This is a genomic window from Nocardia citri (assembly GCF_054065835.1).
The window spans coordinates 575,153-632,823 of record NZ_JBSUQM010000001.1 but is presented as its reverse complement, the minus strand read 5'-3'; the positions used below and the strand labels follow the sequence as shown (position 1 = coordinate 632,823).

The following is a 57,671-nucleotide window of genomic DNA, read 5'->3' as shown; positions in this document are numbered from 1 at the left end:
AAGAAAACGTCAACCGGCACCTGTCCTTGGCAAAGGAATGGCATCCGCACGACTACGTCCCGTGGGATGAGGGCCGCAACTTCGCGGCACTAGGCGGTGTCGACTGGGACCCTGAGCAGTCCCGATTGAGCGAGGTCGCCAAGGCGGCGATGATCACGAACCTGCTCACCGAAGACAATCTGCCCTCCTACCACCGCGAGATCGCCGAGAACTTCTCCCAGGATGGCGCCTGGGGCACCTGGGTCGGTCGCTGGACCGCCGAGGAGAACCGACACGGCATCGTCATGCGCGACTACCTCGTCGTTACCCGTGGCGTCGATCCCGTCGCGCTCGAAGAGGCGCGCATGATCCACATGACCAATGGATTCGCTTCGCCGACCGAGGCCGATGCGGGCTTCCTGCACTCGGTCGCGTACGTGACCTTCCAGGAGTTGGCCACCCGGGTCAGCCACCGCAATACCGGCAAGGTCTGTGACGACCCGATCGCCGATCGCATGCTCCAGCGCGTCGCCGCCGACGAGAACCTGCACATGATCTTCTACCGCAACATGTGCGGCGCGGCTCTCGACCTCTCCCCCGACCAGACCCTCGAGGCGATCACGCTGATTCTGGAGAACTTCCAGATGCCCGGCGCCGGTATGCCCAACTTCCGCCGCAACGGCGTACTGATGGCCAAGCACGGCATCTACGATCTACGCCAGCACCTCGAAGAGGTAGTGCAGCCGGTGCTGAAGAAGTGGAATATCTTCGACCGCACCGACTTCACCGCGCGCGGCGAGGCCGTGCGCGAGCGGCTCGGGCTGTTCCTGGAGAAGCTAGGCGAGGACGTCGTCAAGTTCGAAGAACAGCGCGACCGCATGCTCGCCCGCGAGGCGAAGAAGCGCGAACTCGCCGGTATCGCCGGCTGATCGCGACCTCCGCAAACGTCAGCGCGCCGCCGTCGGATTTCTCCGGCGGCGGCGCGCTGATGTCCGGCAACCCTGATCCCGGTAGCAAACTTATACATTCAACCGTCGAAACTCGTTGCGGCACTGCTTCATCGATGTGCGCTGTCGACACCGCCCACTTCGATGATCTTCCAATCCGAGTTCATATCCAGCGTGACGTTGTAGGTCACCGTTGTCGGCGCGCATTCCGGGCTCTGCACATTCGTCGAACTCGCATTTGCGAACATCGACTTCGTAGATTTCTGCCTTGCTCCGACATCACCCTTGCGGTGATCGGCACGGCGGTCGAGGTCCACTTCAGCGGAACCAGAATCTTTTCGAGCTCGGGCGCGGGCGCATCGAACTTATTCGCCAGCCGCGCAACGGTATTCGCCTTCAGCCGCGGCACCCATCGCGGGATGTCGCGGTAATTGACAGGGGCCGGCCGCGACCGCGTATCGGGTGGCCACCGCGGGCCGAGACGAGAAAGCCACCCGGTACGCCGACCCGCGATCACCAATGCGCCGATTACCGCGCCGAGAACGACGGTAGAGGCACGAACCGATACCGTTCCCGACCACTCGTCCAGGCTTGTCGGCTTTCGTATCGGACGACTTCGCCTCGGCAGAATTACCCAACTCCACGCCGGAGTCCTCGGCGCCCGATACGCTGCCCTCGATCGGTTCTGTCATTCGCCCGTTCCCGGCGAGTATGGTGGTCACAGGCGCTACCGGGGAGTAACGGGCGACTGAGGCCGTCCGGGATGGCCGCAGTGCCCTCGGAGCCGGGGTGCCCGACCTGGGACGGGACCTCTGATTCCGAATCCGCCGACGATCCGCCCGCGAACCTCGACACTGGTATCGCCGCCGACGCGCAGCGCGCTGACCGGCCACAGCTCACGGCACCGTAGGAGGCCGAGGATATGTCGAGCGCATCGAGGGGCGCCAGGACGCTCACCGGCAAGGTCGTCGCGATCACCGGCGGCGCGCGCGGTATCGGACGCGCGAGCGCCGAGGCGTTTCTGGCGGCGGGCGCCGCGGTCGCGATCGGCGATATCGATGTCGAACTGGTAGCCGAGACGGCGGCGGAGTTGGGTGCCGACCCGGGCGCCGAGGTCGTCGGTCTGCCGTTGAACGTCACGGATAAGGCATCCTTCGCCGCCTTCCTCGACAGCGTGGACGACGAACTCGGCCCGCTGGACGTGCTGGTCAACAACGCAGGAATCATGCCTACCGGTCTGTTTGTCGACGAGGACGAGGCGATGACCGAACGAATCATCGATATCAACCTCAACGGGGTGATCCATGGTTCAAGGCTCGCGGTAAAGCGGTTCAGAGACCGCGGCAGCGGACACCTGATCAATATCGCGTCTTTGGCTGGGACACAGGGCTTTCCAGGCCTGGCCACCTACTGCGCGACCAAACACGCGGTAGTCGGTTTCACCTCGGCGCTGCATCTGGAGATGAAGGAGCACGGCGTGCACGTCGGCGCGGTGCTGCCGGGCATCGTGCGCACCGAACTGTCCGCCGGTGCCAACATGCCGAACTGGATCACGCCGCTGACCACGGTGGATCCGGAGGATGTCGCACAGGCGATCCTCGAATCGGTACGGCAGGACAAACCGCTGGTAACCGTGCCGCGCCGCCTCGCGGCCATCATCAGATCAGCCCAGCTGCTTCCGTACCGCGCACAGCTGCGCGTCGCCGAATTCACGGGCGCGACAACAGCTTTCACTCAACCCGACCCCTCCGTGCGCGAGATCTACCACCGCAGGCTCCGCAACCAATAGCGGGCGCGGAAATACCTCCCGTGACCGCTATCACGGCCGGGCCGAACAGGGCGTTGCAGAGCTGATGAGACACTGGTGGGCGTGACGATTACTGCTGAGGCCAAGAGCATGCTGCGGATCGGGCCGTATCCGGTCGATCCGGCGGTGGTGCTCGCGCCGATGGCGGGCATCACCAACCTGGCGTTTCGGAAGTTGTGCCGGGAGTTCGGCAGTTCCACGTCCATCTATGTGTGCGAGATGATCACCGCGCGGGCGGTGGTCGAACGCAACGCGAAGACGCTGCACATGATGTCCTTCGACGAGGACGAACATCCGCGCTCGATGCAGCTCTACGGTGTGGATCCGGCCACACTGGGCGAAGCCGTGCGGATAATTGTCGGCGAGGGCTGGGCCGATCACATCGACCTCAATCTCGGCTGCCCGGTGCCGAAGGTCACCCGTCTGGGTGGCGGTGCGGCGCTGCCGTATAAGCGCGCGCTGTTCAGCAAGATCGTCAAGGCGATGGTTTCCGGCGCGGAACCCGCCGGGGTCCCGGTGACGGTGAAGTTCCGCATCGGCATCGACGACGACCACCTCACCTACTTGGACGCGGGCCGCATTGCCGAGGTCGAGGGCGCCAAGGCCGTCGCACTGCACGCCCGCACCGCCGCACAGCGGTATTCGGGCCAGGCCGACTGGACGGCGATCGCCCGGCTCAAAGAGGCCGTCACAACGATTCCGGTGCTCGGCAACGGCGATATCTTCTCCGCCGCCGACGCGGTGCGCATGATGGACGAAACCGGTTGCGACGGAGTCGTTATCGGCCGTGGCTGCCTCGGCCGCCCGTGGCTGTTCGCCGAATTGCAGGCAGCACTGCGCGGCGAGCCGCTGCCCGACGCGCCGAATCTCGGCCGCGTCGGCGAGGTGCTGTACCGGCACGGCGCCCTGCTGGCCGAACACCTCGGTGCGGAAAAGGCTATGCGCGATCTGCGTAAGCATATGGCCTGGTATCTGATGGGCTTCCCGGTCGGTGCGGATCTGCGCCGCTCATTCGCCACCGTGTCGAGCCTCACTCAGTTGCAGGACCTGATCGGCGAGCTCGACCCGACCGCGCCATTCCCTCGCGACGCCGAGGGGCCGCGGGGCCGCCAGGGTTCGCCGGGCAAGGTGGCGCTGCCACACGGCTGGCTCGACGATCCCGACGATCCGGCCGTTCCCACCGGTGCGGATCTGATGCACAGCGGCGGCTGACCTTTCTGCGATCGCACCGTCACCTGATCGTCAAGAACCCTCCGAGCAGCACATATTCCGACGCGAATAACAACCTCGGCCACGTCGATCTCGCACTGGGCTGGCTCGCCGTGGCGGAATCGTTATCATTGGCGGAATCGGTGTCATGCTGGTCGAAAGCGGCCGAACCGGCAGCGGAGACGAAAAGCGAGGTTCGCAGGTGGGTGACGATCGGCACGGGCAGTCGCCAGGGCCCGGAGGTCGCGCCCCGTGGGAGCGTTATCCCACGGCGGATTACACCGAGTGGGACGGCGCACGGTCCTCACGCAGAGCCCGACATACCGATCCCGACTCCGGGTCGGCGCCGCTGACCGTTCAGGATCTGGTCCAGCGGGTCGACAACGAACGCGGCGGACGCAGACGCCGGTCCACGACGCCGGACGCGCCGCCAACGCATACGAACCGAGCTGCCCCGAAGCCGCCGGAATCCGCCACGCGGCAAACCGGTATTCCGCCGCGCGAATCGAGCGCCACAGCCGCGCGCCAAGCGGATGCCCCGCCCCGGACATCGGCCATGCCAGCCGGACGCAACGCCGACGCACCCCGGACCTCGGCCGCCAAGGCCGACGCCGCGCGCCGATCCGCGGGCTCTGCGGTGGTCGATGACATCGTGGGTACCCCGACGGCCGCACGCCCCGCGAAACGCCGCGCCTCGACCGCATCCAGCGGGAAAGAGCCGCCCGAAGTCGTCACCGATGTAATCCCCCCGGTCGAGGACACCCCGCGCACCAACAAGCGCGGCATCGGCTGGCCGACCACTGATCCGGACGAAACGAAAACCGCGGCCGCGTCCACCCGCGTCGGCCTGTCCCGGCTCGCCGCGAGTCGGCAGCGCCGCAATAAGCGGCTGCAGCTTGCGGGCCGGGCCACCGTGACAATTTGTGCGGTGGTCGCACTGCTGGTCACCGGCGGCGGTTGGAGCTATCTGCGTTCGACCGCCAATGGCTTCACCCAGGTTTCCGCCCTCGACGACCATCCGGAAGATGTAGTCGACTCCGGCGCCCAGCTCGGCGACGAGAACTTTCTGCTGGTCGGTACGGACACCCGTGTCGGTGCCAATGGGCAGGTGGGTGCCGGCTCTACAGACGATGCCGAAGGCTCCCGAGCCGACACTGTCATGCTGGTGAACATCCCCAAGAATCGGTCGCGGGTTGTCGTCGTTTCGTTCCCTCGCGATCTCGATGTCAGCCGACCTCAGTGCAATGGTTGGGACAACGACAAGGTGGAGTACACCAGCGAGACTTTCCCCGCGGCAATGGGCGACAAGCTCAACGCGGTGTACGCGCTGGGCGGGCCGAAGTGCTTGGTCAATGTGATCCGGAAGATGACCGGGCTCACTATCGGCCACTTCATCAGCATCGACTTCGCTGGGTTCGAGGCGATGGTCGACCAAGTCGGCGGCGTGGACGTCTGTGCCACCAAGCCGATCGTCGATGGGGTCCTGGGCACGGTCCTGGAGAATCCGGGCCGACAGCGGATCAACGGCGCGACCGCACTCAGCTATGTGCGTGCCCGTCACGTCTACGGCGAGGAACGCAGCGACTACGACCGAATCAACCGGCAACAGCGCTTCCTCGCTTCCTTGCTGCGCGGCGCGCTGTCCAGCAAGGTTCTTTTCGACCCTGGCAAGCTGCGTGGCTTCATCGACGCATTCACCAAGCACACCTGGGTCGATAGGGTCGATACGAACGACCTGCTGACGCTCGGTCGATCGCTGCAGAAGGTCGATGCGGGTGCGGTTACCTTCCTGACCATCCCGACCGCGGGCACCACCTCCTATGGCAATGAGATTCCCCGCGAGTCCGACATCAAGGCGATCTTTCGCGCGATCATCGATGACCAACCGCTGCCCGGCGAGAAGAAGTCGACCCCGGCTCCCGGTTCGATCCCGTCGTCGCAGCCGACGCCACCCAAGCTCACAGCGGTCGACCCGAGTACGGTATCGCTGCTGGTCTCCAATGGTTCGGAGACGCCCGGCGCGGCCAATAGGGCGGCGACCAAGCTCGGCAATCAGGGCTTCCATATCTACAACACCGGCAACTACTCCGGCGGGAATTCCGAGGTCGCCACCAAAGTGCGCTTCGGGCCCGGCCACGAGGCCGAGGCGGCCACAGTGGCCAGCGCCCTGCCCGGGGCGACGATGGAGCAGTCGAACAGTCTCGGTGGCATCGTCGAGGTCGTAATCGGTGCCGACTATGCGGGTACGGTGCGTACGCCGACGGCTGTCGGCGATCCGATCTCGAATGTGTCCGTCACTGCGTCGAGTGCGGAACCAGTCACACTGCCGTCGGACTTGGAGCACGTCAACGCCGCCGACGATACGTGCAAGTAGCCGGCCTTTCGAACGCGTCCCGAGGCGGTGCGACACCCTCGCAATCGTTCGGCACCACTCATTAACCCAACGTTGGTGACTAGGTCAGCACCTCGCACTACTGTCTGTATGCATGCGTGTCATCTACAACGAGCAAATGGCCGATCTTGCCCGCATGCTGGGCGAGATGGCCGGTCTGGCGGGTTCGGCGATGGAGCGAGCCACCCAGTCGCTGCTCCAGGCCGATCTCACTCTGGCTGAGTCGGTGATCACCGAGGGCGACCGAATCGCCGAAATGATCAGCGATGCCGAGGAGAGGTCGTTTGCCCTGCTTGCGCTGCAGGCGCCGGTGGCGGGTGATCTGCGACAGGTGGTGAGCGCGATCCAGATCGTCCAGGACGTCAACCGGATGGGCGCACTGGCGCTGCACGTCGCCAAGGTAACCCGCCGCCGCCACCCCAACCACGCCCTGCCCGAAGCGGTGAACGGCTACTTCGCGGAAATGGGCCGTATCGCGGTGAATATGGGTGAGGGCGCCAAGGAGGTGCTCGCCAGCCGCGACCCGGAGCGCGCCGCGCAACTCAACGAGGACGACGAGGCGATGGATGATCTGCACCGTCACCTATTCACGTTGCTGATGGATCGCGACTGGAAATACGGAGTCGCCGCGGCCGTCGATGTCACGCTGCTCGGCCGCTACTACGGGCGCTTCGCCGACCACGCCGTGGAGATCGGCCGCCGCGTGATCTTCCTGGTCACTGGTGAACTTCCGGCGGATCCCGACGCCGCGCTGTGATTCCGGCGAAACCGCTTGCCGGACAACAATGAAGGCCCGCATATGCAATGCGAGCCTTCACATTTTATACCGACACAATTGATTTCGCGCCCACATGGGTAACTCGCCGGGTACGGGCTGACTAGATCGGCTCGTACCGCCAGCCGCCGACACCACCTTCAGGCACCTGATTCCGGCGCCTGAAGGTCCAGGGAGGCGGGGGAACGCTATCCGAAGCGACCGGAGATGTAATCCTCCGTCGCCTTCTGGCCCGGGTTGGAGAAGATCTTCTCGGTATCGTCGATCTCGATCAGCTTGCCCGGCTTGCCCTGCGCCTCCAGGTTGAAGAAGCCGGTCTGGTCACTCACGCGCGCGGCCTGCTGCATATTGTGCGTGACGATGACGATGGTGAATTCCTTCTTCAGCTCGGTGATCAGGTCCTCGATCGCCAGGGTGGAGATCGGGTCCAGCGCCGAACACGGCTCGTCCATCAGCAGCACATCGGGCGATACCGCGATGGCGCGCGCGATGCACAGACGCTGCTGCTGACCACCGGAGAGCCCGCCGCCCGGCTTGTCCAGCCGGTCCTTGACCTCGTTCCACAGGTTGGCCCCGCGCAACGAGCGCTCGGCGACCTCGTCGAGCTCCTTCTTGTTGCGTACGCCCTGCAGCTTCAGCCCGGCCACCACATTGTCGCGAATCGACATGGTGGGGAACGGGTTCGGGCGCTGGAACACCATGCCGATGGTGCGGCGCACGCCGACCGGGTCGACGGTGGAGCCGTAGATGTCCTCGCCATCCAGCAGCACCGCGCCCTCGACGCGGGCATTCGGAGTCACCTCGTGCATCCGGTTGAGCGAACGCAGCACGGTGGACTTACCGCAACCCGACGGGCCGATGAAGGCGGTCACGCTGCGCGGCAGTACCGACAGCTTGACATCGGCAACCGCGTGGAATTTGCCGTAGTAGATATTCAGGTCTTTGACGTCGATCCGCTTGGCCATCCGAGTATTTCCGTTCGCTGTTATTGAGTATGCATGAGCGGGGGCCCTACGTGGTTACGCACGCTGCCTCCTCCGGTCCTTGCCCGCTCGTGCGGGTCACCGGTTCCGCGTGAGCAGCCTGTTGACGACCGCGGCCGCCGCGTACAGCAGGGCGATCAGCAGGATCAGCGTCAACGCCGCACCCCACACCCGCGCCCGGCCCGCAGGCTCCGGATTCGCCAACTCTTGGTAGATCAACAGCGGCAGCGAGGCCATATTGCCGTCGAAGAGATTGGTGTTGATCGACTTGCTGTAACCGACCAGCACCAGCACCGGTGCGGTCTCACCCATGACGCGGGCCAGCGAGAGCAGGATGCCGCTGATCATGCCGGGTGCCGCGGTCGGCACGACGATCCGAACGATCGTCTTCCACTTGGGAATTCCGAGTGCGTAGGAGGCCTCGCGTAACTCGTCGGGGACCAGCTTCAGCATTTCCTCGGTGCTGCGGATGACCACTGGCAGCATCAGCAGCACCAATGCCAGCGATACCGCGAAAGAGCTTTGCGGGAAGCCGAATGTCGCGATCCACAGCGCGAAGATGAACAGCGCCGCGACGATGGACGGCACACCCGCGAGGATGTCCACCATGAAGGTGGTCACCCTGGCCAGCACGCCACGGCCGTATTCGACCAGGTACACCGCGGCCATGATGCCGAGCGGCACCGCGATGATCGCGGCGACGAGAGTCTGCACGACGGTGCCGTAAATCGCGTGGTACACGCCGCCACCGGTCTGGTCCGGCAGGACGCCCTTCTGCGATTTCTCCCACCAGTCCAGCGAGACGACCGAGTCGATGCCCTTCGACACCACCATGATCAGCACCCAGATCAGCGGCACGAGTGCGATCGCGAAGCAGAGCCAGACCACCGCGGTGGCGATATTGTTCTTGACCCGGCGGGCCGGGCTGACATGCCGGAAGGTAGGCGCCTTGACCGGCTTGTCAAGAGTCGTCGTGGTGGTCATTACCCGTTCACCCTTCCACCGGATACGAGCCGCGCCAGCGCATTGACGATGAAGGTCAGTGCGAACAACACGAAGCCGGCGGCGATGTAGGCGCCGGTCGGCAGTGGCTGACTGAATTCCGAAGCAGCGGCGGCGATTTTGGAGGCGAAGGTGTAGCCGCCGTCGAACAGCGACCAGTGTCCGGCCTTAGCCGAGGTGCGCAGGATGACCAACACCGCGATCGTCTCACCGAGCGCACGGCCGAGGCCGAGCATGGATCCGGCGATCACACCGCTGCGGCCGTAGGGCAGCACTGTCATCCGCACCATTTCCCATTTGGTCGCGCCGAGCGCCTGTGCGGCCTCGATATGCGAGACGGGCGTCAGATTGAAGACCTCACGCGAGACCGAGGTGATGATCGGCAGGATCATCACCGCGAGCACCACGCCCGCGGTGAAGACGGTGCCGCCACCGGAGATCGACACATTGCCGTCGGCGAAAAGGAAGAACCAGCCGAGCTTTTCGTTGAGAAACGTCTCGACCGGTTCGAGCTTCGGCGCGAGCACCAGAAAGCCCCACAGACCGAAGACGATCGACGGCACCGCTGCCAGCAGATCCACCAGCATCGCAAACGGACGCGCCATCGGCTTCGGCGAATAGTGGGTCAGGAACAGCGCGATGCCCACACCGATGGGCACCGCGATGAGCAGCGCCAGCATCGAACTCAGCACCGTGACCATGAGCAGGTCCCGGATGCCGAACCGTAGGTGGTCGGCATTGGTGGTGCTGAACTCGCTGCTGGTGAAGAAGTTCGCCTCATTCGCCATGATCGAGGGCCACGCTCGAACAAAGAGGAATAGGGCAATCAGTGCGATGGCCGCCACGACCGTGGCACCCGATGCGGTGGCAAGCGACCGGAAGACGACCTCGGCCCCTTGGTTGTGGCCTTTCCTGGCCGATATTGCGGCCGGACCTTTCGGCGAGTCCGGTTCGGTGCTCGGTTCACTCGACATAAGGGCAGTATCTCCAGCCGCCAACGGACCAGTCGAGTCCGACTGGTCCGCGGCGGACACCTCAGGGTGCACGGTCATGGTGTGGCGGCTATCAGTTGATGGCGTTGATCGCGGTGGTCAGCTTGGTCTTGAACTTATCCGGGATCGCGACGTAACCCGCGGTGTCCAGACCCTTCTGGCCGTTGTTGACGGCCGAGGTCAGGAAGGCCTTGACCGCCTTGGCCGTATCGGCGTCGGCGTACTTCGAGCAGACGATCTCGTAGGTCGACAGGATGATCGGGTAGGCACCGGCCGCGGTCGGCTTGTAGAACGACGAGGTGTCGAGCACCAGGTCGTTGCCCTCGCCCTTGATCTTCACACTGTCGACGGCCTTGGCCGCGGACTCCGGGGTCAGCTTGACCGGGTCCTTGGAGGCCGAGGTGACGACCTGCGCGATGGGCAGGTTCTGCGCCTTGGCGAAGGACCACTCGTTGTAGGTGATCGAGTTCTTGGTGCTCTTGATGGCGGCCGAGGTGCCCTCGTTGCCCTTGGCACCCTCACCGACACCGCCGTTGAAGGTCTTGCCCGCGCCCTTGCCCCACGCGCCGTCGGAGGCGGCGTCCAGGTAGAGCTGGAAGTTGTCGGTGGTGCCCGACTCATCGCTGCGGAAGATCACCGAGATCTTGTCCGAGGGCAGCTTGGCGGCCGGGTTCAGCGCCTTGATCTCGGGCGCATCCCAGGTGGCGATGGTGCCGTTGAACACCTTGGCGGCGGTCGGGCCGTCGAGCACCAGATCGGACACACCGTCGATGTTGTAGGTGATGGCGATCGGGCCGAATACGGTCGGCAGGTTCCAGGCCGGGGAACCGCAGCGCTCCTGCGCCTTGGCCGGCTCACCCTTCGAGGCGCTCAGCGGCGAGTCGGAACCGGCGAAATCGGTCTGGCCGCCGAGGAATTCGTTGACACCCGCACCAGAGCCGCTGGAGGTGTAGTTCAGCGTGGAGCCGCTGCAGTTGGCCTCGTAGGCGGCGACGAAGCGGTCCATGGCGTTCTTCTGGGCCGAGGAACCACTGGCCTTGATGGCCTTCTTGCCGCCACAGGCGACATCGACCTTGGCGGTGGAATCGCCGCCGGTCGAGGCGTTGTCGTCACTGCCACAAGCGGCCAGGGGCATGGCGACGGCGGCCAGCACACCGATAAGGGCGCTGCTGCGCTTGAAGTTCACTTATTCCTCCGGGGAATCGCGTTCGACACGCCCGGTCCCTCACCGGCCCGGGCGGGTTTCGTGGTGCCGTTCGCGGGGAACTCGCGCACCAGGCGGCAACCGTGCCGCCCTTAAGTAACGTAAGGTCGTTCGGTTGACATTTGGACCAGGCTGGGTAAACGGCGGGTGAACAGCCCGGCGCGATTGCGGCCGTTATGTGTGCCATTTGCCCCGGTGTTACTCGAGTAGCCCCAGCGGTCCGCCTGTTATTCAGTCACCGGCCGAGTACGCGACATCGATATGCGCCGGGCCGAAGCCGAGTCCCGTGTAGGTGCGCACAGCTGCGGTGTTGTCGGCCTCGGTATAGAGCAGCACCTCCGACAGCTCACGTTCACGCAGGTAGCGCAGGCCCGCGAGGGTGAGCAGGCGGCCGAGTCCCCGGCCCTGCGCGGCCGGATCGACGCCGACCACATAGACCTCGCCGACCGGCGGGTTCTCCTCGTAATGCACCTTGGTCCAATGGAACCCGAGGAGTTGGTCCGGATCGGCCGGATCCACCGCGATGAACAGCCCCTTCGGGTCGAACCAGGACTCCTCGCGCCGGACGGCGATATCGCGCGGAGTCCAGCCGCCCTGTTCCGGATGCCAGGCGAAGGCCGCGTTATTGACACGCAACAGTTCGGCATCATCCGCGGGCCCATCGTAGGTCCGCAGCGCCATACCATCCGGAATCGCCACATCAGGTAGCTTTGGTGTTGCCAGAGACCGCCGCATCTGCCACAGCTCGCGTGCGATTCCCAGTCCGAGCCGGGTCGCGAGAGCCGCGGCGGCAGGCCGATTTCCGTGCGCCCACACCCGCGCACCCGATCCGCCCTTCGCCAGCGCGGCCGAGACCAATTCCACGCCGATGCCATGGCCACGAGCAGCGGGATCGACGGCGACCTCCGCCATCGCGGGGTGTTCGCCATGTGCGGGAACGAGATTCGCGTAACCGGCGACAACTCCGTCACGCAGCGCCAGCAGATGTTCGGCCGCGGAATCGGCCGCGGTCAGCGAAAGTACGGCCTGTTCGGAGACCGGCGCGACACCGTCCTCGGCACTCGCCCGCTCCAGCAGCGCGCGCACCGCCCGCGCCGCTTCGGCATCGACCCCCGCGCTCCATCGCAGCGTCGTCTCACCCATAAGCGTCTCCCTCGTCGAACTTGTCACCGCGACGAACGCGCGAACCCCGCGCGCCATTCCAGCCGATCGAGATCAGGTGGAACCGGTGGCGGGGCTTCTCGACGAATGCCGCCGAATATTCCACTTGATCTTGGTCGACTATGGGACGGAACCGTTGACGGTGACGGATGGGGAGTCGTCGGCGCCCTCGGCGGATTCGTCGTCGGGGAAGGCGACGTGTTCGCCCTTGGCGGCGGTACGCGTGGGGCGGACAGCCTTGTAGCCGACATTGCGGACGGTGCCGATCAGCGATTCGTATTCGCTGCCCAGTTTGGCGCGCAGCCGTCGCACGTGCACGTCGACCGTGCGGGTGCCACCGAAGAAGTCATAACCCCAGACCTCCTGCAGCAGCTGCGCCCGGGTGAAGACCCGGCCCGCGTGCTGTGCGAGGTATTTGAGGAGTTCGAATTCCTTATAGGTCAGATCCAGCGGGCGACCGCGCAGCCGGGCGGTATAGGTGCCCTCGTCGATCACCAATTCGCCGAGGGTGATCTTGCCGGTGTTCTCCGGGCTCGCGACACCTCCGTTGCGGCCGACCAGCAGGCGCAGCCGGGCATCCAGTTCGGCCGGTCCGGTACCGGGCAGCAGAATGTCGTCCAAGCCCCAGTCGGCATTGACGGCGACCAGTCCGCCCTCGGTCAGCACGGCGACCACCGGCACCGATGAGCCGGTGCTGCCGAGCAGTCGGCACAGGCCGCGGGCCGCGGCCAGGTCGGTGCGTGCGTCGACCAGCGCGACATCCGCGGTGCCCGCCTCGAGCAGGGACGCCACCTCGGTCGGTGCCGGGCGCACATTGTGCGCCAGCAGCGACAGCGCGGGCAGGACCGACTCTGGGTTGGGGTCGGAGGTCAGCAGGAGCAGCTCCACAAGCCCTCCTCCCATCTCGTAGCTCCGGACAACAGCCACACCGCCGGGGCCACGTCGCTGATCACAGGTAATCGGATGCAAGATTAGCGCGTGAACACCGATGACCTCGCCATCCGGGGTTAGTGTGACACCTCTACCGAGACATTCGATACCCGAAACGCACCGCCAAGTAGTGTGGCCCGCATGCGCAAGCTGATCATCGGGCTGCTGTGCCTCGCGGCACTGGCGGTAATCATCGATTTCGGCGCCGCCGCCTACTCCGAGTACCGCGTATCGCGTGCCCTGCGTGTCGGCGCCGACCTCACCGCGGATCCCGACGTGGTCATCTATGGCTTCCCGTTCTTCACCCAGGCGCTCGACGGTCGATACCAGACCGTCGATATCCGCGCGCGCATCATGCGCCCCGATATTCCTGGCGAGATTTCGGTCGGCGCGACGCTGACCGGAGCGCACCTGTCCATGGGCGATCTCACCGACGGGAATGTGCGCGCGATCCCGGTGGATCGGGTGGAGGGACAGATGCGGCTCGAGCCGACCGAACTCGGCAGGCTGTTCAAAATTCCAGACCTGCAAGTACATTCGGCACCCGGCGACAAATCCGACGGAACCGGCGGTTCGGGTGGATCCGGAATGACCACCGGCGGGCAACTCCTGCTCACCGGAACCATGCCGGGCAAGACGCCGAGCAAGCCGGGCGCGCCGCTCGGCGGTGACAATGTGAGTGTGACCGCTGACCTCACGGTCGACGGTGATCAGGTGAAGATCGTCGCGACCAGCATCTACCGTGGTACGGGTGATGCCACGACGACCGCGGTCGTCACCGATGCCGACCGCCCCAAGGTGCTCGAGCAGTTCACCCGGACCATCGATACGAACGAACTGCCGTTCGGACTGCGGCCGACCAAGGTGTCCGCACAGGGCGGACAGATCGTCATCGAGGCCAAGGCCGAGAACGTGATCATCGACCTGGATAGATTGCGGCGACCATGATTGAAATCACAATTCTGCTGGTGGTGCTCATCGCCGCGGTGGCGGTCGGCATCATGCTGCAGCGCCGCAACGGCACGCTGCGCGCGAGCGGCACCGAGGCACCGCTCGAGTCGGCGCGTACCGATCTGCTCGCGTCGATCGGTGCCGACAACTCGGGCCCTGCGGTGCTGCATTTCTCCGCCGACTGGTGCGGGCCGTGTGTCGCGGTGCGCCGCGTGGTCGCCGGGGTGACCGAGGAATTGTCCGGATCGCCGCGCCCGCCGCTCGATATCGAGGTCGATATCGATGCCGAACCCGCGCTGGCCAAGGAACTCAATGTGCTCTCGTTGCCGACCACCTTCGTCTTCGACATCGAAGGGCGGGAACGATTTCGGATCTCCGGCGTCCCCAAATCCGCGGACCTGCGCACCGCACTCGAGCCGCTGACAGTGGGCTAGACACTTCACTAACGGCGGAAAACGGGGCGTGACAAGGGTTGATAGCAACTGCGACGAACCCCGGGTCCAATTCTCCGGCAGAACCAGGTAAACTGCTCTGCGTGCAATCCAACCACGAGCTGATGCTCACCCGACGCCGCACAGTTGATCTGTGTCGCCTCGGCGGTTGTTGCTGCCTGTGTGGCTGAGCGGTCGGCTCCGTCTCAATTCCGATGCCGACCTGCGTCCGTCGTGCGAGTGATCTCTTGATCCCCCGGCGAACTGGCAATTTTCCCGCCAAAAGCGAAATTCAGCGCAGGAGTATGCACAATGTCCACAGATTTACGAAATACTTTGGCTGAGACCGGAATTCCCGCCCTGCGGCGTTTCCTCAGCCCCAGCGGCGGCAGTTTGCGTAACCACGCAGGGGCAGGGAGCGCCGCAAATCCCACTCGAGTCGACGTGCGCGGGCCACGCTTCGCCGCGTGGGTCACCACCGGCGTCCTCATTCTCGTCCTGCTCGCCGCCGCTGTTTCGACACCGGTCGCCGCGGTGCTCATCGCCGCGCAGGCGGTGGTCTTCGCGATCGGCGCGGCCTACGGGCCGCGGCGACATCCCTACGGCCGGATCTTCGCCGCGTTCGTCGCGCCGCGCAGGGGTCCGACCCTCGAAACCGAACCCGTCGCCCCGCTGCGGTTCGCCCAACTACTCGGCCTGGTCTTCAGTGCCGCCAGCCTGCTGGGTTTCCTGGTCGGCTCCACCGTCGTCGGCGCGGTGTTCGCCGGCTTCGCCCTGTTCGCGGCGTTCTTGAACGCGGCGTTCGGGATCTGCCTGGGTTGCCAGATCTATCCGCTGGTCGCCCGACTCCGCCGGAACCCGTCCCCGGCGAACTGACCCTGCAAGTCACCACCCCGAAAGGAACAACATGGCCCGCTCCGATGTCCTGGTCTCCGTTGACTGGGCCGAAGAGAACCTCAACGCCCCCGGCATCGTCTTCGTCGAGGTCGATGAGGACACCTCCGCCTACGACGGCGGCCACATCGAGGGTGCCGTTCGGCTCGACTGGAAGAAGGACCTGCAGGATCAGGTTCGTCGTGACTTCGTGAACCAGGAGCAGTTCTCCGATCTGCTCTCGGCACGCGGCATCGCCAACGACGACGAGGTCGTGCTCTACGGCGGCAACAACAACTGGTTCGCCGCCTACGCCTACTGGTACTTCAAGCTGTACGGCCACAACAACGTCAAGCTGCTCGACGGCGGCCGCAAGAAGTGGGAGCTCGACGGTCGCCCGCTGTCCCGCGACGCTGTGAACCGCCCGGCCACCCAGTACAAGGCCGCCGCCCCCGACCTGTCCATCCGCGCGTTCCGTGACGAGGTCATCGCCGCCATCGGCGCCAAGAACCTGGTCGACGTGCGCTCCCCTGACGAGTTCTCCGGCAAGATCCTGGCTCCCGCGCACCTGCCGCAGGAGCAGAGCCAGCGCCCCGGCCACATCCCCGGGGCCATCAACGTGCCGTGGAGCAAGGCCGCGAACGAGGACGGCACCTTCAAGTCCGATGCCGAACTGGCCGAGATCTACGGTGCGGCCGGACTGGACGGAACCAAGGACACCATCGCCTATTGCCGCATCGGTGAGCGTTCCTCGCACACCTGGTTCGTGCTGCAGGAGCTGCTGGGCCACCAGAATGTCAAGAACTACGACGGCAGCTGGACCGAATACGGCTCGCTCGTCGGTGCACCGATCGAGTTGGGAGAGTAATCACATGTGCGCAGCACCTACCCAGGGCCAGGCCATTCCGGCCGGAGTCGATGTCGAGAAGGAAACCGTTATCACCGGCCGCGTGCTGAGCTCGGACGGTCAGCCGGTCGGCGGCGCGTTCGTGCGCCTGCTCGACGGCAACGGTGACTTCACCGCGGAGGTCGTGGCCTCGGGCACCGGCGATTTCCGCTTCTTCGCGGCACCGGGCGCGTGGACCGTGCGGGCGTTGTCCTCCTCGGGCAATGGCTCGGCCGAGGTTCGCCCGGAGGGCACGGGCATCCACGCCGTGGATGTGGCGGTCGCCAAGTAAGCAGTTCCACCGACGGCCCCATGGCTTCCCGACAGCTGGGAAGCCATGGGGCCGTTGTGCTGGGCGGGACACGAGTCGTTAGACTCCAAATGTGGTCCTCTTCTTCGAGATTCTGCTGGTGGCCGTGGCCGTTCTCATCGGCTGGTTCGGCCTGTACGTCTTCTACCGGTTGTTCACCGAATCATGAGTGAACTCGCGAGCGAAGGTTCCACCCCGGCCGAGCGAGCGAGTGAACAACTTAACGGCAACGGCTCGGCCGAGGTGGCCCCGCGCCGCAGTGGCGACGAGGCCGTGGCCGAGGCGGCCGAACGGGCGAAATCTACTGGTGTGCGCAATATTCCAGTGCTACCGGATCTGCCGCTGCCGGAGGACACCGCGAATCTGCGGCTCGGTCCCGATCTGAGTTCGTCGATGCTGGCGCTGCTGCCGATGGTGGGGGTGTGGCGCGGTGAGGGTGAGGGCAACGATCCCGATCGCGGTGATTACCGGTTCGGCCAGCAGATCATCGTCTCCCACGACGGTGGCGACTATCTGGCCTGGGACTCCCGTTCCTGGGTCATCGAATCCGATGGCTGCTACGGCGGCCCCGACCTGCGCGAGAGCGGCTTCTGGCGGGTCGGCATCGACGGCGATGACGAGGTCATCGAACTGCTGCTGACCCACAGCACCGGCATCGTCGAACTCTTCTACGGCACCGCCCTGACCCAATCCTCCTGGGAATTGGCCACCGATGTCGTCATCCGCAGCCAATCCGGCATCGTCGTCGGCGGCGCCAAACGCCTGTACGGCATCGTCGAAGGCGGTGACCTGGCCTACGTCGAGGAGCGCGTCGTAGCCGACGGCCCCCTCGAACCCCGGCTGTCCGCCCGTTTGCAGCGCTACATCGGTTAGCCGCGCGGCCGCCCGATCGATGTCAGGTCGATGTCGATCGGGAATGGGACGCTGATTTTCAGGCGGTCGTGGAATATGCCGACCAAGCCGTAAGAACTGGTAGCCGGGTCGAGTTCGTAGGCGTAGACGACAGCTTCATCGTTGCGACGCTCGACCCGCCAGTAGTTCGGGATTCCCGCTCTCGCATATTTGGTCGGCTTGGTCTCCCGGTCACGCTCTTCAGAATCCGGGGACACCGCCTCGACCGCGAGAACAACATCCTCGGCGAAGTAGTAGGTGGATGGATGATCCGCTCGGCGAATCGCCGCCATGCTGACCACCAGAACATCTGGCTCCGGCAGCTGACGCGGTCCAAGTTTGACGGCCATCTCACGGTCGGCGTACAGATCAGGCGGCGTCTGTTGATCGAGGTCCCGCCAGAGAATCGACACGGCCCGGCTGTGCCATCTCTCCTGCGGACTCACGAAGACCAGACCCCCATCGATCAACTCGGTGTGCTTAGGAAGGCCGCGTAGCGCCAAGAAGTCCTCGACAGTGAATCCACCAGCAGGTGGGATCACCCAGTCAGGCAACGGCTCAACGGTCATTGCCCCAGCGTAGCGTCCATCGGAGTCGAACTTCACCGGAAACGGGGCGCCCACGATTCAGTACGGGTGCCAGTTGACGAGGAGTTCGTCGGCGAGGGTTTCGACGGCGAGTTTCGAGCCGTTCACTTCGAAGGTGGCGCCGCGCAGGCGGTCGTCGTACAGGCGGGATTCGGAGACGGCGGCTATTCGCCAACCGAGCAACTGGGCGTATGGGGGTTCGGCTCCGACGTCGAATGCGGTGTACTTGCCGGATTCGAGTATGTAGTCGATGTATTCGGGTTCGGTGAGGCCGGCGAAGGGGTCGCGCCATGGTGTTGATCCGACGCGGAGCTCCTCGCCGTCGGTTCCGGCGTCGAGTAGTAGCACCGAGCCGTCGTCGAAGGTCAATTCGATGGGGCCTTCGGTGCGGTCGACGTCGGTGCCGCGTACATAGAACATGCGGCGAATCGCCCTGATACGGCGACCGACCACTGCTGCGAGTCCCTCCGATGGCATTGGCTACCCCTCGTATCGAACCGGTCGCCGGACTCTACCGCTTTGCCCATTATGCCCCGAAAAGGAACGGCCCCCGAGCCATACCCAGCTGGCGGTGAAACCTGCATGGGTCCCGGTCGGACTAGACCGGGAGCTCGGGGGCCGGGTGGCTGCCTGGAATTCGCTCAGCGCTCGCGCGAACGGAATCCGTTGCAGCGGTGGCGCTAGCGGACAGCCACCTCACAAGTCCTATGAACATACATTCTTCGAACCACCTCCTTCCTTGTGTACAAACGAATCTAGTCAGCGGTCAGCGGGTCGGCAACGGAATTTCGCGGGGCGCTGCGCCGCTGCGCTCGTCCGCTTCGAAAACGGTCGTGATCTGGCCTGACGCAGCGATGTGCAGCACCACTTCGGCGCGGTGGTTGGATGGCAGATGATGTGTGACGACTACCACAATTCGGTCGGGTTCGACCAGGCCGCTGTCGATATCGAGTAGCTCGCGCAGCATCTGGGCGCCCGCCTGGGCCTCGAGATGTTCGGTCGGCTCATCGAGCAGCAGCACCCGCGCGGGCGAAATGAGCGCGCGGGCGAGGAGAATCCGCCGCCGCTGCCCACCCGAAACCGCGGCCGCACCCCCGACCAGATCCGTGTGCACACCATCCGGCAGCGATTCCAGCCAATCCCCGAGACCTACTGCGCACAGCGCCTTCTCGGCCTCTTCGACAGTGAGATCTCCACGCGCGACACGCAAGTTCTCGAGCACCGAGGTGCCGAAGATATGCGCATCCTCGGCAAAGAACGTCACGCCGGCCACGGGTGTATCGAACAGCCCCGCCCACGCCATGAGCAGTGTGGTCTTACCCGCACCGCTCGGCCCGACAACGGCAACACGGCTGCCCGCGGGACGCTCAGGAAAGTTGCCCGACAATAGCTTTCGCGCGCCATCGGTGCCTGGGTCGCTGCGGTGGTCAGTGGTGCCGTCGGCGATCGGACGGCCGGACCGCTGTCGCGTGGTTTCGAGCCGGGGTAGGCGGTGGAGGGCGGCGCGGGCGGTGGTCAGAGCCTGGGCGGCGGCGGGGAGTGGGCCGACTGCTTCGAACGCGGACAGTGGCAGCAGGACGAGGATGGTGAGGGCCATGGGGGTCATCGCGGGCTGATCGGCACCGTAGATGGTGATGCCGATCAGGAGAGCACCGAGGACGCTGGCGCCGATCGACAGGGGCGTTGCCGCGGCGGCCCAGGCGCTGCGCGCGGCCGCGGCATCCTCGGCGGCCACCGCACGTTGTCCGGCACGGTCGGCGGCCGCCAGCGCGGCATCCATCCTGCCCGCGACGCGGAGTTCGGCCGCGTGGTCGAGGACGGTGAGCGCTTCAGCAGTGAATTCGGCCCGGTCGGCGCGCACCGCACGCTCGGCCTCGCGAGCGGCCCGACCCGACAGCCACGGCGCGACGATTCCGGCAATGCCGAGCGATACGGCCAGGATTGCCGCCGCACCAACCGAAATGGTGGCCATGAGTCCGATCGCCGACGACGACAGCACTATCGCGACCGCGATCGGCACGAATACGCGCACGACAACGGCACCGAGGTCGTCGATATCGCTGCCGATTCGAACCAGCAGATCCCCGCGTCGCAACGACGCGGCACCCGCCGAATCCATCACCGCCACCGGCGCGCCGCGGTCCGAGGTCTCTGCCTGGCCGAACGCAGTCACTGCGCCATGTCGACCGGATAGCCCGGGTTTCGGCGTCCCGTCGTTGTCGGCAGCGTCGAGTTCGGGCGCGTTGAACACCGCGCCAACGGCCCGCGCCGATTCGGCGATCGAGCGGTCCCGGCCGCGCCGAGGACTGAAGCCGTCGGCACCATGGGCCGAGCCTGCCGACGCACCGTCACGCCCGAGCCGGTGAATCGACCCGTCGAACGCGTCGGCAGGTACGCCGTCGGCTGCGGCTGCTCCGTCCGAATCGCCGCCCCGCATATCCCGCCGCACCCAGACATCGGAGTGCGCGAGCATCCGGTATACGGTTGTCCGAGCTGTTGTCATCGCGCGCAGCGCAACATCATGGGTGGCAAGGCGTTCCAGATATCGACACAGCCCGCGGGAGATACCCAGCGCCCGTACCGCGACAACAGCGACGCTCAGATCGAGCACCGGAGGCATCTCCCAGGCGCGCGCAATCAACCACGCCGCCAATGCCGCCAGCCCGAGCCCGCTGCCCAGCGCCGACACCCCCCACCCGATCGCCACCGCAACCCGCCACGGCGACAACTCGAGCAGGCCCCACATCTGCCGCAGATCCACCAGCACCGTGCGGCCCCCGTGACGAGCCGAAGCAGCTGTCGGACTACGCATCCCGATACTCATCGCACGACCCCATCGACAAAACGGCCCAGCTGATCTCCGGCTCGCTGGTCGAGCGACGCTATGTCCCGGCGAGCCGTTGTCCTGCGCACCGAAGTGTTTCCCGCGCTGTTCATAGGGCGACTGCCTGGGGTGCGGTGCAGTGGATGGGGATTACCTGGTCGGCGGCGGCGAGGACGGTTGGGCGGTGAGCGATCAGGATCACGGTGGCGCCGGTGCGGGCTCGTTGCTGTAGGGCGGTGAGGACAGTGGCTTCGGCGACGGGGTCGAGGTGGGCGGTCGGTTCGTCCAGCAGGAGGATGGGGCGGTCGGCGGCGAGCACTCTGGTGAGGGCGAGGCGCTGGCGCTGGCCGAGGGACAGACCCATGCCGCCGGCGCCGACGACGGTGTTCCAGCCGTCGGGGAGTTCATCGAGGACCGTGTCGAATCCGGTTGCGATGCAGGCGGCGTCGAGTTCGTCGACTATTCGGGCGGCGCCCTTCGTCATAGTGTCGGGTGTGTGCGCGCCGAGCAGCTCGAGGTTTTCGCGCAGCGTGGCGGGGACCAGTACCGGTCGCTGGGGCAACCAGGCGACGCGGGACCACCAAGCGTCTTGATCCAGCGCACGAACATCTGTGCCGTCGACCTTCACCGAGCCGAGTTCAGGGGTGATCAAACCCAGAATCGCTTGCAGCGCGGTCGATTTCCCGCTACCGTTCGGCCCGGTCAATACGGTTACCCGTCCTGGCCGAAACGTCGCGGTAAGTCCGGCAGGCGCGAATCCATCCCGGGCACGTATCGACAGATCACATATCTCGATGACGCCGAGGTGATCTCCACTGCCACGCACCGTGTCGACTGTAGCCCGACCGGCGGCCCCCGATTCGAGCTGAACCCGAGGTTCGAGAACAGCAAAAGCCTTGTCCGCAGCCGCCATTCCGTCCTGTGCCGCATGGAAACGCTCCCCCACGATCCGCAAGGGCAGGTACACCTCCGGCGCGAGAATCAACGCGACAAGCCCGGCATAGAGGCTCATCTCGCCGTACACCAGCCGCAGACCGATGGACACCGCGATCAATGCGACGCTCAGCGTGGCGAGCATCTCGAGCACCATCGACGACAGGAACGCGATCCGCAGTGCCCGCATGGTGCGCTGCCGCAACGCATCTCCGAGCTCGCGCACCCGATGCTCCATCGAACCCGCCCGCCCGGCGTTCCCTTCCCGCCCCAGCGCACGCAATGTCGGCATTCCGGCGAAAAGATCGAGCAATTGATCCGACAGCCGAGTGGTCGCGGCGAGCGTCGCCGCCGCACGTCCCTGCGTGAGCAGACCGATGAGCACCATGAACACCGGAATCAATGGCAGCGTCACCACCGCGATGACACCGGAGATCGGATCGTGAAATCCGATGACCACCAAAACGATCGGCGGTACGAGACACGCGAGCAGCAGCGCGGGCAGGTATCCGGTGAGATATGCCCGCAGCCCGGTCAACCCGGTACTCACGACAACCGCGAGTTCGGTTCGCCGATTTTCGAGTTCGCGGGGCGGCAGCTGAGCCCCGGCGGCAAGCACCGCGGTTTCCAGTTCCGCGACCACCGCGGCCCCGGCCCGATGCCCGATCCGCGACTGCACCCAGGTGGCGAGCACCCGAGAGCCGATGGCGGCCGCAAGCACGACCAATTCGAAGGTCCACGCGCCGAGTGCGCGCCGACCGGGATCGGTGACAACCCCGGCCAGCACCTGCGCCAGCGCGACCGCCGTAACCACAATCGCCCCCGTAATCACCACGGACAGCGCCACACTCAGCACCAGATAGCGCCGGGCCGAGCGCGCGTACTTCCACAACCGGGGGTCGACGGGCGGGCGAGCCATGATCAGTCCTTGGTGGCTTGCAACGGCAGGCCGATCGGCGCCGGAATCTGTTCGACCGTAATCCGTTTGCGGAAGACCCAATACGTCCAGCCCTGGTACCCCAGCACCACGGGCGTGACGACCACGGCCGCCCAGCTCATCACCTTCAGCGTGTACGGCGTCGAGGAGGCATTGTCGATGGTCAGGTTGAACAGGTCACTGATGGTGGACGGCAGCACATTCGGATACAGCGATCCGAACAGCAGCACCGTGGCCGCCGCGATGGTGACCGCCGTCCCGACGAATGCCCACCCGTCACGGTCGGCGAAACTCGCCGCACCCGCGAGGAGCAGTCCGAGCACGGCCAGCACCAGCGGAATCCAGGTCCATCCGGTTCCGTAGGCCAACTGCGTCCACACCCCGAACACACCGACCACTACCGCCGTCGGCACCAGCAGCAAGCGCACCGTCCGCAGCGCATCGTCGCGCACCTCGCCACCGGTCTTCAGCGCCAGGAAGACCGCACCGTGCAGCGCGAACAACAGTGCGGTCGCGAGCCCACCGAGCAATGCGTACGGCCCGAGCAGATCCCACACCGAACCGCCGACCTGCTTTCTCTCGTTCAACGGCACCCCGCGCACCACATTCGCGAAAACCCAGCCCCACGCCAATGCCGGCACCCAGGAACCGAGGCCGATCGCGGCATCACACCAGGCCCGCCACCGCGCATCGTCGATCTTGCTGCGATATTCGATGGCGCACACCCGCACGATCAGCGCAACCAGCACGAGCAGCAGCGCGAGGTAGAAGCCGGAGAATAGGCTCGCGTACCACTCCGGGAAGGCGGCGAACATGGCAGCGCCCGCGGTGATCAACCAGACCTCGTTGCCGTCCCACACCGGCCCGATCGTATTGAGCACCACCCGCCTTCGGGTATCGCTGCCCTTGCCCAGGATCGGCATCAGCATGCCGACCCCGAAGTCGAAACCCTCCAGTACGAAGTAGCCGGTGAACATCACGCCGATCAGCAAAAACCAGAATTGTTGCAGATTCATCGTCGGCTCCTAATACGCGAACGAAAGCTGTTCGACGGCAGGCTCTTCGGCCCCATGACGGCCGCCCGTATCGTCCGGGCCGCCGGGCGGAATCGTCGGCGGCGCGTCGGGTCCGGCGATCGTGTACCGCCGCATCAGGTAGAACCACACCATCGCGAGCGCGCCGTACAGCAGGGTGAAGACCACGAGCGAGGTGATCACCGTGCCCGCGACGTGGTCGGAGACGCCCTGGTGCACCATCAGCCGCAGGCTCTGGTCGCCGGTCGGATTCGGTGCGACGATCCAAGGCTGCCTACCCATTTCGGTGAAGACCCAGCCCGCGCTATTGGCCAGAAACGGGGTCGGGATGGCGATCAGGCACAGCCATGAGTACCAGCGCTTATCGGTGATCCGGCCACCGCGGGTCAGCCAGAGACCAACCAACCAGAGCAGGATCGCACCGGCCGATAGGCCGATCATGGCGCGGAACGACCAGTACGTGACGAACAGATTGGGCCGGTAGTCGCCGGGCCCGAACTTGGCGTTGTACGCGTGCTGCAGATCGGTGACGCCGTCCAGGGTGACATCGCTGAACTTGCCCTTGGCCAAATACGGCAGCACATACGGCACCTTGATGACGTGCGTCACGCTATCGCAGTTGTTGTGCGTGCCGATGGTCAATACCGAGAAGTCCGGATTGGTTGCGGTATTACACAGCGATTCCGCCGAAACCATTTTCATGGGCTGCTGTTCGAACATCAGCTTGCCCTGCACATCACCGGTGAAGAACAGCGCGACACCGGCGACCACGATCACCCACAGGCCGGCCCGTCCGCCCGGACGCCACATAGTTCGCGCCTCGGCGACTGCGGTCTCGTCACCACTGCGCGCATTGCGCACCATCCACCAGCCGCAGATCCCGACCACGAAAGTTCCCGCGGTGAGAAAGGCACCGGCAACGACATGCGGAAATGCTGCCAGCGTCGTGTTATTGGTGAGTACCTGCCAGATGCTCGTGAGCTCGGCACGCCCACGCTGCGGGTTGTATCTGGCGCCGACCGGATGCTGCATGAACGAATTCGCCGCGACGATGAAGTACGCGGAGGCGTTGACACCGATCGCGACGAGCCAGATCGTCGCCAGGTGCACCGTCTTGGGCAATCGGGTCCAGCCGAAAATCCACAGGCCGAGGAAGGTCGACTCCAAAAAGAATGCGACCAGCCCCTCGAGCGCGAGCGGTGCGCCGAAGACGTCACCAACGAAGCGGGAGTATTCGCTCCAGTTCATGCCGAACTGAAATTCCTGCACGATGCCGGTCGCGACACCGAGTGCGAAGTTGATCAGGAACAGTTTTCCGAAGAATTTGGTCAGCCTGTACCACTGCTCTTTGCCGGTAACCACCCAAGCCGTCTGCATACCCGCCACCAGCGGGGCCAGACCGATTGTCAACGGAACCAAAATGAAGTGATAGACGGTCGTGATGCCGAACTGCCAACGCGATAAGTCCAGGACGCTCAAAACTGACCTCCCGCCGAACTACGACATGACGTAGTAAGCGTACGCCCGGAAAGGGGTCCAGCAAGGAGTCCTGCACCACGACACACAGGAGCGCCGGTGCCGCGACGACCTGTTTTCCGAGTTCGCAGGGAACTCCTACATGTCGTAGTAGGACGAAGATCACGGCTCGGCGAAACTCACCAATCGCCGATAGCCCCGGCCCGCTCCACTCCTCGGTCCACCAATTCGGTGATTTCGGCCGCATTGTCCGGCGCCATCATGCGCAATCCGTCCAGCGAATTCACCCTCGCGGCGAGTGTGATGCTCGAAAGCAGCCAAATGCTGTCGCAGGTCAGCAGGTCCGCGGTGAACAACTGGTCGTAGCTGCACTTCCACCCGGCCTTCTCGGCCTCGGCGAACAGCGCGCGCTGGGTGACCCCGGGCAGTACGCCATTCTTCGCGGGCGGGGTGATCAACTGGTCGTCGCGCACGATCACCACCGACGAGCGCGGCCCCTCCAGCACCCGGTTCTCGGTACTGGTGAAAATCACGTCATCGGCACCCATCCGCTGCGCGAACCGCAGCGCCGCCATATTGGTGGCATAGGACAGCGTCTTCGCTCCCAGCAGCTGCCACGGCGCCGCCTGGGCCAGATCGATCGAGATTCCGCGCGATAGCGAAACCACCGCGACACCGTCGGTGCGCGCCTTGTGCACCCGCTCCGGCACCGGCAGCACCAGGACATAGGAGGTCGGCACCGGCACCGCGGCCGCGAGATCCCCCGAGGTGACGCTGGACGGGGCCGAAAGCTCGGTATCGCGCCCACGGGTGAGCACCAGCCGCAGCAGGCCCTCGCGCTCGGTCCCCCATTCCTTCGTCGCCGTCTCGATCGCATCCCGCCACTTCCCCAGCTCGGGCTCGGGTAGATCGAGCGCCTGCGCCGAACGACGCAGTCGGCCTAGATGAAATTCGATCGCGCACGCATTTCCGGCACGAACCAAAACCGACTCGAAGACACCGTCGCCGCGCAGTACGCCGATGTCGTCGGCAAACAACAACGGCGCGTCCGGATCCTGGACGGCACCGTCGAGCGTTACAAGAACTCGATCCACCATGGGTCGAGCGTAGGCGGTGTTCCTCGGCCGCGCCTAGGTCATGAACGACTTCCGTAAGCCCCCATGACACAGTTGTGCCCCAATACGGTTGCGACCCCGCGCAACACCCACCAAGCCACCACTGCCGGTTCGCGCTTAAAGTGGTTACGTGTCCGTGGTCGTCGCACCCAGTCCCATCCTCGCTGTCCCGGGCGCCGTCGCGGCCGCAGCCGGTACACCGGATGCCGCCGTAGCCTGGCATTACGGGGATCCCTTCGGAGAGCAGCGCGCCGCCGCGCAGCGGGTCGCGATCGTCGACCGGTCGCATCGCTTCGTCCTGAAAATCACCGGGGCCGAGCGGCTGACCTGGTTGCACACCATCAGCTCCCAGCACATCGCGGACCTGGGTAACGGTCGGTCGGCCGAAAACCTGGATCTCGATCTGAACGGCCGGGTGCTGCACCATTTCGTGCTGACCGAACTGGACGGCACAGTGTGGATCGACACCGAGGGTGAGCGCGGACCCGCGCTACTGGAATTCCTGGCGAAGATGGTCTTCTGGGCCGATGCCAAACCGGTCGAGGCCGCCGATTACGCCGTGCTGAGCCTGCTCGGACCGCGCGTTATCGAGTTGACCGAAACGCTCGGCATTTCCACCCTCCCGCAGACCTACGAGGCGGTGTCACTGCCGGACGGCGGATTCCTGCGCCGGATGCCGTGGCCGACCACCGACGCCTTCGACGTGGTCATCCCACGCGACCAACTCGTCGACCGCTGGTCCCGCCTCACCGCGGCAGGCGCCGAACCCGCGGGCATGTGGGCCTTCGAGGCACTGCGCGTCGCGGCGCTGCGCCCCCGGATCGGACTCGACACCGACGAACGGACCATCCCGCACGAGGCCCGCTGGATCGGCGGCATCGCCGAACACGGCGCGGTGCACCTGGACAAGGGCTGCTACCGCGGCCAGGAAACCGTGGCCCGGGTACATAACCTCGGCAAACCGCCGCGTCACCTGGTGCTGCTGCAGCTCGACGGTTCCGCCGACGAACGCCCGACCACCGGCACGGACGTCACCGCGGGCGGTCGTGCCGTCGGCCGCCTCGGCACGGTCGTCGACCATTACGAATACGGCCCCATCGCACTGGCTTTGATCAAACGCACCATCCCGGCCGATACCGAACTGGTCGCGGGCCCGACCGCCGCCGCCATCGATCCGGATTCCGTCCCCGCCGACGACGAACCCCAGGCGGGTCGGATCGCCGTCGACCGCTTGCGTGGCCGCTGATGCGGCTCGATAACGCTCGGGTCCTTGCCGTATGCGTCGTCCACGCCGAGCTCGAGCTGTCGAACCGCGTCGGCCGGACGGCCATCGACAAGCGGCCGGTTCCCCATCGTGTCGGCGTGCGGGCGCTAGGGCTCGACGGCGATCACGTATGCGACACCGAGCATCACGGCGGCGTGCATCAGGCCGTGTATGCCTACGCCGAGGAGGATGCGCGCCGCTGGGGCGAGGAACTCGGCCGCCAATTGCCTGCGGGTTGGTTCGGCGAGAATCTGCGCATCGCCGGATTGCCGGTCAGCGATGCGGTGATCGGTGCGCGCTGGACCATCGGTGACACACTGCTCGAGGTGAGCGCGCCCCGCGTTCCGTGCGCCACCTTCCAGCACTGGTCCGGCGAGGCGCACTGGGTCAAACGCTTCACATTGCGCAGCGATACCGGCGCCTACCTGCGCGTCCTCGACGAGGGCACGATCGGCGTCGGCGACGAGGTTCGCATCGTGCACACGCCCGAGCACGGCATCACCGTCCGCGACCTGTTCACCGGCCACGATCCCGATCTTCTGGCGATTCTGCTCGCGACCGAACCGACGATCTCCGATGATGTGCGGATGCAGATCGAGCGGCACGGCCGCCGCCACGCCAGTGCCAGCGGTGCTCGCGAGCAGCGCATCGCTGCGATCGGCACCCGTGCACAACAGGTCGACGCGGCCAGCGCACCCGAGCAGCAGGTCGGCCCCGCGAACGCCGTCGAGCAGCGCGTAGATGCAGCTGGCGCCCTCGTGCGGCGGGTCGATGCCGCCGGCACCCGCGAACAGCACGGTGAACCGACAGGAGCCGAGCTATGACAATCGAACTGGTCGAGGTCGTCCGCTCCGGCTTCCGCGAATGCGTGCACAGCGGTTCGGTGGTGATCCTCGACGCCGACGGTGAACCGACCCTCGCGCTCGGCGAGGTGCACGTCCCGATCTTCCCGCGCTCCACCAATAAGCCCATGCAGGCCATCACCCTGCTGCGCAATGGCTTCGAACCGCTCGACGATGCCGAGCTGGCCATCGCGACCGCATCGCACTACGGCGAACCGGATCACGTTGCCCTGGTCGGACGCCTGCTCGACCGTTTCGGCTTCGACGAGAAGGCCCTCGAATGCCCGCCCGACCTGCCCCAGGAGGAGCGCGCACGGGCCGAGGCACGGTCCGAACCCCGCCGCGTGTACATGAACTGTTCCGGTAAGCACGCGGCCATGCTCGCCACCTGCGCCATCAACGGTTGGCCCACCAAGGGCTACCTGGATCAGACGCATCCACTGCAACAGGCGGTGCTCGCCACTATCACCGACCTCACCGGCGAACCCGGGACCGATCTCGGCATCGATGGTTGCGGATTACCGATCATCCCGGTCTCGTTGGTGAATCTGGCCCGGGTCTTCGCAGCCATGGCGACCGCGGCGCCCGGTTCACCGCAGCGGCGCGTCGCCGATGCGATTCGCGCCAATCCGCGAGTGATTTCCGGCACGAACGCACCCGATTTATTGACCATGCAGGCCACCCCCGGCTTGGTCTGCAAGATCGGCGCGGACGGTGTGCACGCCGGCGCGCTACCGGACGGAACGGCGTTCGCCTACAAGATCGCCGACGGTCACGATCGCGCGCGAATCCCCCTGACGCTGGCCATTCTGCATCGCATGGGCATCGAATGGACCGCCGCGCACGCCGAGCTCGCGGCGCCGCCGGTGCTCGGCGGCGGCGCCAGAGTCGGGGTCATCCGAGCGATTCCCGGGGTCGTCTGAGCCGTCGGCCCGGCGGCGACAACCGGGCAAACGGCACCACTTCCGGAGTTCTTCCCCCACTCATGGAAGCGCGACCGCCTGACACACGCTAAAGTGTCTGTCAGGAAGATTATTAATTCGAACGGGGCCGCCAACAAACCCCAGGCCGCCCCGCAGTGACGCGAGGGGGTCAGCCATGGGCCGTGGCCGGGCTAAGGCAAAGCAGACCAAAGTCGCACGCGAGCTGAAGTACAGCTCCGCGCCGACTGACTTCGCGAGCCTTCAGCGCGAGCTTTCGGGTAACCCCACCTCCCAGCGGAGTGGTGGTGTGCTGTCCGATGAGCACGACGCGGACGACTCCTCATCCCGTTGGGACGAGGACGACTACAACGACTGGCGCCGCTGACTCGGTAGACGATGAAGGGGGAGGCCGACGGGCCTCCCCCTTCATCCGTTGACGCCGCGTGACCGGACCAACCATTCGAGGCTTGCACAAACAGCAGCGTCCCGCATCCGACGATGCGGGACGCTGCTATGTCGTAACAACTCTCAGAAGCGCGGGTGCTCGCCGACCAGTACAGCACGCACCGCGTCGGCGTCCTTGGCCTTCTTGACGGTGCCGAGGGTCCAGCAGGCGATGTGCCGTGCCGTCAGCACGGCCAGAGCCCGGTCGACGTCCTCGGGCGCCACCACGGCGACCATGCCGACACCCATATTGAAGGTCTTCTCCATCTCGACCCGCTCGACCCGGCCGCGCTGGGCGATCATTTTGAATACCGGTGCCGGATTCCAGGTGCCGCGATCCAGTTCGGCGACCATGCCCGCGGGAATGACCCGGCCCAGATTCGCGGCCAAGCCGCCACCGGTGACGTGTGCGAAAGTGCGCACATCGGTTTCGGCGATCAGCGCGAGGCAGTCCTTGGCGTAGATGAGCGTCGGCTCCAGCAGCTCCTCACCGAGGGTGCGGCCGAACTCCTCTACATGGCCGGTCAGCGACATCCGGTCGATATCGAGTAGCACCTTGCGGGCCAGGCTGTAGCCGTTGGAGTGCAGGCCCGAGGAACCCATGGCGATCACCACATCACCGGGACGCACCCGGTCCGGACCGAGCACCGAATCGGCCTCGACGACGCCGACGCCGGTCGCGGACAGGTCGTAGTCGTCGGGATCCATCAGGCCGGGATGTTCGGCGGTCTCGCCGCCGAGCAGGGCGCAGCCCGCACGCACACAGCCCTCCGCGATACCGGAGACCAGTTCGGCCACCTTTTCCGGGACGACCTTGCCGATCGCGATGTAGTCCTGCAGGAATAGCGGTTCGGCACCGCAGACCACCAGATCGTCCACGACCATGGCGACCAGGTCGAGGCCGACCGTGTCGTGCTTGTCCATCGCCTGGGCGACCGCGATCTTGGTGCCGACCCCGTCGGTGGAGGCCGCGAGCAACGGCTCGCGGTAGCCACCCTTCAGTGCGAACAGCCCGGCGAATCCGCCGAGCCCACCCTGTACCTCGGGTCGGCTGGCCTTCTTCGCCAATGGCCCGAACAACTCGACTGCGCGGTCACCTGCCTCGATGTCCACGCCGGCTGCGGCGTACGAGGCACCGGCACCACTGGGGGTCTGTTCAGTCATTTTCGGGGAAAGCTCCAAACCGAATCGGCGGATAGATGCCAGCTCACGCTACCGGAGTCACATAACAAGCTTGCAGCGGACGTAGCGCTGGATGGGCTCCCCCGCCTCTCCGGGACCTCGGCCGGTCGTAAGCGCCACAGGACTTGATCACCGGGCCGACGGTTGTGTGATCAACACCTTCTGGTCGCCGAGGGGTTCGTAGCGGTCGAATATCGTCAGGGGCGGCTCAACGCACTCGCATTCGCGTTCTCGCTCAACAACATTGCCTCGGACTGGCCGGTCAGCATGCCCTCGAGCACGTTCTTGCCGATGGCCGCCTCGGTGGGCAGCGGGATCGGGTAGTCACCGTCGAAGCAAGCGGAGCACAGCCGCGACCGGGGCTGCTCGGTGGCCGCGATCATGCCCTCGGTGGAGATATAGCCGAGGGTGTCCGCGCCGATCGAGCGGCGCACCGCCTCCACCATGTCGTCATAACTGTCATCGGCACCCGCGCCATTGGCGATCAACTCCGCGCGCGAGGCGAAGTCGATGCCGTAGAAGCACGGCCACTTCACCGGCGGCGAGGCGATCCGCACATGGATCTCCAACGCGCCCGCCTCGCGCAACATCCGGATCAACGCGCGCTGGGTATTGCCGCGCACGATGGAGTCGTCCACCACGATGAGCCGCTTACCGCGGATCACCTCGCGCAGCGGATTCAGCTTGAGCCGAATGCCGAGCTGCCGGATGGTTTGACTCGGCTGGATGAAGGTGCGCCCGACGTAGGCGTTCTTCATCAGGCCCTGCCCGTACGGCACCCCCGAACCCTGCGCGTAGCCGACCGCGGCGGGCGTACCCGACTCCGGCACGGGAATCACCAAATCGGCCTCGACCGGATGTTCCTTGGCCAGACGACGGCCGATCTCCACGCGCGTGGCATGCACCGAGCGACCGGCGATGGTGCTGTCGGGCCGGGCCAGGTAGACGTATTCGAAGACACAGCCCTTGGGTTCGGGATTGGCGAAACGCAAGGACCGCACACCGTCGGCATCGATCGCCAGCAGTTCGCCCGGCTCGATCTCCCGGACGAAGGCGGCGCCGACGATATCCAGCGCGGCCGTCTCACTGGCTACGACCCAGCCACGCTCGAGCCGACCGAGGACCAGCGGACGAACGCCGTGCGGATCGCGCGCGGCGTAGAGGGTGTGCTCGTCCATGAAGGTCAGACAGAACGCGCCCCGCAGCGTCGGCAGCAGCTTCATGGCGGCCTGCTCGATGCTCGAATCCGCGGCAGCGTGCGCGAGCAGCGCGGTCATCACATCGGAGTCGGAGGTGGCGGTGATCGGCGCGGGCCGCCCACCGGAGCTCGGCGGCATACCGATCAGTCCGAGTTCACGCGCACGCGCGCTCAATTCGGCGGTATTGACCAGATTTCCGTTGTGGCCCAACGCAAGTCCGGAACCGACCGCGGTGGTGCGGAAGATCGGCTGCGCATTCTCCCAGGTGGTGGACCCGGTGGTGGAATAGCGACAGTGGCCGATGGCGATATGACCCGGCATGGCTGCCAGCGTCTGCTCGTCGAATACCTGGCTGACCAGGCCCAGATCCTTGAAGACCAGGATTTGTGAGCCGTCGGAGACGGCGATACCCGCGGCCTCCTGGCCACGGTGTTGCAGCGCATACAAGCCGTAGTACGTGAGCTTGGCCACGTCCTCGCTCGGCGCCCAGACTCCGAACACACCACACTCTTCGCGTGGTTCGTTCTCGACCTGATCGGGGGAAGTTTCGACCGGCATCTCGGCGTTGGTCACCGTTTGCTCCCTGTTCGGGCGGGCTGGGGGCTACGGCCATTCTACGGGTGGATCATGCGCCGCGATCACCGCCACCGGGTCGGCAGAGCAATCGGCGAGCGACGCTGCCGTTTTCCGCGTGGCACGGTGTTACGGTGCCGGCCGTGCCGGTGCTCGCACAGTGCGGGCACGGGCAGGTCGGTTACGCGCGTTCACTGCGCGGATGTGGCGGGCCCCGATCGCGGTGCTGACACTGCTCACGGCGCTGCTCGGCACACTGTATACGGATTACGTCGTGGATGCGGGGCAGAACCTGCACGACCTTCCGATCGCACTGGTGAATCAGCATGTCGGCGATACCGTCGCCCGGGCAGCAGGTGAATTTCGGCACACAGATCCCCGGGCCGCTGCGGCAGGGCATTCCGGCGGACAAGGTCGATCTGGGAAGTGCTCGGTGTCGACGAGGCCGAACTGAACATGTAAGCCGGTGCGGTCTACGGCACGATCCTCATCCCAGCGATTTCAAGCCTCGGCGTTCTCGGTGTCGGCAGTGTGGTGCCCGGTGATATCCAGCGTCGGACGCCGACATCACAGGCGAATCCGCGCAGTGTTGCGTTCGTCACTGAGATCGTCACGACTATCGGCACCCGAGCGCAGACGCAGCGCGCCGGCCATTATGACGGTCGGGATCACCGGATCGCCGGTGCTCGCGCGCCTGCGAACTCGCGGTGCGCGCAACCACCGCCCTGGTGACCGCGACCGTCACCCGCGGCAATCTCGCCGAACGCTCTGTCAGGCCCCCTTCACCCCGATCTTCGGCTTCCGGCCCGCTATCGAGGCAGCCCGGCTCGACCGCCTCACCGAACACGGCCGAGTAGTGGCCTGACCGGTCGGGCTAGCCGACATCGGAACCCGCATCATCGGATTCGGATTGTTCGCCGAGGCGCATGGCGTAGACGCGATCCAGGAAGTCGCGGTGCGCGCGCAGCGTGGAGTCGAGCAGTTCGCGCCACGTTCTCCGATCGACGCGGTGGTCGCTGTGCAGCGAGGACAGTGAGGCGGGCCGCAGCTTATCGATGTGGTCGACGATGAAGGTGAGTCGACGGCGCGGGAATTGCTCACCGATGCGCGGATTCTCCTCGAGGAAAGTGTCGAGCGCGTAGAGATAGTTGATGGCGCGGTTGTACTCGGCATCGGTGAGGTGGTAGTCCATCCGCTTGATTTCGACGATCCACAGCTCGCCCGCATCGTGCAGAAGGACGAAATCCGGCTCCCGCTTCTCGCTGCCGATCGCGGTGGTGACCAGGGGCGTGCCGAATTTCTGCCGATACCACCGTTCGAAGCTGGCGCGGACCCGCTGCAACGATTCGTTCATGCCGAGAGGTGTCCACTCGGGGGCCAGCAACCAGGGCGCCCGCTCGATCAACTCCTGGAAGGGACGCTCGAGTGACCGACGGTCATCGACGAGGCTCTGCAGTCGATCGACCACGGCCACCCGCTCGGAAGCGATCTGGCCGAGCGAATACACCTCGGCCACCCGCGCGGTTTCGAAGAGCGCGACAACGACATCGAGCCGGTTGTCGGTGTCCTCGGCCACCTCCTTCAGCGTATCCAGCAGGCTGCGCTGCGGGCCGAGCGAAAGCGCCAGGCGCACAATGCTGTCGATATGCGCCGGATCCTCCAACGCGGCCCGATCCTTGTTGTTCACCAGGATCCGGGCGGCATCCATCACCGACTTGCGAAACATCCGATCCTGCGGCGCGATCGACTGCAGGGTGACCAGAATGCCGGACTTCTCGACGAACTCCTCCCACACCCGGCGCTTGACCGAACTTTCCCCGAGGCTTCCGAGTTCGCGTACGAGATTGCGACCCCAGACCGAAAGTGCCTCACCGCGTTCGGAATTCCAGATGATGTCCTGCCGGTCCGAACGGACCAGATCTTCCTCATCGTCCAACCAGTCCACATGCACCGCGCCGACCAGGTAGGAACGCAATTTGAATTCGCCGGTAAAGCCCGCCGGAATACCGAAGTCGCGGGTCTGCGCGACCAGTTTGCCGCGCGCGTAGATCCGGACACCGGCCATGGCCTCATCGCGATAGGGCTGTTTGGAATAGGCCGCCCAGCCGGTCACCGGTAGGAAGCGATCGCCGATCCACACCGGCCGCTTCGCGACATCGATCCTGGTCTCCTCCATGACATCGACGGGCAGATCGCGCAGCACGAACTTCTGCGCAGCGCCGCGCACGGCAACGCTGTTGTGCACCTCCACCTGCCAGTCGGCGCGCTCCAGACCGAAACGTGCGGCCAATTGCCGACTCAATTCGGAACCGGAACCGACACGTTTACGCAGGAAGTCGCGCAGGATGACCGTGGTGCCGCGCTCGGTGCTGAAGGTGCCGTCCTGCGGTCCGGGGCGCGGGTGGTAGTCGCGTTCGGTATCGGAGAGCATTTCATCGAGGTTCATCACGATATTCGCCACCGGCCAACCCTTCTCGGTGCGCTCGGCGTCGGTGCCGCCCACCGACACCACCTCGATGGTCCGGCAGATACCGAATGGCGCGAGTTTGCCGATGCCCTTGCGGCCCATCACCGGTCGTTCCAGCCGCCGCGACAGATCAGTGCCGACCCGGACCCGGCGATCCGAGCCGACCATCAGATAGTGGGCGTTGATTTCCGTCGATGTCATGCCATGTCCGTTGTCGCGCACCACAATTCGATAGGGGTCGTGGTCGGCGTCGTGAATGGTGCCCGCGAGCGTCACACCCCATGGCAGCGAAACCTCAACCTTGGTGGCATCGGCGTCGTAGGAGTTGGCAATGAGTTCGGCGAGCACCGCGGAAACCCGGTCGTAGAGCCGAATACCGAGCTTATCGATGGTCAGGCGACTGATCCGCATGGTGTACTTGTGCGAATGGTCGCGGTGATCGGTGATCGCGCTGTCCATGGTGGCCCCCATCAACCCGAGCGGTTAGCTGTGCGTCCGCTATAACCAATCGTCGTCCGCGTGGTTGTCGAGGGCCTGAACTTTCGACCACCAGTTCATAACGGGCGGTACGGTTCTCGCGGCTACCTGATCACAATCGTTATTCGGCGGTGGGCAATGGGCGACTACGGCGACTCGGCTCCCGGAGGCGGACACTGCGCATTCGCCACATTCGCCTGATGTCATCTGGAATGTCATGGGATGGCTGCACGGCCACGATCGTCAGTCCGCTGCGGCGCGCGCGATCGGCAGCCAATGAGCGACTTCGGCGGCTCGGCTCCCGGAGGCGGACACCGCGCCGCTCGTCACCGCGGCATCGAAGCCGAGCAGGCCGGTGGCGAGCAGGAGCCAGGTGCGCGGGTCGGCTTCGACGACATTCGGCGGTGTGCCCCTGGTGTGCCGCGGGCCCTCGATGCACTGGACCGCGACGAAAGGTGGGACGCGGACCTCGACGGAATGGCCCGGTGCGGCGGCGGCGAGAGTGCGGGCGGTGGTGCGGACCGCGGCGGCGAGTTCGGGCCGGGCGGGTGCGGGCGTCGAATCGTCGCGCAGCCAGGCACTGACCGCCGCGACCGCCGCTCGGAGTTCCGCTGGATCCACCTTTGCTCGACCTGCCACGATGCCGAGCCTACTGGGGGCTGCGACGGTGCCGATGCCGCGGGCCGTCGCGCATTTCCGTCGGCGGCGAATCGGTGCGAGGTGCGCCAGCGTGCCCGCCGCACATCGACTGACCAGGCGCTGTGCAACAGCGGCCGGCGGCGGAGCAGTTCCACGGCAGCGTGCTCGGCTGCCGCCTGTCAGCTGCTCGGCGAACGAGCCGCGGCCACGTGCGGCGCGAGTGCGCCACCGGCGTTCAGAGCGAAGTGCGCCAGCGCGGGTGCGGTGGCACTGTCGGTGCGGCGGCGCAGCAGGTCGAACACGAGGCCACCGGCCGCGGTCGCGGCAATCGTCGCGGGAACGCTGTCGCCCGCTGCGCGGGCAGGACGGATATGCCAGAGACCGAAGGTGACCGCTCCGATCAGCGCACCGAAATATGATCCGAATACGTTGTCCAGCAACGGGTTCAGTGTGGCACGGAAGATGAGTTCCTCGCTGTAGCCGGTTCCGATCGAGATATGTACCGCTACCCACTCCTCGACCGGCACGTCCGGAGCGCGGTCGGCGAATCCGGCGAGGCGCCGGCGTAGCTCCGGAGTGGCGACGGCCGCGCCGTAACCGGCGGCGACCACGCTCGCCGAGGCGATTCCATAACCGAACCCCCCGGTCGACAACCAGTTCGGTCGGCCGCGAAATATCAGTGCGTAGCCGGTCGCGAATCCGGCATTGGCAGCAGTGCGACCGCGCAGCTCGAGCGGCAAGCGCGGCAACACCCAATTGCTCCATGCCAACGGAATGGCTATCGCGACAGCGGTTTTCGCGACGCGCCCGAATAGCGTCATTTCATCTCGCGCTCGTAGTCCTCGGCGGCCTCGATCTCGGCCCGGATCCTGTCGGACTGTTCCACAGTCCAATCCGACGGCGCCGCAACGGCGATCCAGCCGTCGAGTACCAGACTGCCGTACCGGTGGCCGTGTCCGTCGGTGACGCCCTGCGCATTGGACAGGTCACACGTGACCTGCCAGAACGTCACGAACGGCCACCAGCGCATCTGCGAGGACACGTCGGAGCCGCGCGATTCGGAGAGCCAATCCGGTTGAGAGAAGATCAGATCCGAGGACCACCAGACGATCGGGTCGGAGGCGTGCTGCAGATAGGCGATGCGCGGGGCCCGCCATTCGGTCGTCGGCCGCGCGAGATCGGCACTGTCGGAGGCGAATCGGACCACCAGACCGTCGGCGTATACCGGTTCGACCTCCCGCGATCCGGGATCGCGGCGCGAAACGAACTGTTCCCACAGTCGATTCGAATTCGGCGGTCCGACCCACAGCGCACCGTCGACCTTCGAGCGCAGATCGGCGAGTCCGTCGAAGGCAGCCTCCGAGCCCTGTGAGCCCAGACTCTCGCCGTACACGAACAACTTCGGCCGCGCCCCCTCGGGCCGGGCCGACCAGTGCGCGTAGACCGCGTCGAACAGCTGCTTGCCCGCATCCGATGCCTTGCCGCGGTCCGCGAGGAAGGACAGCACACTGGGCAGATACGAATACTGCGAGGCCACGATGGCGGTATCGCCGCCGTACATGTACTCGATGGCACCGGCCGCCATGGAATTCACCCATCCGGTACCGGTCGTGGTGACCACCACCAGCACCTTCCGGTCGAAAGCGCCCGTACGCTCCAGCTCGGAGACCGCGAGCTCGGCTCGCGCCCCAGTGCTCTGCGCCGACTCCAGACCCACATACGCCCGAATCGGCTCGCGCGCGGGCTTACCGGTGATCGAGGTGATCCGGTCCGCGGAAGGTCCGTGCGAGACGAACCAGCGGCCCTCGAATCCGAGTGAATCCCATTTCGCCAGCGACGCCGGACTGCCCGACCGCTCCGGCTGCACCGGCTGGACCGCATTCGGCGAGGTGTGATCGTTCTGCACACTGAACGCGGAGTTGGCCACCGCGAACAAGGCACGCGAGGCGACGCCGTTGAACAACGTGACGGTCAATATCACCAGGATCAGGAATCCGGCCGATGGCGCCAGCTCCCGCGGCACCCGCACCCAGCGGTTGAGCTGACGGGCCAGGAACCGAATGATCTCGCGCAGCGTCCGATATGCCGCGACCACACCGGTCCCCACAGCGATACTGAGCAATCCGGTGCGCAGATACGCGGGGGTTGTGGTGCCCTCCATGCCCATCAGCGCGGTGATCTCACGCTGCCAGCGGGCCGACTGCACCAGCATGCAGGCCCCGCTGACGGCCGCGGTGAACAGGACCGCCGATTTCACCGCATAGCGCACCCAGGTCGGCGGCGGCGCGATCCGATCGCGCAGCAGCTCGGCCAGCCGGGGCCGGATCCAGAGCCGGAACAACCACTCCAGCAGGCAACCGAGGCCGTAACCGAGCGCGGCATTGATACCGCTGATCAGGCCCTGGAACAGCCAGTCACGCGGTACCAGCGACGGCGTCACCGAGAGGGCGAAGAAGATCGTCGCGAAGACCAACCCGACATAGTTCAGATCGATGATGTCCTCGGCACGGCGCACCATCCCGACGCCGCGCGCACGCAGCTTCGTCAGGGTGGATTCGGTTTCGAGCATCGGTCAGCGCGGCGCGATGCCCAGATCGTGGCGGTAGGGATCAGGCACGGGCGTCGACGGGTCCGTAGCGATCATCACTCGAACAGTATGCGGGTGCACGACGGTCAACGGGAGGGTTGGCATCGGGCGCCACGCGGTATCGCCGACATAAATCACGGTGCCGTCGGCGGGGTCGTTGTCGCGTCGCAGCCGACTCGATTCGCGAATCACCCAGTGGCAGTGCCGAAGCGCTGGCCGCGCAGACACGCGGTAGCCGTCAGCGCGGTACCCCGCACTGAGCGGGGACCTCGAACGGCGCGAATCCAACACGGCGCGGGACTACCGCGACCTCACGAGCCTCCGGCGCGATCAAACGGCACTGGCCCCGAACAGCCTCGGCAGCGTGCCCTCATGCGCCTCGCGCAGGTCGTGCAGGGTGATCGAGAACTGGCCCTGCACCTCAACGGAATCCGACCCCTGATCGACCACACCGATACGCACCCACGGCAATTCGCGCGCGGCGCACATCTTGGTGAAGCGAGTCTCCTCTGAGCGCGGCACCGCGACGAGCACCCGGCCCGCCGATTCGGAGAACAGCTGCACGAACGGATCCGAACCCTCGGGCAGCAGAATGCGGCAACCGGTTTCGCCGGCCAGCGCGGCCTCGACCACGGTCTGGATCAGACCGCCCTCGGAAAGGTCGTGCGCCGCACTGATCATGCCGTCGCGCGAACCCGCGGTCAGCACCTCGGCGAGCAACTGCTCGCGGGCGAAGTCGACCTTGGGCGGCACACCGCCGAGATGGTTGTGCGCGACCTGCGACCAGATCGAGCCGCCGAATTCGTCGGCGGTCTCGCCGAGCAGGATCAGCGTCTCGCCCGGCTCCAAACCGAGTCCGGTCGGGATGCGCCGGTGCACATCGTCGATGACGCCGAGCACGCCGACCACCGGGGTCGGCAGAATGGCATCCTGCCCGGTCTGGTTGTAGAAACTGACATTGCCACCGGTGACCGGAATGCCGAGTGCCACACAGCCATCCGCGAGACCGCGGACCGCCTGCTGGAACTGCCACATGACGCCCGGATCCTCGGGGGAACCGAAGTTGAGGCAGTTGGTGACGGCCTTCGGCGTCGCGCCGGTGGTGGCCACATTGCGATAAGCCTCGGCCAGTGCGAGCTGCGCGCCGGCGTAGGGGTCGAGCTTGGTGTATCGGCCCGACGCGTCGGTGGCCAGCGCGATACCGCGGCCGGACTCCTCATCGATCCGGACGACACCCGCGTCGGCATGTTCGGCGAGCACGGTATTACCGCGGACGTAGCGGTCGTACTGCTCGGTGATCCACCGGCGGCTGCACAACTGCGGGCTGGCGACCATCTGCAATACGGTGGCGCGCAATTCGTCCTGGGTCTTCGGGCGGGGCAGCGTGTCCGGGGTGTCGGCGTTGAGCGCGTCCTGGAAATCCGGTCGCCGCACCGGGCGCTCGTACACCGGGCCCTGATGTGCGACGGTGCGCGGCGGCACATCGACGACGGTCTCGCCGTGCCAGCTGATCACCAGCCGATCACCGTCGGTCACCTCACCGATGACCGTGGCCAGCACATCCCACTTGTGGCAAACGGCCATGAACGCCTCGACGTTCTCCGGCGCCACCACCGCGCACATGCGTTCCTGTGATTCGCTGGAGAGCACCTCGGCCGGGGTCATGCCCTTGGCGCGCAGCGGCACCTTGGTCAGGTCGATATGCATGCCGCCGTCGCCCGCGGCCGCGAGTTCGGAAGTGGCACAGGACAATCCGGCACCGCCGAGGTCCTGGATGCCGACCACCAGCTTGGCCGCGTACAGCTCGAGACAGCACTCGATGAGCACCTTCTCGGCGAACGGGTCGCCGACCTGGACGCTGGGCAGCTTCTTGCGGCCGGTGCCCGATTCGTCACCGGAGAAGGTATCCGAGGCGAGCACCGAAACACCGCCGATGCCGTCGAGACCGGTACGCGCGCCGAACAGGATGATCTTGTTGCCCGTGCCGGAGGCGAAGGCCAGATGCAGATCCTCGACCCGCATCACACCGGCGCACAGGGCGTTGACCAGCGGATTGCCTTGATAGGAGGCATCGAAAACGGTTTCGCCGCCGACATTCGGCAGGCCGAGTGAGTTGCCGTAGCCGCCGACACCGCGCACCACACCATCGACGACGCGGCGGGTATCCAGTGCGTCCGCCGCACCGAAACGCAGCTGATCCATCACCGCGATGGGTCGCGCGCCCATGGCCATGATGTCGCGCACGATACCGCCGACACCGGTGGCCGCACCCTGATACGGCTCCACATAGGAGGGGTGGTTGTGGCTTTCCACCTTGAAGGTGACCGCCCAGCCGTCGCCGATGTCGACAACGCCCGCATTCTCGCCGATGCCCGCGAGCATCGCGGACTTCATCTCGTCGGTGGTGGTCTCGCCGAAGTAGCGCAGATGCACCTTCGAGGATTTGTACGAGCAGTGCTCGCTCCACATCACCGAGTACATCGCCAGTTCGGCGTCGGTCGGGCGACGGCCGAGGATTTCCTTGATCCGCGCGTACTCGTCGTCCTTGAGACCGAGCTCCTTATACGGCTGCGGGGCGTCGGGAGTTGCTGCGGCTGCGCTGACGGTGTCGACCTGCGGAGTCACGGAGTACCAGGGTCCTTTCGGGCCGGAGCGCGAAGCTGGGGATTCGCCATGAAGTTTAGCCGTGGCCCCGAACGGACGGCCGGTCGCATCGACCGGCCGTCCGGATCGCCGGTTTTCGGGCTCGGATGCCTCGGGTCGACACACATTGCGCGAGCTCGCAGCCGCTACGCTTTGGCCGTGAACGATCGATCGGGGATTGCGGATCCGGCCGAGCAGCCTGTCACCACACAGCACACTCGGCTCGCGGTCGACCCGGATATCTCGCCGCGATTCGCATTGTCCAACCCGCAGGTGCGCTGGCTGCTCATCGCCGTGGCGATGTTCGCCGTATCGGCCATCGTCTCGCTCGTGGTGCACTGGTGGAACGGCTATATCGATCTCCAGGTCTATCGCAACGGTGCCCGAGTCTGGCTCGACGACGGCGAGTTGTACGGACCGATGCCCCCGGTCGAGGGGATCGGACTGCCGTTCACCTATCCGCCGCTGGCCGCCCTATTCTTCGCACCGCTGGCGCTGATGCCGCTAGCGCCCGCCGAAGTGCTGGTGACCGCCACCTCGGTGCTCAGCCTCGGCATCACACTGTGGCTGGTGCTCGTGCGGCTGCGCCCGACCCTCGAGCGGCGGACCGTGCTCGCGGTGGTCATCGGTGTGGTCGCGGTGGCGCAGATGTCCGAACCGATCCGGCAGACCTTCGGCTTCGGTCAGATCAATCTGGTGCTGATGGCCGCGGTCGCCATGGATTGTCTTGTCCGCAAACCGGTCTGGCCGCGCGGCATGCTCATCGGCATCGCGGTTTCGGTGAAATTGATTCCGGCCGGTTACCTGCTCTACTTCCTACTACGTCGGGATTGGAAGGCGGCGGGCACGCTGATCGTCTCCGCGATCGCCGCGGTCGGACTCGGATTCCTGCTGTTCCCGAGCGATTCGGTCGAATACTGGTTCCACACCCTGGCCGATACCGGTCGCATCGGCCCGCCATACTTCGCGGGCAATCAGTCGATCAAGGGCATGGCCTTCCGGCTCGGCGTCTCCGATTCACTTGCCACGATGATCTGGATCACGCTGTCGCTCATCGCGATCGCCCTCGCCGCGGTATGGATGCGCCGGCTGATCGGCGCCGGCCAGCAGGTTGCCGCACTGATGGTGAACGCGGCCGCGGTACTGCTGGTGTCGCCGGTTTCCTGGTCGCACCATTGGGTTTGGATCGCACCCGCCAGCCTGGTCGCCGCCGACGCCATTGCCCGCGGCACGCGCAACCGCTGGTTCATCGGCACCGTCGCCGCCTGCACGGTGCTCTTCATGATCGGCCCCCAATGGCTCCTGCCGCACTCGAAGGACCTCGAACTCGGCTGGGCCTGGTGGCAGCAGCTCCTCGGCAGCAGCTACGTCCTCATCACACTGGCGATATTCGTGGTCGCCGTCATCAACTACCATCCGGTGCGAAGCCGCGAAACGCGATAAGACCGGCGCAGCAGCCTGATCGGCGACAGCCGGCACGCCGGGAAGCGCGCGCGGCGGCCTTCGCCCGCCGGTGGTGCGCCCAGGCACCTACGAATCGAGAGATGCTGGGGTCAAAAAGGCGGCCAGCGCGGCGGCGTAGGCCGCAACATCTTGCGCGCCCATGATTTCGCGGGCGGAATGCATCGCCAATTGTGCGGCGCCGACATCGACGGTCGTCATGCCGGTGCGGGCGGCGGTCATCGGCCCGATGGTGGAGCCGCAGGGGAGATCGGCGCGGTGCACGTAGCGCTGCAGGGGGACCTCGGCTCGAGCGCAGGCCAGGGCGAAGGCACCCGCACCCGTCGCATCTGTGGCGTAGCGGAGATTCTGGTTGACCTTGAGCACCGGGCCGCCGTTGACCTCGATGCGGTGTGCGGGCTCGTGCCGGTCCGGGTAGTTGGGGTGCGTCGCATGCGCCATATCGCCGGAGGCACACATGGATCCGGCCAACGCGGCCAGGTATTCGGCGCGACCACCGCCACGTGCGAGCACAATGCGCTCGAGCACCGTGGGCAGCAGATCGGACTGCGCGCCGCGATCGGATTGACTGCCGACCTCCTCGTGATCGAACATCGCCAGCACCGCGATGGCCGCACCTGGTTCCGCGATCGCCGCGAGGAAGGCGTGCAGTCCCGCGTAGCAGGTGCCCTGATTATCCAGGCGCGGCGCGCTCACCAGATCGCGGTCCCGGCCCACCAATCGGCTCGGTGCCAGATCATGGGTCATCAGCTCCCAGCCGAGCACCGCCTGCGGATCGACCTCGGCGTATTCGGCGACGAAATCGAGGAACGAGCGCGGCTGCGCACCCAGGCCCCAGATCGCATTGACGTGCCGCTGCGGATCCAACGTGACACCGCGCCGGTCCTCGGCAAGGTGGATGGCCAACTGCGGCACCCGCAGAATCGGTTCATCGATGCGAACCAGCTGCTCGCGCACCGCATTTCCGTCGCGCACACTAACCCGCCCGGAGATGCCGAGCTCGCGGTCCAGCCACGAATTCAGCCAGGCTCCGCCGTAGGGCTCCAGCCCGACCAGCTGCCAGCCCGTCGCGGCCAGATCCGGATGCTGCTTCACCCGCAGGTTCGGACTGTCGGTATGCGCACCGACCACCCGGAACGGCGTCGCACCAGCGGTATCGGCCGTCGCCCACGCGACCAGCGAACCGCCGCGCACGACGTAGTGGCGGCTCGGACCGTCCGCGGGCCACGGCGCCGACTCCGCGAGCGGGGTGAAGCCGTGGGCGTCCAGCTCCCGCGCGACCGTCCGGCATACGTGGAACGGCGACGGTGAATCATCGATGAAGGCGCACAACCCGGTGGCCGTGGCAGCGGTAGTGGATACGGGCATGCCTGTGATCCTAGGAGTGCGTCCGAGAACTCTGTCGCTGTCCCATGGCAGACTGCCGCCTGTCCGGGCACCGGCGCTGCTCCCGGTTCGTGAGCCCGAGGCGCGAGCCCCGGAATCCCACGTCCGTGGACGCCGACGGCGCCGGCCCACACGCAAGTGCGGGCGAAGCGGGCCCGGATGAAGCGGTAACCGAGGTTTGCAGTCCCGCCGTGCGCACCGGGAGGACATCCGAGAAGGATGGTGCCTGGAAATGCCGCAAGGGATTTCCAGCCACGCTGGAAGCAGACGTCGGGATCCGATCGGCTCGATCTCGATCAGATCCCGCTTCTCGCGCCTCGCAGTCGGATCATCGATCCAAGTTCGGTAGAAGCCGAGTTCCGCGCCTCGCACCAACACTTCCATTTCAGACATAACCATAGGAATGGAAATGCGCGCCACCCGCGAAACCTGACATATATTCGGATTAATTCATCCGACGACTGAGGCTGTCCCGATCGAGACGAACTACTCGGCGGAAACGAGTTCGAGCAAACGCATCAGCTCGGCATAACGCCGCGCACCGATACGCGAACGCAACTCCTGCTCCGCGCGTTCCTCCTCGGCGCGCACCGCGTCGACCAGATCCGAACCGAGCCTGCTCAGGCCGATCAGGATGCGGCGGCGGTCGTCCTCGGCGGCCACCCGGAAGATCAGACCGCGTTCGGCGAGTGCGTCGGCATGCCTGGTCGCCGACGACGGCGGCAGCTGTGACCTGGCCGCGAGCTCACTCATGGTGATCCCGAACTCGGTGGACAGATTCGACAGCATCGACCATTGATCGGCTGTCAGTTGCCTGGCAGACAGGGCGGCGTCGAGGTGACCCAGCCAACGCCGTTCCGCGCCACGCAGCGCACCATGCAGCGTGGAATATCCGCTTACAATGGTCGTCATTATTTCCTGCCTGCAATGAATTTCGCTCGAACGACAAGAAGAGTACCGAATGCCAGCGTTCGGCGAGAGCCCAGACGGCACGAGCGAGATACTGGACATCGTCCCGATGCAGGGGCCGGGCGGTATCGTCGCGGCGTCGTGCGATGCGGCGATTTCCCTGGCGGTCGACGAAGTCACTGCTGGCACAGGATTTCTCGGCCGCGAAATTCGTACTACGAATATCGATGGCGGCCGGAACCCGCATGAGGTCGCCGATGACGTTTCCGCACTGCTGGCCACCGGAATGGTGCACGCGATCACCGGCGACACGGCGCCTTCGCACCCGCACTGACCAGTTTCAGCAATATGAGCTATGAAGCGATCCACACCCTGCGCGCGATCGGCGAGACGGTCGGATCACTACAGGTACCCGACGTACCCGCGGCACTCGATCGAGGCGTGCGGCTCGAAACACCCGGTGGTTCCCGAAGATCCTCGGAAACCAGGCCCAGCGGCACGGCTATATCGCGCGGGCCGACGGCGTCGATTTCGATATCATCGCCCGGATCACCTGACCGGTGACTCACCTGAACCGGTGACCACGACGGAGCGAGTCTGACGAGCGAGGAGTTCGCGGCGCCGCGGGCGCGGCCGACTACGCGGCGACCAGGGTGTCGAGGACCGAGAGGAACAGGCCGAGGCCGTCATCGCTCGGTCCGGTCAGCGGCTCGGTGGCGTGTTCGGGATGCGGCATCAGGCCGACGATCCGGCCATCGGCCGAGGAAATGCCCGCGATATCGCGCTGGGAGCCGTTCGGATTGTCGCCCGCGTAGCGGAAGACCACCCGGCCCTCCCCCTCGAGTTCGTCGAGCACACGCTCGGACGCCTGATAGCGCCCCTCGGCGTTCTTGACCGGGATGAGGATCTGGGCGCCGGGCTCGAAGCGCGAGGTCCATGCGGTGTTCGCGGTTTCGACGCGCAGCCACTCGTCCCGGCAGACGAAGTGCAGACCCTCGTTGCGGGTCAGCGCACCGGGCAGCAGCCCCGCCTCGCACAGCACTTGGAATCCGTTGCAGATACCCAAGATCGGCAGGCCCTGCTTCGCGGCCTTGACGACCTCACCCATCACCGGGGCGAATCGGGCGATGGCACCGGCGCGCAGGTAGTCACCGTAGGAGAAGCCGCCGGGCACGATCACCGCGTCGACCTGCTTCAGATCGGCATCGGCATGCCACAGTCCGACCGACTCGGCGCCCGCCAGCCGCACCGCGCGAGCCGCGTCGACATCGTCGAGCGTGCCGGGAAAGGTGATGACCCCGATCCGTGCGGCCGTGTTTTCGATTCGCTCGCTCATGCCGAGACCCGCACGACCTTCCAGTCCTCGATCACGGTGTTGGCGAGCAGCGCCTCGGCGATCTGTTCGAGCTCCGCGTCGCTGACACTGTCGTCGACATCGAGTTCGAATCGCTTGCCCTGCCGCACATCCGACACTCCGGCGAATCCCAGGCGCGGGAGCGCGCCGGCGATGGCTTGACCCTGCGGATCCAGGATCTCGGCCTTCGGCATCACCTCGACCACGACTCGTGCCACGCGTTGCTCCTCAGGTGGTGTTGGGGTTACCTGAGCAGCGTAGTTGTCCAGCTTGTCCGAGCTGCGGTCGGGGTCGCGTCGAATAGCATGGCCTCATGCGCATAGCCCACTTCGGCCACTCCTGCATCCTCGTCGAATTGCACGGCAAGAAGGTGCTGTTCGATCCGGGCACCTTCGCACACGGCTTCGAGGGCATCACCGACCTGGATGCCATCGCGGTCACCCACCAGCATCCCGACCATATCGATCCGAACCGGATCCAGGCCCTGCTCGACAACAACCCGAACGCGCGCCTGTTCAGTGATCCACAGACCGCACAGCAGCGCGGCGAACCCTGGGAGCCGGTGCACGCCGGCAATGTGATCGCCCTCGGCGATCTCCAGATCACCGGAGGCGGCGGCAGGCATGCGGTGATCCACCCGGAAATCCCCGTGATCGATAACACCGTCTTCCAACTCGGCACCCCCGACGACCCGGCCCAACTCGTGCACCCCGGCGACTCGCTCTGGGTGCCGCCGGTGCCGGTCGGCGTCCTCGCCATCCCGGCATCCGCACCATGGATGCGCATCAGCGAGGCCGTCGACTACCTGCGCGCGGTAGCCCCCCGCACGGCCTTCCCCATCCACTTCGGCATCATCGAGCCGCAAGCGCGGGGCATCTACTTCGACCGCCTCGCCGAAATGGGCCCCGCCAGTACAGAATTCACCGTCATCGCCCCCGAGGACCAGCGCGACCTCTGACTCCTGGACCGCTGCTCACGGTGTATCCGCGGCAAACAGCGATCCGCCACGGATGCATGGTGACGCACCCATCAGCGGCGTTGCTCGGCGTAGGTGGCCAGGAAAAGGGCCTCGGCGAGGGCCATATGTTCGATTTCGGTGGGGTCGACACTCTCGTTGGGCGCGTGGATGAGGCATTTGGGTTCTTCGACGCCCAGCAGCATGATCTCCGCGTCCGGGTAGGTGTCGGCGAAGACATTGCACAGCGGGATCGAGCCGCCCTGGCCCTGGGTGGTCATAGCGCGGCCGTAAGCGGTGGTGAGTGCGGCCTCCATGGCGGTGCGCGCGGGACCGCCGCTGGCCGACTGGAACGGCGCGCCGGTCCCTTCGGTTTCCACGGTGAGTTCGGCACGCCACGGCGTATGCGCCCGCAGGTGTGCGATCAGCAGTTCCAGCGCCTGGTCCGGATCGGTGCCCGGTGGAATGCGCAGGTTCAGCCGGGCTCGCGCGGCGGGCTGGATGGCCGCAGATGAACCGACGACCTTCGGTGCGTCGATGCCGAGCACCGTCAAAGCCGGTCGCGCCCAGAGCATATCGGCGACGGTGCCGCCACCGGTGAGTTCGACACCGCCGAGTACCCCTGCGTCGGCCCGGAATTGGTCCGCCGAGTACTGCACACCGGTCCAGCGCTGATCGTTGGGCAGACCGGTCACCGTGGTGTTGCCGTGTTCATCGCGCAACGAGGCGAGCAGCTGGATGAGCGCGGCGAGCGCATCGGGGGCGGGACCGCCGAACATGCCGGAATGCATTGGTCCGGCGAGGGTTTCGATGGTGACGATGACGTTCACGTTGCCGCGCAGGGTCTCGGTCAAGGTCGGCATCCCGATCGCGAAATTGCCGCAGTCGCCGATCAGAATCGCATCCGCGCGCAACAGCTCCGGATTGGCCACGACGAATTGTTCGAGTCCACCGGTGCCCTGCTCCTCAGAGCCCTCGGCGACGAGGGTGACTCCGAGCGGCAGATCCGCGCCGAGGGCCCGCAGCGCGGTCAGGTGCATCACGATATTGCCCTTGCAGTCGGCGCTGCCACGCCCGTACCAGCGGCCGTCCTTCTCGGTGAGTTCCCAGACCGGGGTGCGCCAGGCATCGTCGTCGAGCGGCGGCTGCACGTCATAGTGGCAGTAGAGCAGTACCGTCGGCGCACCGTTCGGCGCGGGACGCGAGGCGATGACAGCCTTGCTCCCGTCGGGAGTTTCGTGCAGACCGACCCTGGTCAGCCCCGCCCCGGCGAATGCGTCGGCCACCCACTGCGCGGCCCGTTCGCACTCCGCCGATGGGAACTGCCGGGGATCGGCCACCGACTTGAACGAAACCAGTTGGGTGAGATCGGTTTTCGCCTGCGGCATCAGCGCGGCCACCCGTTGGCGCAGCGCCGCGACGCGCGAGTCGTTCATCTGCGAAACCTCATTCATCTGCTGGGCTGCTCCTTGCCGCAGTTTCGGCGTTCGACTCGATCCGATACACCGAAACTGCCGCCCGCCACTCTGACATGAACCGCTCGGTACGTACGGAGAACTCAGCCGACCGATCGGTCTGTGTCGTCCGGTTCGGAACACCGAAAATCCGTCCGCCGCTGTGCCAGGCTGATAGACGCTCGTTGCCGCAGTTTTGCGATTCCCTGTTCGGAGGCGATTCGATGACAGAAGAACTGGAGCCCGACGACCTATTCGCCCTGCCGGGCCTACGCCGGTCGGCACCGAAGGCCGGATTTCCGGTAACTGAATTGATCCCCCAGGTCGCCTACGAGCTCGTGCACGACGAGCTGATGCTCGACGGCGTCTCGCGGATGAATCTGGCGACTTTCTGCACCACCTGGGTGGACGACCAGGCACGCAGGCTGATGAACGATTCCCTGGACAAGAACATCGTCGACAAGGACGAATACCCGCAGACCGCCGAATTGGAGCGGCGCTGCGTGCGGATGGTCGCCGATCTGTGGCATGCGCCGAATCCGGCCGCCACGCACGGCACCTCCACCACCGGATCCAGTGAGGCCGCGATGCTCGGCGGGCTGGCCGCCAAATTCCGCTGGCGCAAGCGTGGCGGCACCGGAACTCCGAATTTCGTCTGCGGCCCGGTGCAGGTGTGCTGGGAAAAATTCGCGCGCTACTTCGATGTGCAGATCCGCCAGATTCCGCTGCGCGGGGACCGGCTGACCATGCATCCCGACGATATATCCGCCTACTGCGACGACAACACCATCATGGTGGTGCCGACCTTCGGGCAGACCTACACCGGCCGGTACGAAGATGTCGCCGGGATAAGCCGAGCCCTGGATCGGCTCCAGGAAGTCAGCGGCCTGGATATCCCCATCCATGTCGACGCCGCCAGCGGCGGATTCCTCGCGCCGTTCACCGCACCGGATCTGATCTGGGATTTCCGGCTGCCGCGGGTCAAGTCGATCAATGCCTCCGGCCACAAGACCGGGCTCGCGCCGCTCGGCTCGGGCTGGGCGATCTGGCGCGAGGACATCGATCTGCCCGAGGAACTGATCTTCAATGTGGATTATCTCGGCGGCAGCATGGCCACCTTCAATCTCAACTTCTCCCGCCCCGGTGGGCAGGTGATCACCTCGTACTACGAATTCATCCGGCTCGGCCGCACCGGATACACCCGCTTACAGGCCCAGCTCTACCACGTCGCCCAGCATCTGGCCGAAGGCCTGTTGAAACTCGGTCCGTTCGAGATGATCCACGACGGCAACCCGCACCGAGGCATCGCGGCCGTGTCGTGGCGACTGACCGAGGATGTCGGATTCAATCTCTACGAACTGTCGGATCGGCTGCGGACCAGGGGTTGGCTGATCGCCGCGTATCCGTTGCCCGCCGATCGCGAAAACGAGACGATCATGCGCGCGCTGGTTCGGCACGGCTTCAGCATCGATATGGCCGACCTACTGCTCGCCGATATCGCGCGCGGCATGGAACAGCTCGCGCGCCATCCCCAGCCGAAACCGCTCACCAGGGAGGAAGCGGGAGGATTCACGCACAATGCGACCGCGGTGATTCCGAGCGAGAAGGCGAAACCCGTCCGGTCGAGCACCGAATAGCGCTGGCGCGGAATCGCTGACACCGCGCGCCGCCGCCCGGTTACGCCATTACGGGCGGCGGCGCCTCGTGCGGTAGTGCGACCGCACCCCTACACGGCTTCCAGCGGATCCGATCAGGCTGCCTTGGCGGCGGTGAACGGCTCCCAGCGGTACACCTCGCTGGCCGCGCCGTGGAACAGCGCGAGATCGACCGCGTCGAGCATGGCCTGTCGCGGTCCGGAGCGGCCGAGCTGAGCGGCGGAAACGGCCAAGCGCAGCACACCGCCGCGACGGGCGGTCCTGGCCGCACCGAGCACTAGCGCGCGGCACCACCACGGCTCGGCGCGGAACCCCTCGCCAATGCCGTAGACGCGCGCCTTCTGCGCGATATTGCGCTCGAGATCGAGAATCGAGGTCAACCCGAGCGCGAGCCGGAAACCGGCCTCGGGTAGCGCCTCGATGGCACCCGCCGAGGCATCCCAGCGCGGGGCCGCGAACAGCCGGGTGCGCAGTTCCACCTGCTCGAGCACCCGATCCGCCGCGGTCAGCCGCAGCCGCGCCTCGTGCCGGGGCAGGGTGGCGAATTCGGCGCGGCGCCGCTTGGTCGCCGCCTGGTCGTAACCGTGCAGCACGATCGCATCGCCGCGGGCCCGCCGGCCGCGCAGCCAGGACTGCGTCGCCGGATCTTCCAGCAGCCGGTAGCCACCCTTCAACCGGGGCGCGACCAGCAGCGAAAGTCGCACATCGCGCCGATCCATTTCGGCCGCGAATTCGATAGCCGCGTCCCGCGTGGTGTCCCGGATCCCGGAAATCGACACGATCAGCTCAGCGTTCATGGCCTTACGGTGCCAGCTGCAGATGTACTCGGCGTGCAGGGCGGATGACCCGCCGACGAACACTGCGTCACACGGTGATCATTACCGATGCGGGCCTATGGGTACCCGCCGGATGGCGGCCGGGGCGAACGGGCCGCGCACCGGACCTACCTCTCGGCCAGGCCGAGGGTGTCGAGGAGCCATGCGTATTCGAAGGCGACTTCCTTCCACTGTTCGTAGCGGCCGCTGACGCCGCCGTGGCCAGCGCTCATTTCGGTTTTGAGCAGCAGCGGTGAGTCACCGGTTTTGGTGGCGCGGAGTTTGGCGACCCACTTGGCGGGTTCGACGTACAGCACACGGGTGTCGTTGATACCGGTGACGGCCAGAATGGCCGGGTAGTCCTTGGCCTCGATGTTCTCGTAAGGGGCGTAGGACTTCATGTAGTCGTAGACGTCCTTGTCCGCCAACGGATTTCCCCACTCGTCCCATTCGATGACGGTGAGTGGCAGCGATGGGTCGAGGATCGAGGTGAGCGGGTCGACGAACGGGACGTTGGTCAGAATTCCCTTGAACAGCTCGGGCGCCAGATTCGCCACCGCGCCCATCAGCAGACCGCCCGCACTGCCGCCGTCGGCGGCCAACCGGTCCGCCGAGGTGACACCGGTATCGATGAGATGGCTTGCGCAGGAGATGAAGTCGGTGAAGGTGTTCTTCTTGGTGAGCGTCTTGCCGTGCTCGTACCACAGCCGCCCCATTTCACCGCCGCCGCGCACATGGGCCACCGCGAACACCACGCCGCGGTCGAGCAGCGAAAGCCGCGATACCGAGAAGCCCGGATCGATCGGGGTCTCGTACGAGCCATATCCGTACAGCAGCAAGGGCTTCGGGCCCGCGGGCAGCCCCTTCTTCCGCACCAGCGAGATCGGGATCCGGGTCCCGTCCGCGGCGATCGCCCAATCCCGGTCCTGCTCATAGTCGTTCGCGTCGTAGCCGCCGAGTACCGGCTGCTCCTTGCGCAGCAACAGCTCACCGGTGGCCGGGACGTAGTCGAAAACCTGCGTCGGTGTGATGAACGAGGTCAGTGCGAGCCGCAGCGTCGGCTGTTCCCACTCCGGATTGGCGACGGCCCCGACCGCGAAGAGTTCCAGATCGAATTCGAGTTCGCACCGCTCACCGTAGCCGGATTCGGTCAGCGGCCAAATGGCAACGCGAGGCAGGGCTTCGCGCCGGTAGCTCAGCACCAGGTAACCGGCGAACGCTTCGATATCCTCGAGCCGCACATCGTCGCGATGGCCGATCAGCAACGTCATATTCGACGGATCCGATACCGGGGCCTCGGCGAGCACGAAGTTCTCCGCCTTCACCCCGTCCACGACATCGTTGTGCAGGATCAGGAAACGGTCCTCGCCGCCCACCACCGCATGTTCCGCGCCGTACTCGACACCCTCGCGACGCGCAATGACGACCCGGAATTCCCCCTCCGGATCATCGGATTCGAGCACCCAGCATTCGCTGGTGATCTTGGAGTTGACCGAGATCATCAGGTACTTCTCCGAGCGCGTCGCGCCGATGCTCACCCAGTAGCGGTCATCGGGCTCGTGGAAGACCTTGACGTCGTCCTCTTTCGCCGTACCCAGCCGGTGCCGCCACACGGTGTCGGGCCGCCAGGATTCGTCGACCGTCTGATAGAAGACGTGGGTGCCGTCCAGAGACCAGGTCGCGCCCGGCGCGGTGCCCGCGATCGCGTCGCCGAGCACCTCGCCGGTGCGCAGATCTTTGAACCGCAACAGATAGCGCTCGTCGCCGGTGGTGTCCACCGAGTACGCGAGCAGGTTGCCGTCATGGCTGATCGAGAACGCGCCGAGTGAGAAGAAGTCGTGGCCCTCGGCGAGCTGGTTGCTGTCGAGCAATACCTGCTCCCCGGGAATCTCGGTATCGGCCTCGAGTTGGGGCGGGGTCCAGGCGTTGATCCCCTCGGCCGTATCTATCGCGGCGCTCACGGGGCGCTCCGTGGTTACGCCAGCTGCCTCCTCCGCGCCCGTCGTTCCCGCCGGGCCAACGATGGGACAGCGGCAGCGCACACCGTACTGCTTGCCCTCGAAGCTGCGCGCGTAGTACCAGTACTCGCCCATCCGGCTCGGCACCGACAGATCGGTCTCCTGGGTGCGCGCCTTGATCTCGTCGAAGATCTTGCCCCGCAGTCCGGCCAGATGTGCGGTCCGCGCCTCGGTGTAGGCGTTCTCGGCCTCCAGGTAGGCGATGACCTCCGAATTTTCCTTATCGCGGAGCCATTCGTACTCGTCGATGAAGACATCGCCGTGGTGCACCCGCTCGGTGCGCACTGTCTTGGCGACCGGGGCCGTCACCACGGCCGATTCATCACCCGGACCGGGGAGCGTTCCGGTTCCACTGTCGAGAGCCATGGGGTCCACCCTACTGTTCGGGCCGCGCACCGCCCGCCGCTCGCATGATCTCCTCGAGTACCGCGCCCACCCGGTGCCGATCGGTCATGGCCTGGTCGAGGGCCTACCAGACGATCTGCCGCACCGCGAATGTCGAACTATTCGGCGTGCCCGCGGGTATCGTCATTCTCGGCACGGCCTTGCCGGCCGCAATCGCCCTGGTGTTCGCCATCGCCCGCGCGCGCCCGACCTCGGCATTTGGTTCCTCCCCTGGCACTACCACCCCCGCGACCGCCCGATAGAGCTCGGGAGCGGATGAACGCCGCGTTACCGCCGATTTCCACGCCAGCCCCAGCAGTCACAGCACGGCCCGGCGACGGGGTCAGCGATCGAGCGCGCCGCGAATCGAACTCGCCAGATAGTCCAGGTCGGCGCGGTGCGGACTGGTCGGCCGCCCACGCAAACCGAACCCGTCCCCCGGCGTCCGCGGAATGACGTGCAGGTGCACATGGAACACTTCCTGACCTGCGGTCACCCCATCGGCCAAGAAGAAGTTGACGCCATCACACGCCACCTCGCTGGCCCGCAGCGCCCCCGCCAACTTCTGCGCCACCTGGAACAGCTTCCCGCCGACCACCGGATCCAACTCGGCCAGACTCCGCGCCGCCACCTTCGGCACCACGAGCAGATGCCCCGGCGTCATGGGCCGAATATCCATGAACGCCACCACATCATCGTCCTCATATACCCGGCTGGCCTTCGCCCGCCCAGCCACAATGTCCCCGAAGATCGTGTACGGATTCACGCCGAACACTATCGCGGAGTTGTCGACGTCCCGGCTAGAAGATCGGGGACGGGGTGTAGCGGGCGGCGTCCGGGTACTGGTCCACGAGCTTTTGGACGGCGGCGACGACATCGGAAACCTGGGCTTCGGCGGCTCCGATGAAGGCGGACTTGTCGGCCAGGGCGGCATCCAATTCGGCGCGGTCCAAAGGGAAGCGCGAGTCGGCGGCCAGACGGTCCAGCAGATCGGGTTCGCGCCCCTGTTCGCGCATGGCGAGGGCGACAGCGACCGCGTGTTCCTTGATCACCTCATGGGCCGTTTCGCGCCCCACGCCGGCCCGGACGGCGGCCATGAGCATGCGGGTCGTGGCGAGGAACGGAAGGTAGCGGTCGAGTTCGCGAGAGATGACGGCCGGATAGGCACCGAATTCGGTGAGCACGGTGAGGAAGGTCTCGATCATGCCGTCGATAGCGAAGAAGGCGTCCGGCAGCGCGACGCGGCGCACCACCGAGCAGAAGACGTCGCCCTCATTCCATTGTGCGCCAGCGAGTTCGGCGGCCATCGAGGCGTAACCGCGCAGCACCACCTGCAGGCCGTTGACGCGCTCGCAGGAGCGGGTGTTCATCTTGTGCGGCATGGCGGAACTGCCGACCTGGCCGGGCTGGAAGCCCTCGGTGACCAGTTCATGGCCCGCCATCAGCCGAATGGTGTGCGCGAACGACGACGGACCCGCACCGACCTGAACCAGCGCCGAGAGCACATCGTGATCGAGCGAGCGCGGATACACCTGGCCGACACTGGTCAGCACATTCGCGAAACCGAGATGCCACGCGACCTGCTGTTCCAGCGTCGCCAACTTGGCCGAATCGCCGCCGAGCAGATCGAGCATGTCCTGCGCGGTGCCCATCGGGCCCTTGATACCGCGCAGCGGGTAGCGGTCGATGAGCTCGCGCAGGCGGGTCAACGCGATCAACAGTTCATCGGCCGCGGAGGCGAAGCGCTTGCCGAGGGTCGTCGCCTGGGCGGCGACATTATGCGAACGTCCAGCCATCACCAGCGAGTGGTACTCGGCGGCCCGCTCGGCCAGCCGCGCCGCGACCGCCACTCCGTGCGCGTGCACATGCTCGAGCGAGAGCCGGATCTGCAGCTGCTCCACATTCTCGGTGAGATCGCGGCTGGTCATGCCCTTGTGCACATGCTCGTGCCCGGCCAGCCCATTGAATTCCTCGATGCGCGCCTTCACATCGTGGCGGGTGACCCGCTCACGCTCGGCGATCGAGGCGAGATCCACCTGATCGATGACCCGCTCGTAATCGGCGAGCACGCCCGCGGGCAGGTCGATGCCGAGTTCGGACTGCGCCCGCAACACCTCCAGCCACAGCCGCCGCTCGAGCACGATCTTGTTCTCGGGCGACCACAGATGCACCAACTCGGGGCTGGCGTAGCGAGTGGCAAGGACGTTCGGGACGATACTCACGACCAGTCAGTCTAGTGTCCGGAACCTGTCGACCTGCTGCGGCGTCGCGGGCGCCACGATGTCGATGACCTCGAGCAATGCGCCGCGCGCCATTCGCCTTGGCTCCGGATCCATTTCGCTCAGCGCCGCCACCACGGCTCCGTCGACGACCGCGACCATCCTGCGCAACTGTTCCGGCCGAACCGCACGATCGGAACGGCGCAACACATCGGCGAGCAGCTCGTCCAGCTGCGCCCTCAGTCGTAGCTGCACTTCCCGCAGTTCCGGATGCCGCGCCGAGGCCACCGAACGCTCATAGCGGGCGATGAGCTGCCCGCGTGCGCCCTCGTCGTGTCGGTCGGCCCCCACCAGCAGGTCCAACACCAGATCGACGGTCGCCTCCGCGCCGCGTCGGCGGTGACTCACCTCGCCGACCCGACGCCGCATCGCGTCCAGTTCCGCATTGCCGCTGAATTCGACCGCTTTCGCGATCAGATCATCGAGCGACTCGAAGTAGTACGTCGTCGACGCCAGCGGAAGGTCGGCGCGCGTCGCGACCGAGCGATGCCGCACCGCATCGAATCCGCCTTCGAGTAACAACTCGGCGGCGGCCGCTACCAAAGCCTGGCGACGCCGTTCGCCTTTCGGGGTCGTCGCGGTTATCACCGTGCCATCGTGCCAGTCGTCATCAGTTCATCCGTGCGAAATCAGAGAGGAAACCCAGAGAATGAAACCCAGCCACCGTTGTTTTACCGCATCTGCTCGTTCATGGTGCCGAACTGTGCAAACTCGTTGTCGGACAGCATGTTCAACCACGCAGATAGTGCCCCAACCGAACGAGTGCCGCCTCGATGTCCGCGGTGGCTCCGGCGAAGGAGAACCGTACGGTCCGGTGCCCCGCCTTGGTGTCGAAGTCCACACCGGGCGCCAGGGCGACTCCGGTGTGGTCGAGTACCTCGGCACACCACTTCCTGGAATCGTCGGTGAGATGGCCGATATCGGCGTAGGCGTAGAAGGCGCCGTCGGCCGGGGCCAGCTCGGTGATACCGAGCTTCGGCAGCCCCTCGAGCAGCAGTTGCCGATTCACCGCATAGCGCCGGACGTGACCATCGAGTTCCGCCTTGGCCTCGGCACCGAACGCGTGCAGCGCCGCGTACTGCGACACCGCGGGCGGACACACGGTCATATTGGATGCGAGGCGCTGCAGTGC

The 57,671-nt window shown here is 65.9% G+C and carries 51 protein-coding genes and 1 pseudogene (2 of these 52 running past the window's edge); 20 read left to right on the top strand and 32 right to left on the bottom strand.

Annotated features, from left to right (window positions below):
* A protein-coding gene (locus ACW2Q0_RS03015) for an acyl-ACP desaturase (RefSeq protein ID WP_457185778.1) crosses the window boundary here: on the top strand, positions 1–908 show its 3' portion. The gene continues 55 nt to the left of window position 1, outside the view; only the last 908 of its 963 coding nucleotides appear in the window; its start codon lies off the left edge, out of view; its stop codon occupies positions 906–908.
* 128 nt (positions 909–1,036) lie between these two features.
* On the opposite strand, the gene ACW2Q0_RS03010 is transcribed toward ACW2Q0_RS03015, so the two are convergent.
* Positions 1,037–1,174 carry a hypothetical protein gene (locus tag ACW2Q0_RS03010; protein ID WP_457185776.1) on the bottom strand — a complete coding sequence of 46 codons (138 nt, stop codon included), beginning with the start codon at positions 1,172–1,174 and terminating at the stop codon, positions 1,037–1,039.
* Between the two features lie 674 nt (positions 1,175–1,848).
* Between ACW2Q0_RS03010 and ACW2Q0_RS03005 the strand changes: the two genes are divergently transcribed.
* The 4 genes from ACW2Q0_RS03005 to phoU all read left to right on the top strand — a co-directional run bounded on the left by ACW2Q0_RS03005 (position 1,849) and on the right by phoU (position 7,091).
* Positions 1,849–2,715, top strand: coding sequence for an SDR family oxidoreductase (locus ACW2Q0_RS03005; RefSeq protein ID WP_457185774.1), 867 nt, complete (start codon positions 1,849–1,851; stop codon positions 2,713–2,715).
* A 108-nt stretch (positions 2,716–2,823) separates the two neighbouring features.
* The gene (gene dusB / locus ACW2Q0_RS03000) at positions 2,824–3,945 is read left to right on the top strand and encodes a tRNA dihydrouridine synthase DusB (RefSeq protein ID WP_457186118.1); all 1,122 of its coding nucleotides are present in this window, start codon (positions 2,824–2,826) and stop codon (positions 3,943–3,945) included.
* A 199-nt stretch (positions 3,946–4,144) separates the two neighbouring features.
* On the top strand, positions 4,145–6,316 hold the full coding sequence (locus ACW2Q0_RS02995) for an LCP family glycopolymer transferase (protein WP_457185772.1): 2,172 nt from the start codon (positions 4,145–4,147) through the stop codon (positions 6,314–6,316).
* 112 nt (positions 6,317–6,428) lie between these two features.
* Positions 6,429–7,091 (top strand): phosphate signaling complex protein PhoU, encoded by a 663-nt coding sequence (gene phoU / locus ACW2Q0_RS02990; RefSeq protein ID WP_457185770.1) that lies wholly within the window; start codon positions 6,429–6,431, stop codon positions 7,089–7,091.
* Between the two features lie 206 nt (positions 7,092–7,297).
* Here the strand turns inward: phoU and pstB are convergent, their stop codons facing one another.
* From pstB to ACW2Q0_RS02960, 6 genes are all read right to left on the bottom strand, one after another.
* Positions 7,298–8,074, bottom strand: coding sequence for a phosphate ABC transporter ATP-binding protein PstB (gene pstB / locus ACW2Q0_RS02985; RefSeq protein WP_040686399.1), 777 nt, complete (start codon positions 8,072–8,074; stop codon positions 7,298–7,300).
* 96 nt (positions 8,075–8,170) lie between these two features.
* Complete coding sequence (gene pstA / locus ACW2Q0_RS02980) at positions 8,171–9,076, bottom strand: phosphate ABC transporter permease PstA (RefSeq protein ID WP_457185767.1); 906 nt, start codon at positions 9,074–9,076, stop codon at positions 8,171–8,173.
* On the bottom strand, positions 9,076–10,068 hold the full coding sequence (pstC, locus tag ACW2Q0_RS02975) for a phosphate ABC transporter permease subunit PstC (protein ID WP_457185765.1): 993 nt from the start codon (positions 10,066–10,068) through the stop codon (positions 9,076–9,078). Before pstC ends, pstA begins: the two co-directional genes overlap by 1 nt.
* Positions 10,069–10,159: 91 nt before the next feature.
* Positions 10,160–11,272: a phosphate ABC transporter substrate-binding protein PstS gene (pstS, locus tag ACW2Q0_RS02970; RefSeq protein WP_457185763.1), complete on the bottom strand. Its 1,113-nt coding sequence runs from the start codon at positions 11,270–11,272 to the stop codon at positions 10,160–10,162.
* 249 nt (positions 11,273–11,521) lie between these two features.
* A complete protein-coding gene (mshD, locus tag ACW2Q0_RS02965) occupies positions 11,522–12,433 on the bottom strand; it encodes a mycothiol synthase (protein WP_457185762.1) in 912 nt (303 codons plus the stop codon).
* A 138-nt stretch (positions 12,434–12,571) separates the two neighbouring features.
* Positions 12,572–13,339, bottom strand: a complete 768-nt coding sequence (locus ACW2Q0_RS02960; RefSeq protein ID WP_457185759.1) for a winged helix-turn-helix transcriptional regulator — start codon at positions 13,337–13,339, stop codon at positions 12,572–12,574.
* A 183-nt stretch (positions 13,340–13,522) separates the two neighbouring features.
* Between ACW2Q0_RS02960 and ACW2Q0_RS02955 the strand changes: the two genes are divergently transcribed.
* From ACW2Q0_RS02955 to ACW2Q0_RS02930, 6 genes are all read left to right on the top strand, one after another.
* Positions 13,523–14,329, top strand: coding sequence for an LmeA family phospholipid-binding protein (locus ACW2Q0_RS02955; protein WP_457185757.1), 807 nt, complete (start codon positions 13,523–13,525; stop codon positions 14,327–14,329).
* Positions 14,326–14,766, top strand: coding sequence for a thioredoxin family protein (locus ACW2Q0_RS02950; protein ID WP_457185755.1), 441 nt, complete (start codon positions 14,326–14,328; stop codon positions 14,764–14,766). Before ACW2Q0_RS02955 ends, ACW2Q0_RS02950 begins: the two co-directional genes overlap by 4 nt.
* Before the next feature lie 390 nt (positions 14,767–15,156).
* On the top strand, positions 15,157–15,639 hold the full coding sequence (locus tag ACW2Q0_RS02945; protein WP_457186116.1) for a DUF4395 domain-containing protein: 483 nt from the start codon (positions 15,157–15,159) through the stop codon (positions 15,637–15,639).
* A 31-nt stretch (positions 15,640–15,670) separates the two neighbouring features.
* Complete coding sequence (locus tag ACW2Q0_RS02940) at positions 15,671–16,504, top strand: sulfurtransferase (protein ID WP_457185753.1); 834 nt, start codon at positions 15,671–15,673, stop codon at positions 16,502–16,504.
* Positions 16,505–16,508: 4 nt separating this feature from the next.
* Complete coding sequence (locus ACW2Q0_RS02935) at positions 16,509–16,814, top strand: DUF1416 domain-containing protein (RefSeq protein WP_457185751.1); 306 nt, start codon at positions 16,509–16,511, stop codon at positions 16,812–16,814.
* 183 nt (positions 16,815–16,997) lie between these two features.
* Positions 16,998–17,705 (top strand): FABP family protein, encoded by a 708-nt coding sequence (locus ACW2Q0_RS02930; RefSeq protein ID WP_457185750.1) that lies wholly within the window; start codon positions 16,998–17,000, stop codon positions 17,703–17,705.
* Here the strand turns inward: ACW2Q0_RS02930 and ACW2Q0_RS02925 are convergent.
* The 7 genes from ACW2Q0_RS02925 to ACW2Q0_RS02895 all read right to left on the bottom strand — a co-directional run bounded on the left by ACW2Q0_RS02925 (position 17,702) and on the right by ACW2Q0_RS02895 (position 26,611).
* The gene (locus tag ACW2Q0_RS02925; protein WP_457185748.1) at positions 17,702–18,292 is read right to left on the bottom strand and encodes a Uma2 family endonuclease; all 591 of its coding nucleotides are present in this window, start codon (positions 18,290–18,292) and stop codon (positions 17,702–17,704) included. The genes ACW2Q0_RS02930 and ACW2Q0_RS02925 overlap by 4 nt on opposite strands.
* Before the next feature lie 57 nt (positions 18,293–18,349).
* Entirely contained in the window at positions 18,350–18,787 is a 438-nt protein-coding gene (locus ACW2Q0_RS02920; protein ID WP_457185746.1) for a hypothetical protein, read from the bottom strand.
* A 289-nt stretch (positions 18,788–19,076) separates the two neighbouring features.
* Complete coding sequence (gene cydC, locus ACW2Q0_RS02915) at positions 19,077–21,056, bottom strand: thiol reductant ABC exporter subunit CydC (protein ID WP_457186114.1); 1,980 nt, start codon at positions 21,054–21,056, stop codon at positions 19,077–19,079.
* A gap of 187 nt (positions 21,057–21,243) precedes the next feature.
* Positions 21,244–22,986 carry a thiol reductant ABC exporter subunit CydD gene (gene cydD, locus ACW2Q0_RS02910; protein ID WP_457185745.1) on the bottom strand — a complete coding sequence of 581 codons (1,743 nt, stop codon included), beginning with the start codon at positions 22,984–22,986 and terminating at the stop codon, positions 21,244–21,246.
* Positions 22,987–22,988: 2 nt separating this feature from the next.
* A complete protein-coding gene (cydB, locus tag ACW2Q0_RS02905) occupies positions 22,989–24,020 on the bottom strand; it encodes a cytochrome d ubiquinol oxidase subunit II (RefSeq protein WP_457185743.1) in 1,032 nt (343 codons plus the stop codon).
* 9 nt (positions 24,021–24,029) lie between these two features.
* A complete protein-coding gene (locus ACW2Q0_RS02900; protein WP_457185742.1) occupies positions 24,030–25,517 on the bottom strand; it encodes a cytochrome ubiquinol oxidase subunit I in 1,488 nt (495 codons plus the stop codon).
* Positions 25,518–25,693: 176 nt separating this feature from the next.
* On the bottom strand, positions 25,694–26,611 hold the full coding sequence (locus ACW2Q0_RS02895) for an aminodeoxychorismate lyase (RefSeq protein WP_457185740.1): 918 nt from the start codon (positions 26,609–26,611) through the stop codon (positions 25,694–25,696).
* Positions 26,612–26,759: 148 nt separating this feature from the next.
* On the opposite strand from ACW2Q0_RS02895, the gene ygfZ reads away from it, so the two are divergent.
* From ygfZ to ACW2Q0_RS02875, 4 genes and pseudogenes are all read left to right on the top strand, one after another.
* Positions 26,760–27,875 (top strand): CAF17-like 4Fe-4S cluster assembly/insertion protein YgfZ, encoded by a 1,116-nt coding sequence (gene ygfZ / locus ACW2Q0_RS02890; protein WP_457185738.1) that lies wholly within the window; start codon positions 26,760–26,762, stop codon positions 27,873–27,875.
* Positions 27,875–28,489, top strand: a pseudogene (locus tag ACW2Q0_RS02885) (MOSC domain-containing protein); the annotation flags it as partial. The gene ygfZ and the pseudogene ACW2Q0_RS02885, both read left to right, overlap by 1 nt.
* 224 nt (positions 28,490–28,713) lie before the next feature.
* Positions 28,714–29,658 (top strand): asparaginase, encoded by a 945-nt coding sequence (locus tag ACW2Q0_RS02880; protein WP_457185736.1) that lies wholly within the window; start codon positions 28,714–28,716, stop codon positions 29,656–29,658.
* Between the two features lie 175 nt (positions 29,659–29,833).
* The gene (locus tag ACW2Q0_RS02875) at positions 29,834–30,043 is read left to right on the top strand and encodes a DUF3073 domain-containing protein (RefSeq protein ID WP_457185734.1); all 210 of its coding nucleotides are present in this window, start codon (positions 29,834–29,836) and stop codon (positions 30,041–30,043) included.
* 143 nt (positions 30,044–30,186) lie between these two features.
* On the opposite strand, the gene purM is transcribed toward ACW2Q0_RS02875, so the two are convergent.
* From purM to purL, 7 genes are all read right to left on the bottom strand, one after another.
* Positions 30,187–31,266 carry a phosphoribosylformylglycinamidine cyclo-ligase gene (gene purM / locus ACW2Q0_RS02870; RefSeq protein WP_457185732.1) on the bottom strand — a complete coding sequence of 360 codons (1,080 nt, stop codon included), beginning with the start codon at positions 31,264–31,266 and terminating at the stop codon, positions 30,187–30,189.
* A 215-nt stretch (positions 31,267–31,481) separates the two neighbouring features.
* Positions 31,482–33,041 (bottom strand): amidophosphoribosyltransferase, encoded by a 1,560-nt coding sequence (purF, locus tag ACW2Q0_RS02865; protein WP_457186112.1) that lies wholly within the window; start codon positions 33,039–33,041, stop codon positions 31,482–31,484.
* 889 nt (positions 33,042–33,930) lie between these two features.
* Positions 33,931–35,982, bottom strand: coding sequence for an ATP-binding protein (locus ACW2Q0_RS02860; RefSeq protein WP_457185730.1), 2,052 nt, complete (start codon positions 35,980–35,982; stop codon positions 33,931–33,933).
* Between the two features lie 261 nt (positions 35,983–36,243).
* Entirely contained in the window at positions 36,244–36,639 is a 396-nt protein-coding gene (locus tag ACW2Q0_RS02855; RefSeq protein WP_457185728.1) for a sterol carrier family protein, read from the bottom strand.
* A 179-nt stretch (positions 36,640–36,818) separates the two neighbouring features.
* Positions 36,819–37,460 carry a CPBP family intramembrane glutamic endopeptidase gene (locus ACW2Q0_RS02850; protein WP_457185726.1) on the bottom strand — a complete coding sequence of 214 codons (642 nt, stop codon included), beginning with the start codon at positions 37,458–37,460 and terminating at the stop codon, positions 36,819–36,821.
* Positions 37,457–39,208 carry an alpha/beta hydrolase gene (locus ACW2Q0_RS02845; RefSeq protein ID WP_457185724.1) on the bottom strand — a complete coding sequence of 584 codons (1,752 nt, stop codon included), beginning with the start codon at positions 39,206–39,208 and terminating at the stop codon, positions 37,457–37,459. Before ACW2Q0_RS02845 ends, ACW2Q0_RS02850 begins: the two co-directional genes overlap by 4 nt.
* Before the next feature lie 348 nt (positions 39,209–39,556).
* Entirely contained in the window at positions 39,557–41,851 is a 2,295-nt protein-coding gene (gene purL / locus ACW2Q0_RS02840; protein ID WP_457185722.1) for a phosphoribosylformylglycinamidine synthase subunit PurL, read from the bottom strand.
* A 177-nt stretch (positions 41,852–42,028) separates the two neighbouring features.
* On the opposite strand from purL, the gene ACW2Q0_RS02835 reads away from it, so the two are divergent.
* Positions 42,029–43,312, top strand: coding sequence for a glycosyltransferase 87 family protein (locus ACW2Q0_RS02835; RefSeq protein ID WP_457185720.1), 1,284 nt, complete (start codon positions 42,029–42,031; stop codon positions 43,310–43,312).
* Between the two features lie 87 nt (positions 43,313–43,399).
* Here ACW2Q0_RS02835 and ACW2Q0_RS02830 read toward each other — a convergent pair whose 3' ends face one another.
* Positions 43,400–44,698, bottom strand: coding sequence for a M18 family aminopeptidase (locus ACW2Q0_RS02830; protein WP_457185718.1), 1,299 nt, complete (start codon positions 44,696–44,698; stop codon positions 43,400–43,402).
* Positions 44,699–45,202: 504 nt separating this feature from the next.
* Complete coding sequence (locus tag ACW2Q0_RS02825) at positions 45,203–45,628, bottom strand: MarR family winged helix-turn-helix transcriptional regulator (RefSeq protein ID WP_457185716.1); 426 nt, start codon at positions 45,626–45,628, stop codon at positions 45,203–45,205.
* 49 nt (positions 45,629–45,677) lie between these two features.
* Between ACW2Q0_RS02825 and ACW2Q0_RS02820 the strand changes: the two genes are divergently transcribed.
* Complete coding sequence (locus tag ACW2Q0_RS02820; RefSeq protein ID WP_457185714.1) at positions 45,678–45,959, top strand: ABC transporter substrate-binding protein; 282 nt, start codon at positions 45,678–45,680, stop codon at positions 45,957–45,959.
* Positions 45,960–46,262: 303 nt separating this feature from the next.
* Here the strand turns inward: ACW2Q0_RS02820 and purQ are convergent, their stop codons facing one another.
* Positions 46,263–46,961 carry a phosphoribosylformylglycinamidine synthase subunit PurQ gene (gene purQ / locus ACW2Q0_RS02815; protein ID WP_457185712.1) on the bottom strand — a complete coding sequence of 233 codons (699 nt, stop codon included), beginning with the start codon at positions 46,959–46,961 and terminating at the stop codon, positions 46,263–46,265.
* Positions 46,958–47,197 carry a phosphoribosylformylglycinamidine synthase subunit PurS gene (gene purS / locus ACW2Q0_RS02810; RefSeq protein WP_040686358.1) on the bottom strand — a complete coding sequence of 80 codons (240 nt, stop codon included), beginning with the start codon at positions 47,195–47,197 and terminating at the stop codon, positions 46,958–46,960. Before purS ends, purQ begins: the two co-directional genes overlap by 4 nt.
* Before the next feature lie 95 nt (positions 47,198–47,292).
* On the opposite strand from purS, the gene ACW2Q0_RS02805 reads away from it, so the two are divergent.
* A complete protein-coding gene (locus ACW2Q0_RS02805) occupies positions 47,293–47,937 on the top strand; it encodes an MBL fold metallo-hydrolase (RefSeq protein WP_457185710.1) in 645 nt (214 codons plus the stop codon).
* A gap of 71 nt (positions 47,938–48,008) precedes the next feature.
* Here ACW2Q0_RS02805 and ACW2Q0_RS02800 read toward each other — a convergent pair whose 3' ends face one another.
* Positions 48,009–49,370, bottom strand: coding sequence for a M20/M25/M40 family metallo-hydrolase (locus ACW2Q0_RS02800; protein ID WP_457185708.1), 1,362 nt, complete (start codon positions 49,368–49,370; stop codon positions 48,009–48,011).
* Between the two features lie 242 nt (positions 49,371–49,612).
* Here ACW2Q0_RS02800 and ACW2Q0_RS02795 point away from each other — a divergent pair, with 242 nt between their 5' ends.
* Entirely contained in the window at positions 49,613–51,025 is a 1,413-nt protein-coding gene (locus tag ACW2Q0_RS02795; RefSeq protein WP_457185706.1) for a glutamate decarboxylase, read from the top strand.
* Positions 51,026–51,138: 113 nt separating this feature from the next.
* On the opposite strand, the gene ACW2Q0_RS02790 is transcribed toward ACW2Q0_RS02795, so the two are convergent.
* Together ACW2Q0_RS02790 and ACW2Q0_RS02785 are read right to left on the bottom strand one after the other, a co-directional pair.
* Positions 51,139–51,840, bottom strand: coding sequence for a DUF2334 domain-containing protein (locus ACW2Q0_RS02790; RefSeq protein WP_457185704.1), 702 nt, complete (start codon positions 51,838–51,840; stop codon positions 51,139–51,141).
* 146 nt (positions 51,841–51,986) lie between these two features.
* Positions 51,987–54,242, bottom strand: a complete 2,256-nt coding sequence (locus ACW2Q0_RS02785; RefSeq protein WP_457185702.1) for a S9 family peptidase — start codon at positions 54,240–54,242, stop codon at positions 51,987–51,989.
* Positions 54,243–54,328: 86 nt separating this feature from the next.
* Between ACW2Q0_RS02785 and ACW2Q0_RS02780 the strand changes: the two genes are divergently transcribed.
* The gene (locus tag ACW2Q0_RS02780; RefSeq protein ID WP_457185700.1) at positions 54,329–54,523 is read left to right on the top strand and encodes a hypothetical protein; all 195 of its coding nucleotides are present in this window, start codon (positions 54,329–54,331) and stop codon (positions 54,521–54,523) included.
* Positions 54,524–54,603: 80 nt separating this feature from the next.
* On the opposite strand, the gene ACW2Q0_RS02775 is transcribed toward ACW2Q0_RS02780, so the two are convergent.
* The 4 genes from ACW2Q0_RS02775 to ACW2Q0_RS02760 form a co-directional block, all read right to left on the bottom strand.
* A complete protein-coding gene (locus tag ACW2Q0_RS02775; RefSeq protein ID WP_457185698.1) occupies positions 54,604–55,026 on the bottom strand; it encodes an HIT family protein in 423 nt (140 codons plus the stop codon).
* A gap of 34 nt (positions 55,027–55,060) precedes the next feature.
* Positions 55,061–56,482 carry an adenylosuccinate lyase gene (gene purB / locus ACW2Q0_RS02770; protein ID WP_457185696.1) on the bottom strand — a complete coding sequence of 474 codons (1,422 nt, stop codon included), beginning with the start codon at positions 56,480–56,482 and terminating at the stop codon, positions 55,061–55,063.
* A gap of 6 nt (positions 56,483–56,488) precedes the next feature.
* Positions 56,489–57,127, bottom strand: a complete 639-nt coding sequence (locus ACW2Q0_RS02765; protein WP_457185694.1) for a TetR/AcrR family transcriptional regulator — start codon at positions 57,125–57,127, stop codon at positions 56,489–56,491.
* Between the two features lie 142 nt (positions 57,128–57,269).
* On the bottom strand, positions 57,270–57,671 hold the 3' portion of the coding sequence (locus tag ACW2Q0_RS02760; RefSeq protein ID WP_457185692.1) for a pyridoxal phosphate-dependent aminotransferase. It continues 765 nt past the right edge of the window; the window shows 402 of its 1,167 coding nt (coding positions 766–1,167); the start codon falls outside the window, past its right edge — the gene reads right to left on this strand; its stop codon occupies positions 57,270–57,272.

Coding starts and splice junctions, on each gene's coding strand:
- ACW2Q0_RS03010 (WP_457185776.1), bottom strand. CDS start 1,174: ATGTTCGCAAATGCGAGTTCGACGAATGTGCAGAGCCCGGAATGCGCG.
- ACW2Q0_RS03005 (WP_457185774.1), top strand. CDS start 1,849: ATGTCGAGCGCATCGAGGGGCGCCAGGACGCTCACCGGCAAGGTCGTC.
- dusB (WP_457186118.1), top strand. CDS start 2,824: ATGCTGCGGATCGGGCCGTATCCGGTCGATCCGGCGGTGGTGCTCGCG.
- phoU (WP_457185770.1), top strand. CDS start 6,429: ATGCGTGTCATCTACAACGAGCAAATGGCCGATCTTGCCCGCATGCTG.
- pstB (WP_040686399.1), bottom strand. CDS start 8,074: ATGGCCAAGCGGATCGACGTCAAAGACCTGAATATCTACTACGGCAAA.
- pstA (WP_457185767.1), bottom strand. CDS start 9,076: ATGACCACCACGACGACTCTTGACAAGCCGGTCAAGGCGCCTACCTTC.
- pstC (WP_457185765.1), bottom strand. CDS start 10,068: ATGTCGAGTGAACCGAGCACCGAACCGGACTCGCCGAAAGGTCCGGCC.
- mshD (WP_457185762.1), bottom strand. CDS start 12,433: ATGGGTGAGACGACGCTGCGATGGAGCGCGGGGGTCGATGCCGAAGCG.
- ACW2Q0_RS02955 (WP_457185757.1), top strand. CDS start 13,523: ATGCGCAAGCTGATCATCGGGCTGCTGTGCCTCGCGGCACTGGCGGTA.
- ACW2Q0_RS02950 (WP_457185755.1), top strand. CDS start 14,326: ATGATTGAAATCACAATTCTGCTGGTGGTGCTCATCGCCGCGGTGGCG.
- ACW2Q0_RS02940 (WP_457185753.1), top strand. CDS start 15,671: ATGGCCCGCTCCGATGTCCTGGTCTCCGTTGACTGGGCCGAAGAGAAC.
- ACW2Q0_RS02935 (WP_457185751.1), top strand. CDS start 16,509: ATGTGCGCAGCACCTACCCAGGGCCAGGCCATTCCGGCCGGAGTCGAT.
- ACW2Q0_RS02930 (WP_457185750.1), top strand. CDS start 16,998: ATGAGTGAACTCGCGAGCGAAGGTTCCACCCCGGCCGAGCGAGCGAGT.
- ACW2Q0_RS02925 (WP_457185748.1), bottom strand. CDS start 18,292: ATGACCGTTGAGCCGTTGCCTGACTGGGTGATCCCACCTGCTGGTGGA.
- ACW2Q0_RS02920 (WP_457185746.1), bottom strand. CDS start 18,787: ATGCCATCGGAGGGACTCGCAGCAGTGGTCGGTCGCCGTATCAGGGCG.
- cydC (WP_457186114.1), bottom strand. CDS start 21,056: ATGTGGGGCCTGCTCGAGTTGTCGCCGTGGCGGGTTGCGGTGGCGATC.
- cydD (WP_457185745.1), bottom strand. CDS start 22,986: ATGGCTCGCCCGCCCGTCGACCCCCGGTTGTGGAAGTACGCGCGCTCG.
- cydB (WP_457185743.1), bottom strand. CDS start 24,020: ATGAATCTGCAACAATTCTGGTTTTTGCTGATCGGCGTGATGTTCACC.
- ACW2Q0_RS02895 (WP_457185740.1), bottom strand. CDS start 26,611: ATGGTGGATCGAGTTCTTGTAACGCTCGACGGTGCCGTCCAGGATCCG.
- ACW2Q0_RS02880 (WP_457185736.1), top strand. CDS start 28,714: ATGACAATCGAACTGGTCGAGGTCGTCCGCTCCGGCTTCCGCGAATGC.
- ACW2Q0_RS02875 (WP_457185734.1), top strand. CDS start 29,834: ATGGGCCGTGGCCGGGCTAAGGCAAAGCAGACCAAAGTCGCACGCGAG.
- purM (WP_457185732.1), bottom strand. CDS start 31,266: ATGACTGAACAGACCCCCAGTGGTGCCGGTGCCTCGTACGCCGCAGCC.
- purF (WP_457186112.1), bottom strand. CDS start 33,041: ATGCCGGTCGAAACTTCCCCCGATCAGGTCGAGAACGAACCACGCGAA.
- ACW2Q0_RS02860 (WP_457185730.1), bottom strand. CDS start 35,982: ATGGACAGCGCGATCACCGATCACCGCGACCATTCGCACAAGTACACC.
- ACW2Q0_RS02850 (WP_457185726.1), bottom strand. CDS start 37,460: ATGACGCTATTCGGGCGCGTCGCGAAAACCGCTGTCGCGATAGCCATT.
- ACW2Q0_RS02845 (WP_457185724.1), bottom strand. CDS start 39,208: ATGCTCGAAACCGAATCCACCCTGACGAAGCTGCGTGCGCGCGGCGTC.
- ACW2Q0_RS02830 (WP_457185718.1), bottom strand. CDS start 44,698: ATGCCCGTATCCACTACCGCTGCCACGGCCACCGGGTTGTGCGCCTTC.
- ACW2Q0_RS02825 (WP_457185716.1), bottom strand. CDS start 45,628: ATGACGACCATTGTAAGCGGATATTCCACGCTGCATGGTGCGCTGCGT.
- ACW2Q0_RS02820 (WP_457185714.1), top strand. CDS start 45,678: ATGCCAGCGTTCGGCGAGAGCCCAGACGGCACGAGCGAGATACTGGAC.
- purQ (WP_457185712.1), bottom strand. CDS start 46,961: ATGAGCGAGCGAATCGAAAACACGGCCGCACGGATCGGGGTCATCACC.
- ACW2Q0_RS02805 (WP_457185710.1), top strand. CDS start 47,293: ATGCGCATAGCCCACTTCGGCCACTCCTGCATCCTCGTCGAATTGCAC.
- ACW2Q0_RS02800 (WP_457185708.1), bottom strand. CDS start 49,370: ATGAACGACTCGCGCGTCGCGGCGCTGCGCCAACGGGTGGCCGCGCTG.
- ACW2Q0_RS02795 (WP_457185706.1), top strand. CDS start 49,613: ATGACAGAAGAACTGGAGCCCGACGACCTATTCGCCCTGCCGGGCCTA.
- ACW2Q0_RS02790 (WP_457185704.1), bottom strand. CDS start 51,840: ATGAACGCTGAGCTGATCGTGTCGATTTCCGGGATCCGGGACACCACG.
- ACW2Q0_RS02785 (WP_457185702.1), bottom strand. CDS start 54,242: ATGGCTCTCGACAGTGGAACCGGAACGCTCCCCGGTCCGGGTGATGAA.
- ACW2Q0_RS02780 (WP_457185700.1), top strand. CDS start 54,329: ATGGCCTGGTCGAGGGCCTACCAGACGATCTGCCGCACCGCGAATGTC.